51 protein-coding genes (2 of these 51 cut by a window edge) are annotated in these 57,671 nt (G+C 46.8%); 19 read left to right on the forward strand and 32 right to left on the reverse strand.

Annotated elements, in window-relative coordinates; all coding sequences use genetic code 11:
• The 3 genes in view from ACT6NV_RS14395 to ACT6NV_RS14405 are tightly spaced (at most 19 nt apart) and all read right to left on the reverse strand, a layout consistent with a single transcriptional unit that may run on beyond the window.
• A protein-coding gene (locus ACT6NV_RS14395) for a glycosyltransferase family 4 protein (protein WP_445385132.1) crosses the window boundary here: on the reverse strand, window positions 1-1,059 show its 5' portion. The gene continues 222 nt to the left of window position 1, outside the view; 1,059 of the gene's 1,281 nt are visible here — the first part of the coding sequence; its start codon is at window positions 1,057-1,059; its stop codon lies off the left edge, out of view.
• On the reverse strand, window positions 1,059-3,491 hold the full coding sequence (locus ACT6NV_RS14400) for a hypothetical protein (protein WP_445385133.1): 2,433 nt from the start codon (window positions 3,489-3,491) through the stop codon (window positions 1,059-1,061). The genes ACT6NV_RS14395 and ACT6NV_RS14400 overlap by 1 nt, the downstream gene beginning before the upstream one ends.
• A 19-nt stretch (window positions 3,492-3,510) precedes the next feature.
• On the reverse strand, window positions 3,511-3,771 hold the full coding sequence (locus ACT6NV_RS14405) for a DUF4834 family protein (protein WP_445385134.1): 261 nt from the start codon (window positions 3,769-3,771) through the stop codon (window positions 3,511-3,513).
• A 77-nt stretch (window positions 3,772-3,848) separates the two neighbouring features.
• Here ACT6NV_RS14405 and ACT6NV_RS14410 point away from each other — a divergent pair, with 77 nt between their 5' ends.
• Together ACT6NV_RS14410 and ACT6NV_RS14415 are read left to right on the forward strand one after the other, a co-directional pair.
• Complete coding sequence (locus tag ACT6NV_RS14410) at window positions 3,849-4,898, forward strand: transporter (protein ID WP_445385135.1); 1,050 nt, start codon at window positions 3,849-3,851, stop codon at window positions 4,896-4,898.
• Between the two features lie 81 nt (window positions 4,899-4,979).
• Entirely contained in the window at window positions 4,980-6,098 is a 1,119-nt protein-coding gene (locus tag ACT6NV_RS14415) for a GNAT family N-acetyltransferase (protein WP_445385136.1), read from the forward strand.
• 30 nt (window positions 6,099-6,128) lie between these two features.
• On the opposite strand, the gene ACT6NV_RS14420 is transcribed toward ACT6NV_RS14415, so the two are convergent.
• The 3 genes from ACT6NV_RS14420 to ACT6NV_RS14430 all read right to left on the reverse strand — a co-directional run bounded on the left by ACT6NV_RS14420 (window position 6,129) and on the right by ACT6NV_RS14430 (window position 10,738).
• Window positions 6,129-7,388, reverse strand: a complete 1,260-nt coding sequence (locus ACT6NV_RS14420; RefSeq protein ID WP_445385137.1) for an aminotransferase class I/II-fold pyridoxal phosphate-dependent enzyme — start codon at window positions 7,386-7,388, stop codon at window positions 6,129-6,131.
• Window positions 7,389-7,565: 177 nt separating this feature from the next.
• Window positions 7,566-8,606, reverse strand: coding sequence for a PLP-dependent cysteine synthase family protein (locus ACT6NV_RS14425; RefSeq protein ID WP_445385138.1), 1,041 nt, complete (start codon window positions 8,604-8,606; stop codon window positions 7,566-7,568).
• 74 nt (window positions 8,607-8,680) lie between these two features.
• Window positions 8,681-10,738 (reverse strand): S9 family peptidase, encoded by a 2,058-nt coding sequence (locus tag ACT6NV_RS14430; RefSeq protein WP_445385139.1) that lies wholly within the window; start codon window positions 10,736-10,738, stop codon window positions 8,681-8,683.
• A gap of 136 nt (window positions 10,739-10,874) precedes the next feature.
• Here ACT6NV_RS14430 and ACT6NV_RS14435 point away from each other — a divergent pair, with 136 nt between their 5' ends.
• Window positions 10,875-11,201, forward strand: coding sequence for a YbaB/EbfC family nucleoid-associated protein (locus ACT6NV_RS14435; RefSeq protein WP_445385140.1), 327 nt, complete (start codon window positions 10,875-10,877; stop codon window positions 11,199-11,201).
• Window positions 11,202-11,237: 36 nt separating this feature from the next.
• Window positions 11,238-11,543, forward strand: a complete 306-nt coding sequence (locus ACT6NV_RS14440; protein WP_445385141.1) for a YegP family protein — start codon at window positions 11,238-11,240, stop codon at window positions 11,541-11,543.
• Between the two features lie 4 nt (window positions 11,544-11,547).
• Here ACT6NV_RS14440 and ACT6NV_RS14445 read toward each other — a convergent pair whose 3' ends face one another.
• Together ACT6NV_RS14445 and ACT6NV_RS14450 are read right to left on the reverse strand one after the other, a co-directional pair.
• Entirely contained in the window at window positions 11,548-12,576 is a 1,029-nt protein-coding gene (locus ACT6NV_RS14445) for a threonine aldolase family protein (RefSeq protein ID WP_445385142.1), read from the reverse strand.
• 8 nt (window positions 12,577-12,584) lie between these two features.
• Entirely contained in the window at window positions 12,585-14,984 is a 2,400-nt protein-coding gene (locus tag ACT6NV_RS14450) for a zinc-dependent metalloprotease (protein WP_445385143.1), read from the reverse strand.
• A gap of 173 nt (window positions 14,985-15,157) precedes the next feature.
• Between ACT6NV_RS14450 and ACT6NV_RS14455 the strand changes: the two genes are divergently transcribed.
• The 7 genes from ACT6NV_RS14455 (at window position 15,158) to ACT6NV_RS14485 (ending at window position 23,003) form a co-directional block, all read left to right on the forward strand.
• On the forward strand, window positions 15,158-16,621 hold the full coding sequence (locus ACT6NV_RS14455) for a circularly permuted type 2 ATP-grasp protein (protein WP_445385144.1): 1,464 nt from the start codon (window positions 15,158-15,160) through the stop codon (window positions 16,619-16,621).
• Window positions 16,622-16,628: 7 nt separating this feature from the next.
• Window positions 16,629-17,573 (forward strand): alpha-E domain-containing protein, encoded by a 945-nt coding sequence (locus ACT6NV_RS14460; protein ID WP_445385145.1) that lies wholly within the window; start codon window positions 16,629-16,631, stop codon window positions 17,571-17,573.
• Between the two features lie 33 nt (window positions 17,574-17,606).
• Entirely contained in the window at window positions 17,607-18,455 is an 849-nt protein-coding gene (locus ACT6NV_RS14465) for a transglutaminase-like domain-containing protein (protein ID WP_445385146.1), read from the forward strand.
• 52 nt (window positions 18,456-18,507) lie between these two features.
• Window positions 18,508-19,597, forward strand: a protein-coding gene (prfB, locus tag ACT6NV_RS14470) for a peptide chain release factor 2 (protein ID WP_445385147.1) whose coding sequence is annotated in 2 segments (ribosomal slippage) — window positions 18,508-18,564 and window positions 18,566-19,597 — 1,089 coding nt in all. Because the reading frame shifts where the segments join, the coding sequence is not laid out codon by codon here.
• A 17-nt stretch (window positions 19,598-19,614) separates the two neighbouring features.
• A complete protein-coding gene (arsC, locus tag ACT6NV_RS14475) occupies window positions 19,615-19,959 on the forward strand; it encodes an arsenate reductase (glutaredoxin) (protein WP_445385148.1) in 345 nt (114 codons plus the stop codon).
• 95 nt (window positions 19,960-20,054) lie between these two features.
• Window positions 20,055-20,507, forward strand: a complete 453-nt coding sequence (locus ACT6NV_RS14480) for a hypothetical protein (RefSeq protein ID WP_445385149.1) — start codon at window positions 20,055-20,057, stop codon at window positions 20,505-20,507.
• 9 nt (window positions 20,508-20,516) lie between these two features.
• Window positions 20,517-23,003 carry a TonB-dependent receptor domain-containing protein gene (locus tag ACT6NV_RS14485; protein ID WP_445385150.1) on the forward strand — a complete coding sequence of 829 codons (2,487 nt, stop codon included), beginning with the start codon at window positions 20,517-20,519 and terminating at the stop codon, window positions 23,001-23,003.
• A gap of 63 nt (window positions 23,004-23,066) precedes the next feature.
• On the opposite strand, the gene ACT6NV_RS14490 is transcribed toward ACT6NV_RS14485, so the two are convergent.
• A complete protein-coding gene (locus ACT6NV_RS14490; protein ID WP_445382313.1) occupies window positions 23,067-23,240 on the reverse strand; it encodes a hypothetical protein in 174 nt (57 codons plus the stop codon).
• A 129-nt stretch (window positions 23,241-23,369) separates the two neighbouring features.
• Between ACT6NV_RS14490 and fumC the strand changes: the two genes are divergently transcribed.
• Entirely contained in the window at window positions 23,370-24,764 is a 1,395-nt protein-coding gene (gene fumC, locus ACT6NV_RS14495; protein ID WP_445385151.1) for a class II fumarate hydratase, read from the forward strand.
• 72 nt (window positions 24,765-24,836) lie between these two features.
• Here the strand turns inward: fumC and ACT6NV_RS14500 are convergent, their stop codons facing one another.
• Window positions 24,837-25,724, reverse strand: coding sequence for a hypothetical protein (locus tag ACT6NV_RS14500; protein WP_445385152.1), 888 nt, complete (start codon window positions 25,722-25,724; stop codon window positions 24,837-24,839).
• A 165-nt stretch (window positions 25,725-25,889) separates the two neighbouring features.
• Between ACT6NV_RS14500 and ACT6NV_RS14505 the strand changes: the two genes are divergently transcribed.
• A complete protein-coding gene (locus tag ACT6NV_RS14505; protein WP_445385153.1) occupies window positions 25,890-26,720 on the forward strand; it encodes an MBL fold metallo-hydrolase in 831 nt (276 codons plus the stop codon).
• Between the two features lie 53 nt (window positions 26,721-26,773).
• Here the strand turns inward: ACT6NV_RS14505 and ettA are convergent, their stop codons facing one another.
• From ettA to ACT6NV_RS14520, 3 genes are read right to left on the reverse strand one after another with little or no spacing between them, the layout of a single operon-like run.
• Window positions 26,774-28,468: an energy-dependent translational throttle protein EttA gene (ettA, locus tag ACT6NV_RS14510; protein ID WP_445385154.1), complete on the reverse strand. Its 1,695-nt coding sequence runs from the start codon at window positions 28,466-28,468 to the stop codon at window positions 26,774-26,776.
• A gap of 37 nt (window positions 28,469-28,505) precedes the next feature.
• Window positions 28,506-28,688, reverse strand: coding sequence for a CAL67264 family membrane protein (locus tag ACT6NV_RS14515; RefSeq protein WP_445382318.1), 183 nt, complete (start codon window positions 28,686-28,688; stop codon window positions 28,506-28,508).
• Window positions 28,689-28,745: 57 nt separating this feature from the next.
• Window positions 28,746-29,735: a Gfo/Idh/MocA family protein gene (locus tag ACT6NV_RS14520; protein WP_445385155.1), complete on the reverse strand. Its 990-nt coding sequence runs from the start codon at window positions 29,733-29,735 to the stop codon at window positions 28,746-28,748.
• Window positions 29,736-29,815: 80 nt separating this feature from the next.
• Between ACT6NV_RS14520 and ACT6NV_RS14525 the strand changes: the two genes are divergently transcribed.
• Window positions 29,816-31,444, forward strand: a complete 1,629-nt coding sequence (locus tag ACT6NV_RS14525; protein ID WP_445385156.1) for an acyl-CoA carboxylase subunit beta — start codon at window positions 29,816-29,818, stop codon at window positions 31,442-31,444.
• Window positions 31,445-31,502: 58 nt separating this feature from the next.
• Here the strand turns inward: ACT6NV_RS14525 and ACT6NV_RS14530 are convergent, their stop codons facing one another.
• The 6 genes from ACT6NV_RS14530 to ACT6NV_RS14555 all read right to left on the reverse strand — a co-directional run bounded on the left by ACT6NV_RS14530 (window position 31,503) and on the right by ACT6NV_RS14555 (window position 39,716).
• The gene (locus ACT6NV_RS14530) at window positions 31,503-33,248 is read right to left on the reverse strand and encodes a carboxypeptidase-like regulatory domain-containing protein (protein WP_445385157.1); all 1,746 of its coding nucleotides are present in this window, start codon (window positions 33,246-33,248) and stop codon (window positions 31,503-31,505) included.
• 156 nt (window positions 33,249-33,404) lie between these two features.
• Window positions 33,405-35,237, reverse strand: coding sequence for a carboxypeptidase-like regulatory domain-containing protein (locus tag ACT6NV_RS14535; RefSeq protein ID WP_445385158.1), 1,833 nt, complete (start codon window positions 35,235-35,237; stop codon window positions 33,405-33,407).
• A gap of 97 nt (window positions 35,238-35,334) precedes the next feature.
• A complete protein-coding gene (locus tag ACT6NV_RS14540) occupies window positions 35,335-36,663 on the reverse strand; it encodes a M24 family metallopeptidase (RefSeq protein ID WP_445385159.1) in 1,329 nt (442 codons plus the stop codon).
• 1 nt (window position 36,664) lies between these two features.
• A complete protein-coding gene (locus tag ACT6NV_RS14545; protein ID WP_445385160.1) occupies window positions 36,665-37,756 on the reverse strand; it encodes an AMP-binding protein in 1,092 nt (363 codons plus the stop codon).
• Window positions 37,756-38,685: a lysostaphin resistance A-like protein gene (locus ACT6NV_RS14550; protein ID WP_445385161.1), complete on the reverse strand. Its 930-nt coding sequence runs from the start codon at window positions 38,683-38,685 to the stop codon at window positions 37,756-37,758. The genes ACT6NV_RS14545 and ACT6NV_RS14550 overlap by 1 nt, the downstream gene beginning before the upstream one ends.
• Window positions 38,676-39,716 carry an o-succinylbenzoate synthase gene (locus ACT6NV_RS14555; protein ID WP_445385162.1) on the reverse strand — a complete coding sequence of 347 codons (1,041 nt, stop codon included), beginning with the start codon at window positions 39,714-39,716 and terminating at the stop codon, window positions 38,676-38,678. Before ACT6NV_RS14555 ends, ACT6NV_RS14550 begins: the two co-directional genes overlap by 10 nt.
• 49 nt (window positions 39,717-39,765) lie before the next feature.
• Between ACT6NV_RS14555 and ACT6NV_RS14560 the strand changes: the two genes are divergently transcribed.
• Together ACT6NV_RS14560 and ACT6NV_RS14565 are read left to right on the forward strand one after the other, a co-directional pair.
• Window positions 39,766-40,557 (forward strand): SDR family oxidoreductase, encoded by a 792-nt coding sequence (locus tag ACT6NV_RS14560; protein WP_445385163.1) that lies wholly within the window; start codon window positions 39,766-39,768, stop codon window positions 40,555-40,557.
• Window positions 40,558-40,683: 126 nt separating this feature from the next.
• Window positions 40,684-41,163, forward strand: a complete 480-nt coding sequence (locus ACT6NV_RS14565; protein WP_445385164.1) for a hypothetical protein — start codon at window positions 40,684-40,686, stop codon at window positions 41,161-41,163.
• A 77-nt stretch (window positions 41,164-41,240) separates the two neighbouring features.
• Here ACT6NV_RS14565 and ACT6NV_RS14570 read toward each other — a convergent pair whose 3' ends face one another.
• The 10 genes from ACT6NV_RS14570 to ACT6NV_RS14615 all read right to left on the reverse strand — a co-directional run bounded on the left by ACT6NV_RS14570 (window position 41,241) and on the right by ACT6NV_RS14615 (window position 51,440).
• Window positions 41,241-41,921, reverse strand: a complete 681-nt coding sequence (locus ACT6NV_RS14570) for a metal-dependent hydrolase (RefSeq protein ID WP_445385165.1) — start codon at window positions 41,919-41,921, stop codon at window positions 41,241-41,243.
• A gap of 20 nt (window positions 41,922-41,941) precedes the next feature.
• Window positions 41,942-43,903: a sensor histidine kinase gene (locus ACT6NV_RS14575; RefSeq protein ID WP_445385166.1), complete on the reverse strand. Its 1,962-nt coding sequence runs from the start codon at window positions 43,901-43,903 to the stop codon at window positions 41,942-41,944.
• A 574-nt stretch (window positions 43,904-44,477) separates the two neighbouring features.
• On the reverse strand, window positions 44,478-45,236 hold the full coding sequence (locus ACT6NV_RS14580; RefSeq protein ID WP_445385167.1) for a LytR/AlgR family response regulator transcription factor: 759 nt from the start codon (window positions 45,234-45,236) through the stop codon (window positions 44,478-44,480).
• Between the two features lie 38 nt (window positions 45,237-45,274).
• Window positions 45,275-46,183 carry a 1,4-dihydroxy-2-naphthoate octaprenyltransferase gene (gene menA / locus ACT6NV_RS14585; RefSeq protein WP_445385168.1) on the reverse strand — a complete coding sequence of 303 codons (909 nt, stop codon included), beginning with the start codon at window positions 46,181-46,183 and terminating at the stop codon, window positions 45,275-45,277.
• Window positions 46,184-46,185: 2 nt separating this feature from the next.
• Window positions 46,186-46,782 (reverse strand): SPOR domain-containing protein, encoded by a 597-nt coding sequence (locus tag ACT6NV_RS14590; RefSeq protein ID WP_445385169.1) that lies wholly within the window; start codon window positions 46,780-46,782, stop codon window positions 46,186-46,188.
• Window positions 46,783-46,912: 130 nt separating this feature from the next.
• On the reverse strand, window positions 46,913-47,743 hold the full coding sequence (locus tag ACT6NV_RS14595; protein ID WP_445385170.1) for a CvfB family protein: 831 nt from the start codon (window positions 47,741-47,743) through the stop codon (window positions 46,913-46,915).
• 48 nt (window positions 47,744-47,791) lie between these two features.
• A complete protein-coding gene (locus tag ACT6NV_RS14600) occupies window positions 47,792-48,133 on the reverse strand; it encodes a DUF2853 family protein (protein WP_445385171.1) in 342 nt (113 codons plus the stop codon).
• Between the two features lie 29 nt (window positions 48,134-48,162).
• Window positions 48,163-49,917 carry a 2-succinyl-5-enolpyruvyl-6-hydroxy-3-cyclohexene-1-carboxylate synthase gene (menD, locus tag ACT6NV_RS14605; RefSeq protein ID WP_445385172.1) on the reverse strand — a complete coding sequence of 585 codons (1,755 nt, stop codon included), beginning with the start codon at window positions 49,915-49,917 and terminating at the stop codon, window positions 48,163-48,165.
• A 49-nt stretch (window positions 49,918-49,966) separates the two neighbouring features.
• Window positions 49,967-51,037, reverse strand: a complete 1,071-nt coding sequence (locus tag ACT6NV_RS14610; RefSeq protein ID WP_445385173.1) for a chorismate-binding protein — start codon at window positions 51,035-51,037, stop codon at window positions 49,967-49,969.
• On the reverse strand, window positions 51,018-51,440 hold the full coding sequence (locus tag ACT6NV_RS14615) for a PaaI family thioesterase (RefSeq protein ID WP_445385174.1): 423 nt from the start codon (window positions 51,438-51,440) through the stop codon (window positions 51,018-51,020). Before ACT6NV_RS14615 ends, ACT6NV_RS14610 begins: the two co-directional genes overlap by 20 nt.
• 70 nt (window positions 51,441-51,510) lie before the next feature.
• On the opposite strand from ACT6NV_RS14615, the gene ACT6NV_RS14620 reads away from it, so the two are divergent.
• Complete coding sequence (locus tag ACT6NV_RS14620) at window positions 51,511-52,146, forward strand: alpha/beta hydrolase (protein ID WP_445385175.1); 636 nt, start codon at window positions 51,511-51,513, stop codon at window positions 52,144-52,146.
• A gap of 23 nt (window positions 52,147-52,169) precedes the next feature.
• On the opposite strand, the gene ACT6NV_RS14625 is transcribed toward ACT6NV_RS14620, so the two are convergent.
• Complete coding sequence (locus tag ACT6NV_RS14625; protein ID WP_445385176.1) at window positions 52,170-53,129, reverse strand: hypothetical protein; 960 nt, start codon at window positions 53,127-53,129, stop codon at window positions 52,170-52,172.
• Window positions 53,130-53,239: 110 nt separating this feature from the next.
• Window positions 53,240-55,147, reverse strand: coding sequence for a molecular chaperone DnaK (dnaK, locus tag ACT6NV_RS14630; RefSeq protein ID WP_445385177.1), 1,908 nt, complete (start codon window positions 55,145-55,147; stop codon window positions 53,240-53,242).
• Between the two features lie 219 nt (window positions 55,148-55,366).
• Between dnaK and ACT6NV_RS14635 the strand changes: the two genes are divergently transcribed.
• A complete protein-coding gene (locus ACT6NV_RS14635; RefSeq protein WP_445385178.1) occupies window positions 55,367-56,791 on the forward strand; it encodes an L-serine ammonia-lyase in 1,425 nt (474 codons plus the stop codon).
• 14 nt (window positions 56,792-56,805) lie between these two features.
• Here the strand turns inward: ACT6NV_RS14635 and ACT6NV_RS14640 are convergent, their stop codons facing one another.
• Window positions 56,806-57,282, reverse strand: a complete 477-nt coding sequence (locus ACT6NV_RS14640) for a nuclear transport factor 2 family protein (protein ID WP_445385179.1) — start codon at window positions 57,280-57,282, stop codon at window positions 56,806-56,808.
• A 144-nt stretch (window positions 57,283-57,426) separates the two neighbouring features.
• Here ACT6NV_RS14640 and panB point away from each other — a divergent pair, with 144 nt between their 5' ends.
• Window positions 57,427-57,671, forward strand: the start of a protein-coding gene (panB, locus tag ACT6NV_RS14645; protein ID WP_445385180.1) for a 3-methyl-2-oxobutanoate hydroxymethyltransferase. Its footprint extends 574 nt past the window's final position; 245 of the gene's 819 nt are visible here — the first part of the coding sequence; its start codon is at window positions 57,427-57,429; its stop codon lies off the right edge, out of view.

The raw sequence follows: 57,671 nt of genomic DNA on the forward strand, positions 1-57,671 counted from the left end.
AATGGGTCGCGAAGCGGCCATATATTCGAAGAGTTTGGCGGGGATAATCCCACGGGTTTCCGGGGCATCGATCTCAATAAGCAACAAGACCTGTGCGTTTCTCTGGGCTTCTTTTGCCTGCTTGTGAGGAATGTATTCGCGCAGCTTCATAAAGGGTTTCAGGCCACAGCTTTCAATATCTCTAAGGGTCTCATCACTTACCAGTCCGGTAAGTTCCAGCTGAAAATCCTTCCTGAACCCCTCATCTTCCCTGAGCAGCTGCCCAAGGACTTCCCAAAGCGCCAGCGGATTGCGTCCGCTTAAAAGAGAGCCGATATGTGATAATGTGAAGGGGCCCTTTGGTTGTTCGGTTCCTGCCGGGATTGAGTCATAACCATTTGTGATTACGCTGACAGGCTTTGAAGTAAGTTTTTCAAATTCTATTTTAGTGGTCTCACTGGTGGTGATAATACGATCGGCCCTGTTGAGAACTTCTTTCTCGAGTTGCAGATGTTTGCGCCTCGCCCATTTTGTCAAGCGCAGGGCCTTGTGATATCCAATAGTGGTCCAGGGGTCGCGAAAATCCGCCACCCATCGTAAATTTTCTTTCTCTCTCAGCTTTAATCCTATCAGATGTACACTGTGCGGAGGGCCGGTTGTTATCAGGGTTTCTATTCCCTCATTGCGAATAATTGCAGGTAATGCCTTCAAAGCCGATTGCACCCAGAACTTCCTGGCATCCGGGATAAAAAGATTTCCTCTGATCCATAACAAAACTTTGTCGGCCAAAGACGGATTATCCCGGTTCAGGATGCCAGAACGCATTTTGCGGGTTTTGGCCTTCCCGACAATACCGGCCAGTTTAAAGGGTTCCCAGATTTTGTGACGGTATATGCGGATGTCTTCCGGTACGGACTTCAGGAGTTCCTGGTCAGTTATCGGGTATTGCGGGTTTTCAGGGATAAAGACGACGGGGTCAATCCCGAATTCCCTTAAATACTTTACAAAATAAAGCCAGCGCTGTACTCCGGGGCCACCGGCCGGAGGCCAGTAATAGGTAAGGATCAGGACTTTTTGCATCAGGCCTCTGGTTTCCGCCTTCTTATGGTCCGATACAGAATACCCCCCAGAATAATCAGTAGCAGGGCAACATTTCCGGCCAGGCTGATTTTACTCCCGAAACGAACTACTTCGGGTTCAAATTTGAACAGGATCTCGTGTTCTCCAGCCGGGATCTCAAGGCCTCTCAGGGTATAATTCACCCTAAAATGAGTAGCCCTTTTTCCGTCTATATAGGTGTTCCATCCTTCGGGATAATACATTTCAGAGAAAACAGCGAAGCCATCAGATCCATTCTTGGACTTATAGCTGAGGGCATTAGGCTGATAGGAGGCTACGCGGATCTGCGCAGTAGAATCCCTCTCAAAGGTTTTCTGACTCACCTCAGGGAAATCGGAGGTGTTAATCAGGGCTGTTTCGGAAACCCGCAGCGTATCCAGGGCCATTATAGCCTGGTCCGCCGAAGATACGGGGATAAGCGACCTGATAAACCAGGCGCTTCCAAGGGCGTCCGGGTTGAGGGAAACCGAAGCTGCCCCTTCTTCATCGGGTTGGATGATATATTTGGCATTCAGCATATTTAGCACGCGCCGGTTGTTCTTGTATACGTGAAATTCAAAAAGGTCCTGCAAGCGAGCCGGTTTTGCAGCATGATAGCCCCCAAGTGATTTATGAAAGTAAGAAGTGGTTGCCCCGTTAAGTCCCTCATTTAAATTTAAAACCCTGTAATAACTGGTGTCCTGCAGGATAAGCTGATTTACTTTCGTTCTGGCTATGGGCTTCTCCATCCTTCGGGAGGATACAAAATTGTCCTTATCCCAGTACCGTAAATTAACCCCAACAAGATCCACTACTACCAGAACGGCTGCCACCGTAATAACCCATTCCCGCTTTATGTTTTTTCTGAGCGAGACCCAAAGAATACCTGCCGTAAGGGCAATCAGGGCCATGGAACGCAGGGTGTCATTGACGTAGACCGCTTCCCGGTCTCTCCGGATAAGCGATACGAGCTCTTCCCCGTAATAACGGGTCATGATCTCGTCACTCCCCCCGGTAAAATCAAAGGCAGACTTAAAAAGCAGCAGCCCCAGCCCAATTCCCATCATGCTCAGAAAACTGATGGATAGCGCCATTTTTTTTGCGCGCAGGTCCACCTTGGAATTTAAAAACGCTTTTAAGGCTAAAACGGCCAAAACAGGAGCGCATAATTCCAGGATGACCTGAATAGAAGAAACCGCCCTGAATTTATTGTAGAAAGGAAAATAATCAATCATAAAGTCTGTGAGTACCCCAAAATTCTTTCCCCAGGAAAGCAAAAGGGCCAACAGGCTCCCAAAGAGTAGCCACCATTTGGCCCTGCCCCGAACCAACAGGATTCCCAGCAGAAACAAAAACAAGATAACTGCCCCGATATAGGCGGGAGCCGCAACAATTGGCTGATCACCCCAATACAGCCGCATTTCATTGGTGAATTCCAGGGCCTGGGTCCTGGGAACCCCCTGATCCGTTAAAAAATCGTAGGTGCGTGAATCCTCGCCCAGCTTTTCTACCGAACCTCCCCCGAATAAGCGGGGAACCAGTAAATTCAGCGATTCTGTAATACCATAACTATATTGAGTGATGTATTCCCTGTCCAGCCCATCCTGTCGTGTTTTCGGACTGCCATCCGGATTAATGCTAAGAGCGGAGGTCCCGCGGGTACTCCAGTCTGCATACTCCTTTGTGGCGAGCAGGGAAGTGGCGTTGGTCAGTAAAGCCAGGGCTACAGCCGGAATCAGTACCCCCAGGCTAATGAAATAGTGCTTTAGCTGCTTTTCCCGAATCGCATATATCAGGTAAACCGTCCCCAGGACCAGTACCAGTAAGAAGAAATAGTAGGTCATCTGAAAATGGTTCGCCTGAATCTCAAGGGCCATAGCCAGGGATGTGAGGATAAAACCCCAGAAGTATTTTTTTCGAAAAGTAAGGACTATACCCCCCAGAACCATAGGCAAGTAGCCAATGGCATGGGCCTTGGCATTATGCCCTACATTTAAGATTATGATTAAATAGGTGGAAAAACCAAAGGCCAGGGCTCCCAGAACAGCCAGGCGGTACTCCACCTTCAGGCAGCACATCAGTATATAGAACCCCAGAAAATAAAGAAACAAATAATCGGAAGGTCTCGGAAGGAAACGTATCACCCTGTCCAGCTTTTTGATATAATCATGAGGGTAGCGGGCCCCAAGCTGGTAAGTGGGCATGCCGCCAAAAGCACTATTGGTCCAGTAAGGTTCTTCCCCGTATTTATCCCTGAATTGCTCCTGTTCCTCGGCCATCCCTTTATACTGCACAATATCAGACTGATAGATCACCTTACCCTGCAAAACGGGATAGAAATAGGCAAGAGCCGCCAGTCCCAGAAAAGTTATTACGAAGAAATGTCTGAGGAATGCGTTAAAGTTAAATTTCATTGGTCGGTTGAAAGGAATTTTACTCTATTTCTTCGAAATCGATATACTCGCCTACGTTTGAATCGGTTTTTTTACTTTTTACAGGGGGTTTGTCAATACTGACCTCTCCCACTTTCTCATCCTTAAGCGGTCCCTTATCCCGGGATTGAAAAGTTGTATTGAAATAAGATTCTGTCTTTCGGACGGCATATGCATGAATCCAGGGCTGAAAAATCCTGCCGAGTATTTTGAGCAGATAGTAACCCAGGATTATAAAGAAAATTGTTCTTAAAATGCCCATATTATGGAGTCTCTGTATATCAAAAGTACAATTCTGTCGTTTTATAAACAGTACAAAAGTCCTAAAATAAATCTAAAATGGCTGGAGCACCTTATAGAATGTACCTTAACAGTATATCCGGATATCTTTTATTAATCATTTTTTTTACTGGCCTCAGCACCCGTGCGCAGTATACAGATGTAATAAATTCCAACAGGCCCGGAAAGGCCGTCAGCGCTTATGCCGTTGGCAAGAATGTGATTCAGGCGGAAGCCGGGCTTTTTTATGAAATCCAGGATCATAACCTGATCAATACTGAATCCGACATTTTCGGCAGTGATATTGCCCTGCGATATGGCCTTTTCTTTGAAACACTTGAAATTCACTGGGAGGGCATTTTCCAGCAACAGCAAATCGATTTCCTCAATATTGACCTGCAGGAAACGTATACAGATTTTTACCGGAATCGCCTGGGGCTTAAATTCCTGCTTTTTGACCCCTTCAAAAACCCGGAGCGAAACAAACCCAACCTATATAGCTGGAGGGCGAACAATGTTTTTCAGTTTAAAAACCTGATTCCTGCCATATCTGTTTATGCAGGGGCCAATTTTAATCTGGGGGATAATCCCTTTTACCCAGACGATCCAATAGTGTCACCCCGGGCCATGATTGCCACTCAAAGTAAACTCACTCCGCGTATGGTGCTTATTTCCAATGTCGCCTACGACCGCATCGGTACCGATTTTCCTGAATGGAGTTATCTGGTTTCCCTCTCGAGGGCGCTTCGCAATCCCAAATGGAGTGTTTTTATAGAAAACCAGGGGATCAGTAGCGACCGCTATTCGGATATCCTCCTCAGGGGAGGGGTTGCTCATTTGTTCAGTGAAAATTTCCAGGCAGACCTGCTTCTGGGGGGAAGTTTTAAAAATACCCCCAGCCGCCTGTTTATTTCAAGCGGGGTATCCTACCGGCTCGATTTTCACAAAGATGACCCCATTCCCATTGAAGACCAGGACCGCATCGGCAGAAATAGTATGAAGAATCAGGGCAAAGCCGCCGGAATGTCCAAAAAAGAACGGAAAAAACTCCGTAAAAAGGAACGAAAGGCCCGTAAAAAAAAGAAAAATGACTGGGAAATAGGGTCCTGAGCCGCTGTCTTATTTTATTAACCGCTTCTGCTTTATTCTGTTCGGATTTATTCCTAATATTGGGTCGTTCAAAATGCTGTAATGGTTGAAATCAAAGAAGTCCGGTCAAAAAGCGAACTGAAAAGTTTCGTTTGTTTCCCATTCGATTTATACAAGGATTCTCCCTACTGGGTTCCTCCGATTATAAAGGATGAGATGGAGAGCTTTGATGCACAGCTCAATCCGGTATTCCAGCATGCGGAAGCCCGATTTTTTCTGGCTTATAAAAATGGAAAAATTCAGGGAAGAGTAGCCGCCATTATCAACTGGCAGGAAGTAAGGGAGCAGGGGCTTAAAAAAATGCGTTTTGGATGGTTAGATTTTGTAGATGACCCTGAGGTCTCCGGGGCCCTGCTGGAAAAGGTAGCGTCACTGGGCAGGGAGCATACACTTGAATATATGGAAGGCCCTATGGGTTTTTCCAATATGGATAAGGTAGGGGTGCTCACTGAGGGTTTTGACCAACTGGGTTCTATGGTTACCTGGTACAATTACGAATATTACAAGGAACATTTCCGGGCCATGGGTTTTGAAGTTGAAAAGCAGTACCTGGAAAGCAAATTCCCGGTTGCCAATGCCGACCCGAAGTATTTTAAAAAAATACAGGAGCTGATTAAGCAGCGTTACGGATTACGGGCAGTGAATTTCAGCAAAACCTCTGAACTGATGCCTTATGTTGACCAAATGTTCGATCTCTTTAATGATACCTATTCGCGTTTGTCCTCCTTTGTACGGATTTCAGATTCGCAGAAAGCTTATTTCAAAAAGAAGTACATTTCCTTTATCAACCCGGAATACATAAAGTTTATATTGGATAGCGAAGAACGCCTAATTGCCTTCGCAATTGTGATGCCCTCCTTTTCCAAAGCGCTGCAGAAGGCCAAAGGAAAACTTTTTCCGCTGGGATTCATTCATCTGCTCCGCGCCAAAAGATATAATAAGGATGCTATTTTTTACCTGATAGGCATACATCCCGAATACCAGAACAAAGGCGTTACGGCTATTATTTTTAATGAATATTACGAGATCTTTCGAAAAAAGGGGGTTCAGATGTGCTATCGAACTCCGGAGCTTGCCGATAATAAAGCTATTCAGGCGCTATGGAAAAATTTTGACCCAAAGGTTTACAAACGCAGATGCACTTTTAGAAAAAGCCTGTAAAAAAAAGCCGGAGTTAAGCTCCGGCTTTTTTTATTCTCCCATGGCAGCAGCTACAGCCGCCGAGAGGCGTTTGTAGGTGCCGTTCTCGAGGCGGTCGCGAATAGCGGAAAAAGCCTCCAGGGTTTCGTTAATATCTTCAGCCGTATGGGTTGCTGTAGGGATCATTCGCAGCAGGATCAAGCCCTTGGGAATAACCGGATAAACCACAATTGAGCAGAATATTCCATAATTCTCTCTAAGGTCCTTTACGAGCGCCATGGCTTCGGGGATACTCCCGTTCAGGTAAACCGGGGTAACACAACTACTGGTTGTTCCAATATCAAAACCTCTTTCTTTCAGGCCGTTCTGTAAGGCGTTTACATTCTCCCAGAGTTTTTCTTTCAGCTCCGGCATGGTTCGCAGCATGTCTAGCCGCTTTAAGGCACCTTTTACGTAGACCATTGGAAGCGACTTGGCGAACATCTGCGAACGCAGGTTGTATTTGAGATAATCGATAATTTCCTTATCGGCAGCCAGAAAAGCCCCGATCCCGGCCATGGATTTTGCAAAGGTGGCAAAGTAAACATCGATATCGTCCTGAACCCCCTGCTCTTCTCCGGCACCTGCCCCTGTCTTACCCAGGGTGCCGAACCCATGTGCGTCGTCTACCAGCAGGCGAAATGTATATTTCTTTTTAAGGGCGACTATTTCCTTTAATTTTCCCTGTTCCCCACGCATTCCGAATACGCCTTCGGAAATGACCAGGATACCGCCACCGGTCTGTTCAGCCATTTTGGTAGCCCGCTCCAGGTTTTTTTCGAGGGACTCAATGTCATTATGTTTGAAAGTAAAGCGTTTGCCTACGTGAAGACGAACCCCGTCTATGATACAGGCGTGGGAATCCACATCGTATACGATGATATCGTCTTTTGATACCAGGGCGTCTATAGCCGACATAATTCCCTGATATCCAAAATTCAGCAAATAAGCAGACTCCTTGCTGACAAAAGCTGCCAGTTCCTGTTCCAGCTGCTCGTGATAATCCGTATGACCACTCATCATACGGGCACCCATTGGATAGGCTGCCCCATGTTCACGGGCAGCATCCCCGTCAACCTTTTTTATTTCCGGCAGGTTGGCCAGTCCGAGATAATCATTTATGCTCCAGGTGATTACCTCTTTTCCCTGAAATTTCATCCGGTTCGATATTGGGCCTTCCAGTTTGGGGAAAACAAAGTAGCCTTCAGCCTGTGATGCCCATTTACCCAGTGGGCCTTTATTTTCAATTATCCGATCGAATATATCTCTCATGTAGCTTAGCTTGGTTTAAATTTTCGCAAAAAAAGCCAAATCCGGGATGGATGGCTTTCAGCGCTAATTGAAGGGCAAAAGTACAGAATTTTGCAGAGGAATCATAAAAATTTCACATGCTCCCGGATGCTCTTGCTATCCGGGGCCTGGAACTCATTAGGAAAGAGAAATCTTGTATTATTTGATAAATTCGATCTGCTTCGGCTCTTCAACATGTTTGCTGTCGAAAAAGCCCTGGGCTTCCATCCACTGATCGCTGTAGACTTTGCTCATATATCGCGACCCATGGTCCGGGAATATTACCACTACCCTGCTATTTTCGTCAAAGGTACCCGAGGCCTGCAATTGTTTGATCGCCTGCATAACGGCCCCACTGGTATAACCCGCAAAAATACCTTCTGTGCGACAAAGCTCCCTTGCAGTGTGCGCGCTTTCCTCGTCTGTAACCTTGATGAATTCATCAATAATTTCGAAGTCAGTAGCCTCGGGGATCAGGTTCTTCCCAAGCCCTTCAATGCGGTAGGGATAGATTTCAGCGGTATCCAATTCACCGGTCTCGTGATATTTCTTAAGTACTGACCCATAGGCATCCACCCCAATTACTTTGATATCAGGGTTTTGCTCTTTTAAAAAACGAGCCGTTCCGGAAATGGTCCCCCCGGTTCCGCTACAGGCCACAAGATGCGTAATTTGTCCGGCTGTCTGTTCCCAGATCTCAGGGCCGGTGCTCCTGTAGTGTGCCTGTAAATTGAAGGCATTAAAATATTGATTGATATAAACAGAACCCTTGGTTTCCTCATGCAGGCGTTTGGCTACCTGATAGTAGGATCTGGGGTCATCTGCACTCACGTGGGCCGGGCATACATATACCTTGGCCCCCATGGAGCGAAGCATGTCAATTTTATCTTTGGAAGATTTTGAACTAACAGCAAGGATACATTCGTACCCTTTGATTATACTCACCATTGCAAGACTGAACCCGGTATTCCCGGACGTAGTTTCTATAATAGTGCTACCGGGCTTTAGCAAGCCACTTTTTTCTGCCTCTTCTATGATATAATGAGCAATGCGATCCTTGGCGGAATGGCCCGGGTTAAAGGCTTCCAGTTTGGCGTAGTATTCCCCTGGAAAGGTTGCCGTTAGCTTGTTCAGGCTTACCAAAGGAGTGTTGCCGATAAGTTCAAGGATGTTGTTGTAGGCCTTAATCTTTTGTTCCATACAATAAGGTTAGGTAAAAGTATTCCTGCAGTAGGAATTACTTTACGGAGGCAAAATTACTATATTTTTTTTTATTAGCTGTTTTTCAGTTCCTGATCAATCAGAAAGGCGTATTCCATGGCGGTCTCCCGAAGGGCTTCAAACCTTCCGGATGCGCCCCCGTGGCCGGTATCCATATTGGTATAGAGCAGGAGTCGGTTTGTATCGGTTTTGAGCGCCCTGAGCCGTGCTACCCATTTGGCAGGTTCCCAATACTGCACCTGAGAGTCATGCAGCCCTGTAATAACCAACATATTCGGATAATCCTGAGGCCGGACATTATCGTAAGGCGAATAAGAGAGCATATAATGATAGTATTCCGGATCATTTGGGTTCCCCCACTCATCGTATTCCCCGGTGGTTAGCGGGATGCTTTCATCCAGCATGGTTGTTACCACATCTACAAAGGGAACAGCGGCCACCACCCCATTATAGAGGCCTGGAGCCATATTGATAACCGCTCCCATCAGCAGCCCCCCGGCCGAGCCCCCGTATGCGTAAAGGTGTTCGGGGTGTACATAACCGGCCTCAACCAGATGTCTGGAACAATCAATAAAATCAGTAAAGGTGTTTTTTTTATGAAGCAATTTGCCCGTTTCATACCAGGGTCTCCCCAGGTATTCCCCTCCCCTGACGTGGGCAATGGCATATATAAACCCGCGGTCCAAAAGGCTCAGACGGGTAGTTGAAAAATACGGGTCGGTTGTACTCCCATAGGATCCGTAAGCGTACTGTAACAGCGGGCTGCTCCCATCCAGGGGGGTATCTTTATGATACACTACGGAAATGGGTACCCGCTCCCCGTCCCGGGCAGGGGCCCAAAGGCGCATAGAACGGTAATTTTCTTCCTTAAAAGTTCCACCCAGCACTTCCTGCTGTTTTAAAATGGTTTTTTCCCTGGTCCGCATATTAAAATCAACAATGCTGTAAGGGGTAGTCATGGCATTGTAAACGTAGCGCAGGCTATCCGTCTCAAAATCAAGATTTACGTAGGGGTATGCCACGTAGGTCTCACTCTGGAAAGGAAGAAAATAGGATTCCTCACCATCCCAGCGATTGATCTGTATCCGGCTCAGGCCATTATCCCGCTGCGAAACAACATAGTATTCCTTAAATATCTCTATGTCTTCCAGCAGTACATCTTCCCGGTGCGGGATGAAATCTGACCAATATTCAGAAGCGGTATGCTGCGCAGAGGTCCGCATTAGCTTAAAATTAAAGGCTCCGTCCTTATTGGTAAGGATATAAAAGTGATCCCTAAAGTGATAAATGGAGTATTCTACTCCCCTTTGTCTTTCAGAAAAGATCCTGAATTCGGCCTCTGGCTGATCCGCCCTTATAATCCTGTATTCTGTAGTAAGGGTGCTAAAAGAACCAATTACAATATATTCCCTGGATTTGGTTTTGTAAACATAGGTGCTGAAGGTGGTATCTTTCTCTTCGTAAACCAGAAGGTCTTCTTCGGGAGCCGTACCCAAAATATGTTTATAAATTTTATCAGATCTGAGGGTTTGCGGATCTTTGCGGGTATAGAAAAGACTCTTGTTATCCGATGCCCAAACAGCACCGCCCGTGGTATTTTCCAACACATCCGGAAAAAGCTCGCCTGTATTCAGGTTTTTTATACGAATGGTATACTGCCTTCTGGAAACCGTATCTACCCCGAAGGCGGCGTATTGGTTATCCGGGCTAATGGAGATCCCCTTCAGGTTAAAATAGTCGTGCCCGGCTGATAGCTGGTTACAGTCAAAGAGCATTTCTTCCTCCGCTGTCAGATTCCCTCTTTTACGGGTGTAGAAAGGGTATTCCTTTCCGGTTTCATAGCGGGTGACGTACCAGTAACCGTTATATTGGTACGGGACGGAGCTGTCATCTTCCTTGATCCGTCCTTTCATTTCCTGAAACAAGGTTTCCTTCAGCTCTTTTGTTTGGGCCGTCATGGCCTGATAATAAGTATTCTCCGCCTTCAGATAATCCAGTACCTCCTCGCTTTCCCTTTCTCTTAGCCAGTAGTAATTGTCTATGCGAATATGGCCGTGTTTTTCGAGCTTTTTTGGCCTTATTGCAGCAACAGGTGGATTGGGTTGAGACATAAATGGATGCGGATTAGTAAAGGAAAACGCAAAAATAATACTTAGGGAAAGAATGATGCCCCCTTACTGATATGTTTTTTTATGAAAGCGGTATGGTTCAATTTAGTAATTTTGAAAGACCAAAAAGAGAAATAACATGTTTGGAGATTTGATGGGAATGATGGGGAAATTAAAAGAGACCCAACAGAAAGTACAGCAAACCAAAGAGCGCCTCAATGGAGTAAGCCTAAAAGAAACGGGGGCTGAGGGTCTTATCGAGGTTGTTATCACGGCCAACCGGGAAATAAAAGAGGTGCAAATAGACCAGTCACTCCTGCAGGACCCGGAACAGTTGTCGGATTATCTGGTTATAACCCTCAACAATGCTATTCGAAAAGCCGGCGAGATTCACGAAAAAGAACTGGCTGCGGTTGCCAAGGAAGGGATGCCAAATATCCCCGGCCTGGATAACTTTCTGAAATAAAGACATTTATTAACCCTCCTCTAAACCCGGATTCAATTGCTGGAAGTAGTTAAAGATACCGACCAAGGATATAAGTTTCTGGTGAAGAGCAGCCGGGGGCATACCCTCTTGGAAAGTGTGCCCTTTAAATCCGAAAAGGATGCCCTACAAAAGATGCAGGCCCTTAAACCCCTTGTTAAAAATTCGGTCTGTTTCGAGAGAAAAACGGATCATATGGGCCGATTTCAGTTTTCACTAAAGGATGAACAGGGTATAATAATTGGCAATAGCCAACTCTATCGATCTGAAGCTGGAATGGAAAACGGGATCAAAAATACCCGAAGCCGCATCATTTCATCATAAGCTGCTAAACTGAAAGTTCCCGGATGACGGAACAGGTATAGTCATGCATCTGGTCCGTATAGTCCAGGTGGGTAACCATGCGGAGCTTACCCTGCCCCATGCCAATCAGGCGGATGCCTTTCTTTCCCAGCCTTTCGGTCATTTGCGTGTCATCAATCACTTTTGATTCCAATTCAAATATCACAATATTGGTCTCCACCGGCGCCACGTAGCTCACGAAGTCTTTAGAGGCCCAGATCTCACCCAGTTCCCTGGCTTTCCGATGATCTTCCTCCAGACGGTCAATATTGTGTTCCAGAGCATACAAACCGGCAGCAGCCAGATAACCTGCCTGCCGCATCCCTCCCCCCAGAACCTTGCGAATTCTCAGGGCTTTTTCCATATGCTCCCTTGTACCCAACAGCAGCGAACCCACCGGGCATCCCAGCCCTTTGCTTAGGCATACACTGATAGTGTCAAAAAGTTGTCCGTATTGCAGAGGAGTTTCGGCTCTGGCCACCAGAGCATTCCACAATCGCGCCCCATCCAGGTGCAGAGCCAGCCCATGTGTATCGCAAAGGGTTCGGATTCGCTTTAGTTCTCCAAAGTCCCAGCAGGCGCCTCCCCCTTTATTGGTGGTATTCTCCACACAGACAAGGGAAGTCAGGGGGCTGTGGTAAAAGTCAGGCGGGTTGATGGCAGCCTTTACCTGTTCTGCGGTCATCATTCCCCTGTCCCCATCCACTAACTTACAGGAAACCCCGCTGTTGAAGCTTACGCCGCCGCCTTCATAATTGTAAACATGGGCAAATTTGTCGCATATCAGTTGTTCCCCGGGTTGGGTATGCAGTTTGATCCCTGTTTGGTTGGTCATTGTTCCGCTTGGAAAAAAAAGGGCGGCTTCCATTCCGAAGAAATCGGCAACCTTGTTTTCCAACTCATTCACGGTTGGGTCTTCCTTGAAGACATCATCCCCTACCCTGGCATTCATCATTGCCTCCAACATGCCTGCCCCGGGGCGGGTCACAGTATCGCTGATCAGATTAACTTCCATGCCTCTATTTATTGAAAACAGGCCATCCCAATTGGAGAACCATCCGGTATTTCAGGAACTTGCGGGACTTTGAATAGCTCAGGGTGTTCAAAGAAATTGTCAATGCGCCGTACCATCTCCCTGGCCGTTTCACTGCTCCCTGATTTAAGCAGGTCGGCTTTGAGCGATCTTAAGGCGGCTGCGGCCACCGCATTGACCTGGGGATGCACCACATCCGAATGCGCCAGCACCATTATATGGAATAAAACCCTGAAATTGACAACCTCCTGCACCTGTCGCAAAAAGTCAGATTTCGGACTCGAATCCACTGTTTGTTCCAGTAATCTTCCCAAAACCTCCTTTAGAGATAACTGTCCGGGATTAAGGCCTTGTTGCTGGATTAATCGACTTGCTCTTTCTGGGTGCAACAAAAGGCCAAGGGTCATATCTGCTGCTGTTTCAGCGCTTGCGAGCGCATCAAAACTCAGTCCGGCCCGGCCCTTAAAGGATTCCCTTCCAGCCGGATAGCCTTTGGCCCGGGGAGGGAAAAGCCCCAGGATTCGCTGAGGAATGGCCAGGTTAGCGGCCTGAAGCGTCTTTAAAACTGCCTCCAGTGCTTTTTCCTGCTCCTCGCGGGGCAGCGTCTTCCAGGGAATGCTGCCATCGCTCCTCACGGCATAAGAATAGTCCATCCCTCCAATCATCTTGGTAGCGGCCTCGGTCTGGTAACGGTGGAAGAAATAGAGCGGTACAAAAACGTCTTCAAGCACAGAATAGGGCTCTCCAGTCCGAATATTGGCTATAGAGAAATTTTCAATGGCCGTATTTCTGATTCCCAAAACACGTTCCAATTCTTCTGCAGCGTCAGGACCGTTGTCCCACAGGTGTCCAAAAGCATGTGCACCACCGGTAGGGCGTGCATCCTGGTCCGAAATATAGCGAAGCCCCTGCTCAGCAGCTTCTTTCAGAATTTCATCCAGGGCCTCTCCCTCATCCGTACCCTCCGGAAAATCCGAATAGGCATAAGCAACACTTACCTTATCCCACTCTCCAATACCGGTGTCATATGCCTCTGAAAAATCAATGTTTCCATTTTGCAGCCTGAAATAAGGATGGGGGTAATCCATAACGGAAGCCCGGTTATTGGTGCTGGCCGCAAAATTATGTGCAAAGCCAAGAGTATGGCCAATTTCATGGGCAGAGAGTTGCCGTATGCGCGCAAGGGCAAGCTCCAGCATTTGAGCATTATTCTCATCAGAAGTCTCAAAAGGTTTGTTGGCAAGGGCCTGTGCAATCATAAAGTCCTGACGTATCCTGAGACTGCCCAGACTCACGTGCCCCTTAATGATTTCACCTGTTCGCGGGTCCTGGACACTGTTCCCGTAACTCCAACCGCGGGTAGAACGGTGAACCCATTGAATAACATTGTAACGCACATCCATCGGGTCTGCATCATCCGGGAGGATTTTAACCTGAAAGGCATCTTTGAACCCGATTGCCTCAAAGGCCTGGTTCCACCATTGACCTCCCTGCAGGAGCGCGGAACGAACCGGTTCAGGAGTACCATTGTCCAGATAATAGATTATAGGCTCCACGGCTTCACTTACGGCTGCGGACGGATCCTTTTTTTCAAGCCGGTGCCGGGTTACAAATCGTTTAACAATAGGGTCTTCCACAGGGGTAGCGTAGTCGTAGTACGAAAACATATTCGCCCCACTCCTGGGGTCATAAGCCCTTTTTTTAAACCCATCATCCGGAAGCTCGATCAGGGAATGGTGCTGGGCAACAGTCACCAATTTCGGGTTTGGGCTAACCGAACGGATATAGCCTCCTTCCGGATTTCCTTTAAAAGTAAGCATTACGTCAAACTCACAATTTTTGGGGAACGCTTTGGTTCGTTCCAGGTTCATTGCACTTTTGGAACTGTCCAGGGAATAGGATCCCTGTTTGCTGCGCTTGAGCCGGTCAGAAACCCCGTGGGCGTCCTGCATCAAAAAATCCGTAAAATCAATAATATAGGTGGCGCCTATGGTTTCAACAATGGGAAAGCCAAATAGCACTGAGCTGGCAAATGCCTGCTCCACGGATTTTCGTTCCAGGGAATTATCTGTGAGGGCGCGAAACTTCATATTGGGCTGCATCATTAAAATTTTATTGCCCGCCTTTTTGAATCGAACTAATTGCTCATTCCCTAACTGACCACGGTCCAGGCCAATATCGTTGCTGCCAATACCACTGCTCAGGCCGTAAACATACAGAAAGTCCGTATCCAGCTTATCTACCACCAGATAGATTTTGTCTTTGGTGTCATCGTAATAGAAATCGAAATAACCCTCATATTTCTGGAAAGATTTTCGCTGCTCAGAAAACTGTGCCGAGGCCGTCGAAAAGATAAAAAGACAGGCGAATAACAGGTATATGTTTTTCATGGAAATGATTTTGGCTTAAATGTATAAGAAAATGCCCTTTTATAAAAGCTCATATCTATATATTGGCCACACTAAAATCGTTAGAAAGCCTGCAGATTCGGATTTCCAGATTATTAAAGTGGTATTTACTTTTATAATTCTTAAAAAACAGTATCTTATTTGAAAGATTGAATATGAGCAAAGCGAAAAACACCATTTTCGATTCTTACGAGAGAAACCCGGTCTTATTTGATGAGATTTTCGATCGTGAGGGAGAAGTTACTAAAGTCTACAAAAAGCTTTTTAATCTCTACGGAAAACAGTCTCTTGAAGAGTATATTCAGTTAAACAGCAAAGCAAAGTCTGCTTTTTTTAACCAGGGAATTACCTTCAGGGTATACGGAGACCAAAAAGCCAACGAGAAAATCTTTCCCTTTGACCTGTTCCCAAGGATCATCGGGGCGGTAGAATGGGCGCATATAGAAAGCGGCGCAAAGCAGCGTTGCAGGGCTTTAAATGCCTTTCTTTGGGACCTGTACCACGATAAAAAAATCCTGAAAGACGGGGTTATTCCTCTAGAGCTCATAAACTCCTCCGAAAATTATCTGGATCAGATGCAGGGAATAGATCCTCCTGGGGGCATTTACAACCATATTTCCGGGACCGACCTGATCCGGCACAGCGATGGGGAATTCTATGTGTTGGAAGACAATATCCGCTGCCCTTCGGGGGTGAGCTACGTACTGAGTAACCGCACAGCCCTGAAAAGGGCACTGTTCGGTGTTTTTAACCACTACCAGGCACACACTGTAACCAATTATGCAGAAAACCTTCTGGACCTGCTGGAATCTGTAAAACCGCAGGGGGTGGATAGCCCTAACACAGTTGTGTTAACCCCAGGGATGTACAATTCTGCCTTTTATGAACATTCCTATCTTGCCAAAACCATGGGAGTCGAATTGGTGGAGGGCCGGGATTTGTTCGTGGAGAATGACTTTGTCTATATGAAAACCATACGGGGGCCCGAAAAGGTAGATATTATTTACAGGCGTATAGACGATAAATTCCTCGACCCTCTGGAATTCCTGAAGGATTCCACTCTGGGGGTACCTGGTTTGTTTGCAGCCTACCAGAAGGGAAATGTTACCCTCGCCAATGCACCGGGTACCGGAGTGGCGGACGATAAAGCCGTTTATACCTATGTGCCGGACATCATCCGGTATTATCTCGGGGAGGAACCGATCCTGAAAAATGTACACACCTACCATTGCAACCGGCCCGAAGACCTTGAATTCGTTCTGGATAACATCCGGGAACTGGTGATCAAACCCGTCGATGAGGCAGGGGGTTATGGCATTTCAATCGGGAATCGACTAAGTGCTGAGGAGGTGGAGAAAGTACGGGCCGAAATTAAGGCAGCTCCTCGTAAATATGTAGCACAGCCCATTATGTCCCTTTCGGTGCACCCTACTTATATAGAAGAGACAAAATCCTTCGAACAACGGCATATAGACCTGCGTACTTTTACGGTGCTGGGGCAGGAAAAGGATTTTGTTTTAAAGGGAGGCCTTACCAGGGTTGCCCTGCGCCGGGGTAATTTAATTGTTAATTCTTCTCAGGGAGGCGGATCAAAAGATACCTGGGTACTTAAAAAATAATCAATTCATGTTAGCAAGAGTTGCGGATAATCTTTTCTGGATGGGGCGTTACCTGGAGCGAGCCGAGCATATGGCCCGCTTTATAAATGTCAACTATTTTTCATCTCTGGATGCCCCAAATGAACTTTCCCAGTCCCGGCAGTTCGTATTGAGTTCCATGCTGCAAATGATGGGAGACCCGGATGCCGGGAAAACCAACCTGCAGGAAAACAAAGTCTTGCACAAAATTGGCTTTAGTAAAGACAACCCAATCTCCATCTACAATACAATAACCTATGCAAGGGAAAATGCCAACAGTGCAAGGGACTTGATTTCCACGGAATTATACGAGTCAATCAATAAGTTCTACCACTTTGTTTCCAATTATCCCGAAAATAAATTCGTCAAAACCGGGCTTTTTGATTTTACGATGCAGGTTACCGAAATGACTGCTATTCTCAGGGGTAAGATCCGGGCGACCCTTTTACATGACTCCATTTATGCCATTATCATGATGGGGGTTAATATTGAAAGGGCCTTTCAAATTACCCGTATCATCAACGCGAAGTACAATGACGCCAAAAAATCACAAGGCAGCTATGGCGATCGCTTCAGCAACAGTTACGAATGGACAACGCTTTTAAAATGCGCGGAATCTTACGATATGTTTCGAAGGCTCTACAAAAAAGCTCCAACCAGCATAAGCACCCTGGAATTTCTGATATTGAATCCGGATTGTCCCAGATCCGTAATGAATAGCCTCAATCAGGTATACAAACATATTTGCGTGCTGGATACCATTCACAGGCATCCGAAGGATTCCACGGCTTTCCTGGTTGGCAAGGTACGGGCGGAATACCAATATAAAATTGTAGAGGATATCGAAAGGGATATACAGGCATTTATCGACCATATTTTATCTGAACTCTCCAATATTGGGAATCATATGGAAAAAGAATTTTTCAATTATTAAGTACCGTACGAATAGTCTTTTCTATAGCAACATATGACACATCTTTACAAGGTTCAGTATGAGTCCGAGAATGAATATGAACATCCGCTCATTGAGGCTTACTGGCAATTCCTTATTATCCCCGAGGCTTCAGAAGGGCAACAGCTGCTGCATGCAGAATTCAACAACAGCCTTGGCCTTCCCTGGGATTATTCGGTAAATTCTCTGGGATTCCAGACCATTCGTCTGCGCGCCAGACAGTCCTTTCAAAAAATAAGCTTCAAGGGCGTTTTTACCCTCGAAAAAGCACATACAAACCCCTTTGATTTCGATTCAGGAGCACTGGTTCCCTTCCTGGAGGATCAATTCAGCAAGCTGGATTTTAAAGTTGCACATCAGCGTTATTTAAGACTTACCAGGCTTACCACATTACCAGAGTCCAAAGAGATTTTCCGTTTCGAGGAGCATTCAACCGCTTTTGAGAATTTAAAGGCCCTCAACGAATGGGTATACAAGCTATTGGAATATAAGGGAGGGGTTACCCATGTGGAGAGCCGCCTGGATGAAGTTCTTGGCATTAACCAGGGGGTTTGCCAGGATTTTGCCCATTTATTCATCGCGGTTGCCCGCAAACATGGGATACCGGCCCGGTATGTTTCAGGATACCTGCATCAGGGGCTGGGCTATTTTGGAGATTCCCAGATGCATGCCTGGACAGAGGCGTTTATTCCGTCTATCGGATGGCTCGGGTTTGACCCCACAAACAACCTACTGGCAAGCACAGACCATATCAAAGTGGCCCATGGGAAAGACTACGCAGACTGCGCAGCTATCAAAGGAGTTGTTATTGGTCCCGGAGGGAATGAAAGCCGACATAGGGTAATTGTGGAATCCCAGCAATAATAACATTTGCTTTCATAAAAACATCTTATTTTTGCCCCATTAAAATTCTGATATGAACGACAAGCTGAAAACGCTTTTGGAACGCCTTGGTGCGTTAAGGAGGTATCTTTGACATAGATGCCAAACGCATCGAAATCCAGAACGAGGAGGAAAAAACCCTGGAGCCAGGCTTTTGGGATGACCCGATGGAAGCCCAGAAGGTGATGAAAACCCTTAAAGGGAAAAAGAACTGGGTAAGGGATTTTGAACAGGCCAAACGCCTTGTCGGAGACCTGGAAGTACTTACTGAATTTCACGAACAGGGGGAGCTTAGCGACGAAGAACTGGCAGAACAGCTGGAGAAAGCTGAACAGGCCATTGAACAGCTGGAGTTCCGCAATATGCTCTCCGAAGAGGGGGACGATCTGACCGCCGTTTTGCAAATAACAGCCGGCGCAGGGGGTACAGAAAGTTGCGACTGGGCCTCCATGCTCATGCGCATGTATATGATGTGGGCTGAAAAAAATGGATACAAAGTAAAAGAGCTCAATTATCAGGAAGGGGATGTAGCCGGGATCAAAACGGTAACCCTTGAAATTGAAGGAGACTATGCCTTTGGCTGGTTAAAAGGGGAAAATGGGGTGCACCGTCTTGTCAGAATTTCTCCTTTCGACAGCAACGCCAAAAGACACACTTCCTTTGCCTCTGTTTATGTCTACCCTCTGGTTGACGAGTCCATAGAAATCGATATAAATCCCTCAGATATTGAAATAACAACTGCCCGATCCAGCGGGGCGGGAGGACAAAATGTCAATAAAGTTGAAACCAAAGTACAATTGTATCACAAACCCAGCGGAATCCAGATTTCCTGCTCAGATTCCAGATCGCAGCACGATAACCGGGCTACAGCTCTTAAAATGCTGAAATCCCAATTGTATGAAATCGAATTGCGAAAAAAGCAGGAAGCAAGGGATGCAATAGAATCTTCCAAGATGAAAATTGAATGGGGCTCCCAGATCCGCAATTACGTTATGCACCCATACAAGCTGGTAAAAGACGTGCGCAGCGGAGAGGAAACGGGGAACGTAGATGCCGTTATGGACGGGGACATCGATCGTTTCCTGAAAGCCTATCTGATGATGATGGGGCAGCAAGAAAGTTAATTTTACAATCCTTAAATATGGTACAGATCTATCACAACCCCAGATGCCGTAAGTCCAGGGAAGGCCTGGAATACCTCAAGGAAATAGGCACGGATATAGAAATAATTGAATATTTAAAAAACCCGCTAAGCCAGGAGCAACTCAGGTCCCTTTTAAAAAAATTACGCATATCTCCATGGGACCTCCTGAGAAAAAACGAGGCTATCTGGAAAGAGAAATTTAAAGGAAAGGAGATCAGCGAGGAAGAATTGATCGGTATCATGACTGAAAACCCGAAACTGATCGAACGTCCAATTGTAGTGAAAGACCAAAAGGCTGTAGTTGCCAGACCAGTCGATAAAATCAGGGATTTATTCACCTGAATTTTTTGTTTAATACATTTTATTAATTGTTTAACATACTTTTAACCATTCGGGCTTAAACCTTAGGTGCCCAAATGAATCTAAACACCGAAGCCATGAAAAAAATAGTTTTCATTTTTTTGCTCCTTCTGCTCACCAGCCAACTGGCACACAGCCAATATGGACGCAACGGATATTTGGGTAGGCAACGTTCAGCCATTCCAAGGGGTCCGGAGCCGGAACCTAAAAAACCAGAACCAAAGACAGCGGAAGAAATGGTGGCAGAGGAAATGCCAAAACTCTCCGAAGCCCTTGAATTGAATGACTTCGAGCAGGCAGTGGTTTCATCTATACTGACCAAGTATTTAAAACAACGCATCGAACTTCAAATTTTAGAACTGCCCGCAGATAAAATGCGGGAATCCCTTGAAAAGATCAGTATCAATCAGAATAAAGAACTGGAAGAGGGATTACCTAAGGAGAAATACGAGGCTTTCGTAGATCTTCAGGAAAACGGTTACAATAGCAAAAAGAACAAGAAAAAGAAGAAAAAGAAAAAGAAAACCTAAAACACCTTTATGAGAAATTCCCTTGTGCTGCTCCTGGCAGTATTCTGTCTTAACCTTCAGGCGCAACGATCGCAACGACGGCAGAATGATAAAATAACCCTAACCGGAACGGTTTTGGATCAGGACACGGGAAGGCCTCTGGAATATGCCACCCTTGTGCTGCAGTCTGCTGAAGATCCTTCAAGGGTAACCGGAGGCATTACAGATCTCGATGGAAAATTCTCTGTTGAAGCGCCTGCCGGAAACTACAATATCCGGGTAGAGTACATTTCCTATAAATCTTACAGTCTCGACAATCAACAACTTAACCAATCCAAAGATTTGGGCACCATCCGTATGGCAGTTAATGTTGCGGAACTGGAGGCCGTGGAAGTCGTTGGAGAGCGCACCACCGTTGAAGTGCGTCTGGATAAGAAAATCTATAACCTGGGAAAAGACATCACCACCAGTGGGGGAACCGTTTCCGATGCTTTGAACAACGTTCCTTCAGTGGATGTGGATGTAGAAGGCAATATAAGTCTCAGAGGGAATGGGAATGTTCGTATCCTGATTAATGGAAGACCTTCTGCCCTGGCTGGTTTCGGATCTACGGACGCCCTGCAGCAGTTGCCGGCTGATGCCATTGAAAAGGTCGAAGTAATTACGAGTCCCTCTGCGCGGTATGACGCCGAAGGAACAGCCGGAATCCTGAATATCATTTTAAAACGGGAAAAGACCCTGGGCTTTAACGGTTCGGTCAATTCCTTTCTGGGGTATCCGGCAACCAGCGGGATTACCACCAACATCAACATGCGAACCAACAGAGTAAATATCTTCAATACTACCGGAGTTCGCTACCGAAACTCTCCGGGAAACGGATTTTTTGACAATACCTATACTTCTGGTTCCTTTGACCGGATTACGGAAGACCGCGACATCAACCGAAAAGATCAGAGCTTTAATACCAACCTGGGGATGGAGTATTTTTTCAGTGAAAATTCCAGCCTTACCGGAAGTTTCTTCTGGCGTTTTTCAGAGGATAACGATGTAACTGAAAATGCAACAATCCGCTTAAACGATGGTAGCCTGCAAAGCCGAACCTTCCGTCAGGAGGATGAAACCGAAGACGATAACAGCTATCAGGTCTCCCTTAATTACCGCAATAAGTTTAACGATGAAGGACATATATTAACTGTAGACGCGCAATATTCAATTGACCGGGAAGATGTTGAAGCTGTAATTGAAGAGCGGAATACCTTTCCGAATGAGCAACTTCTGGCCCTGGAGAATGTCCTGGAGGCAGAAGATCGGAACGAATGGCTGATACAGGCCGATTATGTGTTACCCATGGAAGACTCCCAGTTTGAGGCCGGTTTTCGTTCTAACCTGGAAGAAGAGATAACGGACTACCGGCTGGATTCATTGGATCAGGCCTCTGGAAACCTGGTTATTAATGAAACGCTCACCAACCTGTTCACCTATAACGAAAACGTACACGCAGCATACACCCAATACGGGAGTAAACTCGGGAAATTTTCATTCCTAACCGGATTGCGCCTGGAATACACACAGCTCAAAGGTGCGGTGGATTCCGAATTTGACCTGGCGGACCTGGAAGAAACCCTGGGACAGGATGTAGACCTCAATTTCGATAAGCGCTATCTGGGGCTCTTTCCAACCGTCAATTTAATTTATGAACTTTCTGATTCAGAAAATATTTCCCTGGGATACAACCGAAGGATCAACAGGCCCAGGGGTTGGTTTATCAATCCCTTTCCATCGCGAAGCAGCCGGACAAATATTTTTCAGGGAAATCCTGATCTGGACCCTGCCTTTGCAAATGCTTTTGACCTGGGCTATCTGAAGCGCTGGAAAAAACTGACCCTTACTTCCTCAGTATATTATCAACGGGAGACCGGTTCCTTTGAAAGGGTTCAGGAGCAGACCGGACAAACTACCACCGATGGTATCGAAATTGTGAGATCCATCCCGATAAACCTTTCCACCAACCAAAGGGTTGGTGCGGAAGCAGGGGTCCTTTTTAATCCCACCCGCTGGCTGCGGATCAACAGCAGCTTTAATTTTTTCCGCTTTGTATCGGAAGGAACCTTTAACAATGTAGACTACGGCGCTGAAAACAACAGCTGGTTCGCCCGGCTCAGTTCTAAGGTCACCTTGCCTGCCAAAATTGACTGGCAAACCAATATGTTTTACAGAGGCCCTACGCAGAATGCACAGACAAAATCAGAAGGCATATTTTCGCTGAACCTGGCCTTCAGCAAGGATATTATGAATGACAATGGTACTATTTTACTCAATGTACAGGATCTTTTTAATTCGCGGGTACGCCGCTCCTTTACAGAAACAGACTTTTTTACCTCAGACAGCGAGTTCCAGTGGAGGGTTCGCTCTATCAGGCTTTCCTTTATATACCGGTTCAACCAGTCAAAAAAGAGAAACGGGCGTAATGGCCGTGATGACGACTATGACGAAGAAGGCTTCGGAAGCGGAAGGTAACAGAAGTTATAATTTATACGACAATAAAAAAGGCGGGATATACTCCCGCCTTTTTTATTGGTATTATGATTCGCGCCGGGCACGTTTGGCCTCTCTGCGCTCTTTCCAGAGTTCCATCAGGTTACCCCCCAACCAGTAGGGAACCACAAATAACAAAAGGAACATCATCAGCCAGAAACCGATGGTCAGGATGGTAAGAAAGGCCAGAAAGCCAAGGTATTGATCGAACTCAAACATCTTTTTGCACTTTGAGCTACAAAGATAGGAGGAATTGGTTCAAAACTGCAAATCAATTTTAAAAATATCCTTGCTTTGGCCCAGGCTGAATTTTTGGTTGATTCCGTACCTTTGTAAAAAATTCCAATCATGCAATTTCGAGTAGAAAAAGATACCATGGGGGCGGTAAAAGTCCCTGCAGACAAATACTGGGGAGCCCAGACGGAGCGCTCCCGCAATAATTTTAAAATAGGCGAGCCTGCCTCCATGCCCCTGGAAATCATTTACGGATTTGCGTATCTGAAAAAAGCAGCCGCATACGCCAACTGTAAATTAGGGGTCCTTTCCGAAGCTAAAAGGGATCTCATTGCAAAAGTCTGTGATGAAATTCTGGAAGGCAAACACGATCAGCAGTTTCCACTGGTTATCTGGCAAACCGGGTCGGGTACGCAAAGCAATATGAATGTCAATGAGGTGATAGCCAACCGTGCTCATGAAATTGCCGGAAAAAAAATAGGGGAAGGTGAAAAAACCCTGCAACCCAACGATGATGTAAATAAATCTCAGTCTTCAAACGATACCTTCCCAACCGGAATGCACATTGCGATCTATAAAAAGGTAGTGGAGGAAACCATCCCGGGTATTCGCCAGTTGCGCAATACACTTGCGCAGAAGTCCAAAACCTATATGGAGGTTGTCAAAATAGGCAGGACGCATCTGATGGATGCCACTCCCCTGACCCTGGGCCAGGAGTTTTCGGGCTATGTTTCCCAATTGGACCACGGCTTAAAAGCCCTGGAAAATACGCTGCCGCACCTCAGCGAGCTGGCACTTGGAGGAACTGCTGTGGGTACTGGCCTGAACACGCCAAAGGGCTACGCCAAAACGGTCGCCGGATTTATAGCAGAATTTACAGGACTCCCTTTTGTTTCAGCAGCAAATAAATTTGAAGCCCTGGCTGCGCATGATGCCCTGGTTGAAACGCACGGAGCTTTAAAGCAACTGGCAGTTTCACTGAATAAGATTGCCAACGATATCAGAATGCTGGCATCCGGCCCCAGGTCGGGTATAGGGGAAATCATTATTCCGGCTAATGAACCGGGAAGTTCCATCATGCCAGGTAAGGTTAACCCAACCCAGTGTGAGGCCCTTACGATGGTTTGCGCTCAGGTTATAGGTAATGACGTGGCTATTTCGGTAGGAGGAACCCAGGGTCATTATGAGCTAAACGTATTCAAGCCTGTAATGGCCGCCAACGTCCTGCAATCTGCACGTCTGCTGGGGGATGCCTGCAGAAGCTTTGATGTGAACTGTGCCTCCGGAATTGAACCCAACCATAAAACTATCGAGAAATTATTGAACAATTCTCTGATGCTGGTAACTGCCCTCAACACAAAAATCGGGTATTACAAGGCTGCAGAAATAGCCAATACGGCCCACGAGAATGGTACTACTCTGAAGGAGGAAGCGGTTCGCCTGGGATATGTGACCGAAGAAGAATACGATGCATGGGTTAAGCCGGAAGATATGGTTGGCGAATTATAAATGAAATCACAGGCCTGTAAATAAAAAAAGGGATCCGAATCGGATCCCTTTTTGTTAATGGTTTGTGTTTACTTACTTCAATTCGAATTTAGAAGTACCTAACAGTTTAAGGCCATCGTCATATACATTGACCATGTAGTTTCCTTTCTGGAACTCTCCGGAGTAGTTGCTGATATAGTCACATACGTCCAGAGTTGCATTTTCATAGTAGAAATTAGTCCCTTTGGTATAGCTTACGGTAGCTCCTTCTTCCATAGATTTGGTAGCTCCTCCGCCCATCACGTTACCCTGAGGATCGAGAACTTCGATATAGAATTCACGATCTCCGGCTTCTGCGATTACATTGTCGGCAACGGTAAAACAAACTTTCAGCTTGTCAGTACGTCCGGCTCTTGATGTAGATACCAGTTTTCCGCTGCTTCTTTCCCGTACTGCATCCACAGTGAATTTAGTCAGGTTAAGGGCAGATCCGCGCTCAACGGCGTCAGCCAGTTGCGTATTCTGTACTACCAGGGAATCGTTAAATACGGTTTGCTTTTCCAGTTCAGCAAAGGTACTGTCGCGTTGCATGGCGATCAGGGAATTAGATTCTTTCAGAGAGTCTACTTGCTTCAGTAATGCTTCCCTTTCCTTCTTAAGGATGGAAACCTGACGACGATACCTTGAAAGCGTGGCAATATCTGCCTTCATTGATTTTACTGAATCGATGTACTTCGCGATATTATCGCGGGCGGCTACCAATTCCTCGTTGGTGGCATTGCTTTCCAGAATAGCTTTGTCGTATTCGGACTTCAGGCTGTTCAGGTCATCAACTACCAGTTCTTTTTCTTCGGTAAGAGCTGTTTCAGTCTTTTTCTTATCCTGATACAGGCTTACAGTGTAAATGATGGTACCTAGAAGGATCACTCCTAATAATCCTGCTATTACCTTTAATCCATTATTGTTTTTTTGTTCTGCCATAATTTTTGAATTGATTACTTTTTAAAAGTTAAAAGTATTTTTTGTTTCAGTCTATATACGCTTTAATAGCTCATCTGGATTTCGGAAGCTGTAATTTTTTTTCTCATGCTTTACTCCGGCCCGCAATAGTCTTATCTTTAAGGGTTTCTAAACCAAAAAAAAAAGATGACTCTAAAAGATTTATTCAAACCTACCAGGAGCCTTACCTATTTACTGATCCTGAATGCACTGATTATCGTCTCCTGTAAAGATTCTTCCAAAAAAGATGAGCTGCAGGCTGCGGATACAGAAACTACCGCAAGCGAAACAGAAATGGATGCAGCTGCCGGGCTGCAGATTCATCCCATATCTCATGCCACAGCTGTTTTGAGTTGGGATGACACTACCATATATGTAGACCCGGTTGGTGGAGCCGAAGCCTTTAGTGAGTATCCCGAACCCGACCTGATCCTGATAACAGATATACACGGAGACCACTTCGATCTGGAAACTTTGAAGGGGCTGCAGACCCAAAAAGCCAAGATTATAATGCCACAGGCGGTGGCAGATCAGATGCCGGATTCTTTTACTACACAGATTGACATCCTGAACAATGGGGGCCAGAAGGAGCGCTACGGTATATCAGTTACAGCCGTCCCTATGTACAACCTGCGGGAAGAAGCCAAAGATTTTCATGTAAAGGGCCGTGGGAATGGCTATGTGCTGGAGAAAAATGCTGAGCGTATATACTTCTCGGGAGACACGGAGGATATACCGGAAATGCGGGCTCTTGAGAATATTGACAAGGCCTTTGTTTGTATGAACCTGCCGTATACCATGACGGTAGAAAGTGCGGCAGACGCAGTCCTGGAATTTAAGCCCAGCCAGGTTTATCCCTACCACTACAGGGGAAGACCGGAGGTTAGTGATGTTTCAAAATTCAGGGAACTGGTTAGCCAGGGAAACCCGGATATTGAAGTTGTGCAGTTAGACTGGTATCCGTCTGAGGAGTATTAAGTCTTCGACCCAGATAAAAATCAAAAAACCCGGACGAATCCGGGTTTTTTCTGTCAATCGCGAATAAGCTTTTTGTACTTGATCCTTTTGGGCATGATATCCGCGCCAAGTCGTTTCTTTTTATTTTCCTCATAATCGGAAAAAGAACCTTCGAAATAATACACTTGTGAATCCCCTTCAAAGGCCAGGATGTGTGTACAGACCCGATCCAGGAACCAGCGGTCGTGCGAAATGATAACCGCGCATCCGGCAAAGTTGTCCAATCCTTCTTCCAAAGCCCTGAGCGTGTTTACGTCAAGGTCGTTGGTGGGTTCATCTAACAAGAGTACATTGCCCTCTTCTTTAAGGGTTATGGCCAGGTGCAGCCTGTTCCGTTCGCCTCCGGAAAGCATACTGACTTTTTTATTCTGCTCACTCCCTGAAAAATTAAATCGACTCAGGTAGGCCCGGGAATTGACCTGTCGCCCCCCCATCATTACCAGTTCCTGTCCGCCACTGAAATTCTCCCAAATTGTTTTTTCGGGATCTATATTGGAATGACTCTGGTCCACGTAAGCCAGTTTAACGGTATCTCCAACAGTGAAATTTCCTTTATCCGGGGTTTCTTCTCCCATGATCATGCGGAAAATTGTCGTTTTCCCAGCCCCGTTCGGGCCAATAATACCCACAATTCCTGCCTGGGGCAGCTTGAAATTCAGGTCTTCGTAAAGGAGTTTATCCCCATAAGCTTTGCTGACCCCGCTGGCTTCAATCACATTGGTTCCCAGGCGGGGCCCGTTGGGGATATAAATCTCGAGTTTCTCATCCAGCTGTTTCTGGTCCTGGCTCAACAGCTTGTCGTAATTGTTTAATCGGGCCTTTTGTTTGGCCTGCCTGCCCTTAGGGCTCTGGCGCACCCATTCCAGCTCACGTTCAAGGGTCTTTTGCCGCTTACTGGCCTGTTTTTGTTCCTGTGCCAGTCTCTTGGATTTTTGTTCCAGCCAACTGGAGTAATTCCCCTTCCAGGGTATCCCTTCCCCACGGTCCAGTTCCAGGATCCATCCTGCGACATTGTCAAGAAAATAACGGTCGTGCGTCACTGCAATGACCGTCCCCTTGTATTGTGCCAGGTGGTGCTCCAGCCAGTGTACAGATTCGGCATCGAGATGGTTGGTAGGTTCATCCAGCAATAGTATATCCGGCTCCTGCAAAAGTAAGCGGCACAAGGCCACCCTGCGGCGTTCCCCTCCGGAGAGCAACTGTATTTTTTTATCCGGTTCAGGCGTCCTCAGCGCATCCATGGCAATTTCAAGTTTGGAATCCAGCTCCCAGGCATTACTCGCGTCAATCTGGTCCTGCAGTGCCGCCTGTTTGTCCATAAGCTGCTGCATTTTATCAGCATCTTCATATACCTCAGGCAATCCGAACATGTCGTTTATCTTGTTGTACTCGTCCAGTACCGCCACAGTCTCAGCCACACCTTCCTTTACAACTTCAAGAACAGTTTTATTATCATCCAGCTCAGGTTCCTGCTCCAGGTAACCCACCTTGTAGCCCGGTGAAAAGACCACATCTCCCTGATAGTTGCTGTCCTTGCCGGCAATAATCCGTAAAAGTGTTGATTTTCCGCTGCCATTCAGCCCCAGTATGCCTATTTTGGCCCCGTAAAAAAAGCTCAAATAGATATTCTTAAGTACCGGGGTGTTGGCATTTTTGTAGGTTTTGGTAACCCCGGACATTGAGAAGATTACCTTCTTATCGTCTGACATACATTTTATTATTTAAGATGAAAAATGGAAGGTTGTTTCAAACCCTTCCTTTAAGGGCATTGAAGACCCAGGCAATTGCAAAAAATCCAACTCCAACGGCCGCGAATCCCCACCCGGCCACTTCATTATACCTGAAGGCACCTAAAGCGATCAATCCTATTCCCACAATAATCATGATAATAGTGGCATAGGCCAGAACCGTATTCTTATTCATTCCCATGTTTCGTTAGTTTGGTAGAGTTCAAATATCGTAAATTTTTGGCCAATTGCACAGCCACTAGCCAGCGGATTCTCCCGGAAAAGAAATTCCTGCCGCTTCCCTCACCCGGTCCAGAATGGTAAGCAGGTTATGGCTGTCTTCCAGAGACCAAAGATTACTTTCCCGTTGCTGGTTCTGAAGGCAGTGATGAACCTCCTCAATTTCGTAAAGAAAACCCTTTTCCTGTGCCGGGAGTGAAATCTGGCTGGGCTCCTCTCCTATCTGCAGTTGGTACCCATCCGTTTTATACCAGGGCGGATCCAGGTAAATGCTGCCAAGCGTTCCAGATATTTCGGCACTAAGGCCGGAGCGGGAACTCAGCCCGCTGTATAACAGGGCCACCGCCTCCGGATACTTGAATACCATCCCTATCTGTTGCTCAATTCCAGTAGCGCCGAAATGGGCAACGGTTTTAATTTCATAAGGCATCCCCATAAATAGATAAGCCAGGAAAACCGGGTAAATTCCAATATCCAGCAGGGACCCCCCTGCCAATTCCGGATTGAGGAGGCGACCCGAGGGGTCCCGATCCAGGGCGGGAAAAGCAAAATCGGCCCTGAGGTAGGACGGTTTTCCCAATTGCCCTGATTTTACCCGCTGTAACGTTTCCCGAATAGAAGGGTTAAACCGGCTCCACATGGCTTCCATCAAAAATATGCGCGTTTCGGAAGCAGCCTTTTGCAATTGGGCTACCTGCCCGGCATTGATAGCCAAAGGCTTCTCACAAAGAACGTGCTTTCCGCTGTGCAGCGCCATCAGGCTGTGTTCCAGGTGAAAAGAATGCGGAGTGGCAACATAGACCACTTCCACAGCCTTATCCTCCAGTAATTCCTTATAGGACCCATACGCCCTGGCGGCTCCGAATTCGCTGGCAAAACCTATGGCTTTATCCGTATCCCGGGAGGCGACCGCAGCAAGTCGGGCGGTGGGTACCTGATGTAGGTCTGCTGCAAATTTCCGTGCTATTCTCCCCAGACCTATAATTCCCCAGCTGATTTTATCTGCCATGATGCTTTTATGTGAAATCCAAAGTTAATCATAAATCCTCCGTATCTTTAGGGCTGTTCCAGTAGAAATTGAATTGAACCATGGATGTTATTTTTAACAAGAACGAAGACCATAACAAACTAAAATTATCCGATTTACGTCGGAAATACGCCAAAATAAAAAAGGGGGGTGGCGAACAGCGCCTGAAAAAACAACGGGAAGAAGGAAAAATGACGGCCCGGGAGCGTATCGATTACCTCCTGGATTCTCCCGAAAAAGCCCTGGAAATAGGGGCCTTTGCAGGAGATGGAATGTATGAAGAATACGGGGGTTGTCCCAGTGGCGGGGTAGTTGTTAAAATCGGGCAGGTGCAGAGTCGATTGTGCGTTATTGTAGCCAATGATGCAACGGTAAAAGCCGGAGCCTGGTTTCCGATAACCGGCAAAAAGAACTTAAGAGCCCAGGAGATAGCCATGGAAAACCACCTGCCGATTATCTACCTGGTTGATAGTGCCGGCGTTTTCCTTCCCATGCAGGATGAAATTTTTCCCGACAAAGAGCACTTCGGCCGGATTTTCAGGAATAACGCCGTAATGAGCAGCAGGGGGATTCCGCAGATAGCGGCCGTTATGGGAAGTTGTGTTGCCGGTGGGGCCTATCTGCCGATTATGAGTGATGAAGCCCTGATTGTGGATAAAACCGGAAGTATTTTTCTGGCCGGAAGTTATCTGGTAAAAGCAGCTATAGGTGAAAGTATTGACAACGAAACACTGGGCGGAGCTACCACCCATTGTGAAATAAGCGGGGTTACCGACTATAAGGCAAAAGATGATAAAGATGCACTGGATCGTATCAAAAGCCTGCTGGATAAAATGGGAGCCCCGGAATCTGCGGGCTTCAACCGTAAAAAAGCAGCCAAGCCTGCTGCCAATCCTGATGATATCTATGGTTTATTACCCGCTTCCCGTACAGAGCAATACGATATGCTGGAGATCATCAACAGGCTCGTGGATGAATCTTCTTTTGAACAATACAAAGAGGGATACGGGAAAACCCTGCTTACCGGTTATGCGCGCATAGACGGCTGGGCGGTTGGGATTGTTGCCAACCAGCGGAAAGTCGTTAAAACCAAAAAAGGCGAAATGCAGTTCGGGGGAGTGATTTATTCGGACTCAGCCGATAAGGCCACCCGGTTCATTGCGAACTGCAACCAGAAAAAAATACCGCTGGTATTCCTTCAGGATGTTACGGGGTTTATGGTAGGCAGCAAGAGCGAACATGGCGGCATCATCAAAGATGGGGCTAAAATGGTGAATGCTGTAAGCAATTCGGTGGTGCCCAAGTTTACCGTGGTAATTGGGAACAGTTATGGGGCCGGTAATTACGCCATGTGTGGAAAAGCCTACGACCCAAGGCTTATTGTGGCCTGGCCCAGTGCAGAACTGGCTGTAATGAGCGGAAATTCTGCGGCCAAAGTGTTGCTTCAGATCGAAAAAGCCAGCCTTAAGAAAAAAGGGGAAACAATAGACAAGGACAAAGAGGCAGCCTTGTATGAACAAATAAAAGCCCGGTACGACCGTCAGATATCACCCTATTATGCGGCCGCCCGCCTCTGGACGGACGCGGTAATTGACCCCCTTGAAACCCGAAACTGGATTTCCACAGGCATAGCTGCTGCCGACCACGCGCCAATTAGCCGTGATTTTAATATGGGTATTTTGCAGGTTTAAATCCTTAGCGAGCTTGCTTCAAGAAATTTAGAGCCCAAATTTTATTGGATATTCATTACTATTTATTCAGAACCATATTATTTCCGGTAGCAATTTTAAAAAGCTCCTGGTTTACATCCTTAAGGAAAAGTTTATAAACCTTTGTTTGCCCGGACTGGGCCCGGCTTCCAAAATTCTGGTAGACAGTGACTTTTAAATAGGTCGGGGTCAGGCTTTTATTTCCCTGATAGTTGACATTTATCTTCCAAAGCCCTGGAAGGGAGCGATCGATGATCTGTTCCTCCACCATATAGCCTTTGCGTTTCTCATCAACAAGGCGATCCTCATTGTCGATGTAAGTGTGCTTCCAGGTATGGTATTGCCCTTCAGGGTTTACAAATTGCAGTTCGAATTCGGCTTCCATATCAGTCCAGCTGAATACAACCCGGGTAGTGTTCTCAACATAAGGATCCCTTTGGATCTTCCGAACATCTGCTCCTATTTTATCCCCGTGAAGAAAAAGCAGGTTATCGCTTTCGTGTTGTATGATTTTGGAAAAATCTTCTGAGGCCTGCAGGAAATTCTCATCTACCAGGTATTTGTAACGGGCGTACATGGAGGCAGCGCGATCGTAGGCGCCGGCCTCCCGGTAGGCTGCTGCCAAATCCATATAAGACTGACTGTAATGCGGCCGCAGGATAAATAATTCCTTGTACAATTCAAGGGCCTTATCAAAGCGTTGTTCAGACTGATACGTAAAAGCAAGGGCTTTCATTAAATTGGGATCCTCCCGGAATACCTCCCGGTTCTCCTCTATTATCCCATCTGCGAATGCCTGCTGACTTCTCTCTTCACTGAAGTGTTTATAAGCATCCAGAAAGAAATAACCCGAACTGCTGTACATGGCTTTAAGTGAATTGTAATTTTCCTGGGCCGCTTCAAAAGAATCACTCTGCTGCAGTGAGGTAAGGTATTGTGGTTGGTTTTCTTTGATAGCCTCAGCAGTAAGTACTGGCCCTGTTTCAAAATTATTTCTCAATCTCGCCATATCGTATTTCTGATCCCATTGCGGGCTGAAGCCTTTGGTATTGATTACAATAACCCCCTGGCTTCCGAAAGTGCCATATTTCATTGTTACGGCCAGGCCGGCAATTATGGCAATACGCTTAATGTTGTTTACATCTATCCAGACGGGTGCCTGGGCAAGTATCATCCCGTCTACGTCATAAACTACCCCTGTACTTTGGGTCAGGCTGCCCACTCCTCCTCTTAGGAAAACCCGGCCGCCTTCCTGGCAATTTCCTATTACACGTACCCCGGCAAAACGCGCTCTTAGTAAATCTATGATGCAAAGGCCAATAGGGTTTATTTCATCCTCATTCAAAAACCGGACGTTTGTTGCCAGGGCGTCGGCATCGAGTATTCCGAAGGCGGTGCGGATCAATCGCTTGTTGATGGGATATTCCTTCATCAGCTCCGCCTGTGATTTGCGATTGCTGTTGGTAACGGTTACTTCATCCAGCTCGGTTACATCGGGGATCATAATTACGTTCAAAAAACGGGTTTTCTCTTCCACACGGATGATATAATCCTTCATCCCCATCAGGGAATACATGAGTAGGTCTCCCGCTTCGGCCTGAATCGAATATTTCCCTTCTGTATCTGAAAATACCCTGTTTTCAGAGCCTTCCACACTAATGGCCACATTTTCTATGGGGTTTTTCCCGTCAGTAATGGTACCCTGAATGGTTTGTAATTCCTGTGACTGCGCCCCCAGGGGAACAATTATTAAAAAGCTGATAAAGAGTAACTGCAGTGTTTTCATAGATACATAAATTTTGGTGCTGTAAATAATGCAGGCCAGGAATAGATTTGCCTTGTTTATACACCACAAAAATCATTCCTAACAGATATTTCATTTTTCTTTATCCCTGCTAAAAAGAAAACGCCCGGCTTTTTGCCGGGCGCCTATTTCAACCTTCTAGTTAAAGGCCAGGGTAGAACCTTTGGTAAGCCGGAACAATTCCTGATTCACGTCCTTCAGGAATAATTTATAGACCTTGGTTTGCTTGGTCTGACCGGGGCTTCCGTAATTATTATATACCGTAACCTTCAGGTAGGTGGGTGTCAGGCTTTTGTTGCCGGAATAATTAATGTTTACTTTCCAGGTTCCCGGAAGGGAATCGTCAATGAGATATTCCTTTGTGCTGTAACCCAACTCCTTTTCCAGCATAATGCTTTCGGCGTCACTTGCCAAAGAGTGGCTCCACTTAAAGTATTGTCCTCCGGGGTTCACAAACTGCAGGTCAAATTCAGCCTCCCCGTCATTCCATTCAAAGACCAGCCGGGTTCCCTCAAAATCTTCCTCATCTACAAAAAGGTCCGATCTTTTTTCACTGCTGACCAGGGCTGCCTGATGCAGAGAGAGCAGATTGTTAAAGTCGCGGTTTATGATTGGGAACAGGGATACACTGTCCCTGGGCATGATGCCCTCCCCAACCATATAATCATAGCGCTTATAGATAGCAGCTGCTTTTTCGTAATCCCCCAGTTCCCGATAACTGTTGGCCAGGTCCATATAGGACTGGGCGTAATTGGGTCGTAACCGCAGTACTTCCTTATAAATTTCATTTGCCTTTGCCTGGCGGTTCTGTGCCTGGTAGATGTACGCCAGGGCCTTTAGCAAGACCGGGTTTTTTTCAAAGAGGTAGGAGTGCTCCTGCAAAAGGGCATCTGCCTGTTCGGGCTGCTTCCTTTCTTCGTAAAAGTGCCTGTAGGCATCCAGGAAGAAATAAGGAGAGCCTCCGTAGCGGGAGGCGTATTCCTGATAGGTTGCCTGCAGGGAACCGGCATCGCTGTCCCTTAAGGCTTTTATATACGATGGCGCATTCGCTGCCACTTCATCCGGCTGTAAAACCGGTCCGCTTACATAGTTGTTGCGGAGGCGGGCCATGTCCACTATTTCGTTGTTTCGGGGGCTTCCCGTTAGCGTATTGATAACGATAACCCCTCCGGCTCCGATATTCCCATAAATGGTGGTAGTGGCAAAATTATTCAAAATCGCCAGTCTCTTGATCTGCTTTACATCCAGCCATAGCGGCGGATCGTTAAATAACTGCCCGTCCACATCAAAAATGGCCGAACGAGGGTTAAATACCGAGCTGGCACCTCTAATAAAGACCTTCCCACTGGTCGTATTGTCAAATTCCTGGAAGGAATCGGCGTCAGCCTGCGGGACTGCGGCAATATTAGTGAGCTGTCCGGTTATGGCGCCCGGGCCGGTTGCCCCTGTACAACTACCCCTTACTTCCACCCCGGCAAATTGATTCCGAAGTAAGTCCAGGATACACAGGTATACCGGATTGATCTGCCGTTCATTCATAAACCGTATGTTCCCAGGAGCGGTATCTGCATTCAGGATTCCAAAAGCCGTCCGGATCAGCCGCTCGTTTTGGGAATATTCCATTGCCAGCTCTTTCTGGGTCTTGCGATTGCTTCCAACCACTATAACCTCATCCAGCTGGGCCACATCCATGACCATTTCAGGGTTCAGGATACGGGTCACGTCCTCTACCCGGATTTTCAGAGTTTTCATTCCCTGGTAGGAATACACCAGGATATCCCCGGCATTGGCATTTATCTCATACCGGCCCGTTTCATCCGAATAGCTCTGGGTACCGGACTGTTCCACAGCAATGGAAACATTGGACAGGGGAGCCCTGCCATCTGTTACCATCCCGCGTATTGTTTTCTGGTTTTGCTGGGACCATAGCAGCGGCCCGGCAAACAATAATAATATCCATATCTTTTTCATAACAACTGCATTTTTAGCAACTTAAAGATAAGGAATAAAAAAATATCTGGCTCGTATTTAAGGCCCTCTTAAGAATTTTTAACGATTCGCATGGTGCCTATTGCCCGGAGAGCAAATGGAGTTTGGTTTGGCGCCCGTTAACGTAGCGAAACCCTTCTGGTCCGAAATATCCGGCTTCTTCCAGCATCACCCGGATATCCCTGTCCCACTCTGGGATGTTCACAGTGGTATTCAATTCAATAGCATAGACAGTACGCCTGTGCAAACCGTATGCTGTCCCGTCTGCAGTATTTACACCCCCCTGGGCATCCCACATCCCGATGGTGGTACCCGCAGAATGGCCATAGCTTCCCAAAGGATGGGTGTAGATGGCCGGTTTCAGGCCTGCCGCCCTGGCATCGGTCAGGGAGCGCTTCAGGATTTCGTTCCCGCTCAGACCCTGCTGCATATTCTCCGTAAGAAAATCCTGTACCCTGTTGCCATCTTTAAGGGCCTGTTTTAAAAAGTCAGGGGCATCCGTTTCCCCGGGTTTCAATACATAGGCCAGTTGCTGGCAATCTGTGTTCAATCTCAGATAGGTAATCCCGAAGTCACAATGCAGCAGGTCTCCGGGCAGAATGGTCTGATTTTCCGGCCGATCTGAAAAAGCGTACAGATGCCCCTGCAGTTCTTTGGAGGTACGCTGTATGTCCACGGTTGGGTGAAACCAGGTGTTAAGGCCCATATCCGTGACCTTTTGCCGCATCCACCATTCCACCTCGGTAGTTGTGGTTAGCCCGGGCATGATAACCGCATCGGAAAAAGCTTCCGCAATAATTTCATGGGTGATTCGCACCAGATGGGTGTAGAGGGTCATCTCCCTATCGGTACGGGTCTCAATCCAGCCCAGGGCCAGGTTTTCTGCCGAGACTACCCTGCTTTTATACTCCTGAGGTAAGCTGGACATAAATAAATCGTAATCCGTTTTGTCCAAACCATCTGCAATGTTGTGGTCTGTGGAAAAATTCAGGCCAATTTTCTGAGGATTTCGTTCGCGAATAAGTTCCATAAGCCGCTCCCATTGATCCGGTTGCTTTTCCTTATCCCAGGCCGAAATGATATCTTTTCCGATATTATAACGCGCAACGGCTAATTTATCCAGGCGGTCAGCAGCTTTGTCGCGATAGAAGAGCAGAATAGTCCTTCTACGGGCATTCAGCCAGGTCGCCGGCAGAAAGGTCTTCAGCACCGGGTCCTCGTTATACTCCCTGGAAATCAGTATCCACATATCGATTCCTTCTCGGTCCATAAGGCCGGGCAGGAGGGAATCCATTCGCTGCTGCAGCATATCATCCACAACCTTCGCCCGCTCCACCTCGGGAAGGATTTTCTGGGCATTGAGGGAACATAGGCCCGAAAGCAAAAACAGTAGTATAATCCTATTCATCCTAATGGCTTTTCATTATTTCGCTTACAATATCCCTGCGGTTAATTTTCCCGAAGGAAGTCTCTTCAAAATGCGGAATCTGAAAGGCCTCTTTTGGGATTTCGTATTTGCTGAATTGTCCGGAGTCCTTTAAATCCTGGAGATACCGCGTTGGGTCTTTATCCGTCTCCACTATCAAAACCATTTTTTCGCCCAATTCCGGGTCGGGAAGCGAACTGAGAAAGAAACGGTCCCTGATAATTCCGGACATCCGGTCTTCCAGCTTTTCAGGTACCAGCTTTACACCCCCTGAATTGATCACATGGTCCAGACGGCCCAGCCAGCGGAAGCGGGTTTCCCCTTCCAGTTTTGCCAGGTCATTGGTTACAAAGGGTTTATCCGAGAGGTGACTGGCGTGGATGATCAGACAGGATCGCTGGTCCGTCTCAAAATGTACCCCTTCAATAGCTTCGAAGGGCTCCAGGACCTCTTCCCGATCCTGATCTTCCGGTACGGGTTTTAACTTCCTGAGGGCAACATGGCTGGCGGTTTCGGTCATTCCGTAAGATTCATAGATCTCGGTGCCGGATTTTGGCAGGGCGGCGAGCAGCTCTGAGGGCATGGGTGCGCCCCCTACAATTATCCTGGATACCCTCCTCAGTTTTTTGAGCGAGTTTTGCAGCTGCAGGGGGACCATGGCCGTCAGGTCCAGGGGTTGCTTGAAATTCTCAAGTGGGTTTGCAGTTGGCTGGACACAGTCAATTTTCCAGCCCGAAACCATGGCGCGAACCAGCATCATTTTACCGGCAATCGTCTCCATTCCCAGGCAGTTCAAAACCCTGGACCCCGGTTCCAGGTGAAACCTCCTGGAGGTGGCCTTGGAACTGTTTACCATACTTATTTTGGGGATTTGGATCCATTTGGGTTCCCCGGTGGAACCGGATGTTTTCTGATCTATATAGGAGCTGTCCGATAACCAGTCCAGCAAAAAGTCTCCGATAAGCTTCTCATAGGGTTCGCCCTCTTTGACCAGGCTGTAAGCCACTTCACTAAGGTCTTCATAGGTATAGTTCCGGCCATTCAGGTAAAATCCGGGGTGGAAATGTTCTTTCATCAGTTTGTTTCTTTAAATCGTTCTCGGGCTGCTTCCTTAGCCAAAACCCTTCCGCTCAGCTTCTGCTTCCAGTCTGTCCAGCCGTATTTACGGGCAAATAACCATAAAAGCAATGGGAACACTACAAAAATAGGAATATACGCATCCCAGCCCAGGCCGGGCTCCGAAATGTCCTTATAGAGGGAATCGGTTTGAAAGGCCGTCCAGTCTGCTGTTACTAATAGCGCTGTAATCAGGTTATTGGCGGCATGGAAGCCCAGGGCCAGCTCCAGGCCTTCGTCCATCAGGGTGATGATCCCGAGGAAAAACCCCGTCCCTATATAATAGATCATTACTCCGTATCCCAGTTTGGTAACTTCCGGGTTACCCAGGTGCATCAGGCCAAACAACACCGAGGTAACCACCAGCGGCACCCAACGGTTCCGGGCCAGGATGCCCAGGCCCTGCATCATGTACCCCCTGAAGAGGTATTCCTCAAAACTGGTCTGTAACGGGATCAGTAAAATAGCGATCACCGCCAGTTTCCAGAAGGCCTCCCAGCGGAAATTCAGGATATAGTCATCCGGGCTCAGAAATACGTCAAGCAAGGTAAGGCCCACAGTAATAAGCGTCCATACCCCAAAGGCAAAAAAAACACGTTTCCAGTCAATCTTCGCTCGCGAGGTGGTGAGCGAACGAATGGACTGTGGATGTACCAGTTTGGTCCAGCCCAAAACCACCACCAAACCAAAAGCCAGGGGTGCCAGCAACAGGATTAAAACCGTGTTGGATCCCAATTCGGCTATCATATTGGCCATCAGCTCATCTACGCTTATCTCCGAGTTGACGGTGATGATATAATTAAAAACCATCAGGGCTATAAACCCGCCGGGAATAAATAAGTATTTCCAGAGGCCGATATCGCCCCTGTATCCTTGTTCTATGTACATAATCGATTAATTTGGGAATAATCCCAGCCTTTTTCCGGCCGGTACCACAAGTTAGCATTTTTTACCTCCAATGGCGCAGCTATATTATTTGTGAAGAGGCCTCCGGTTCCCAGGCCCTGGGGCAATTTCGTTTTAAGGGTTGCGGTCCACTGGGCAATGGCATTGAGTCCAATATTGCTTTCAAGGGCAGAGGTTACCCACCAGCCGATCCGGTGTTCTTCTGCCAGACTGATCCACTCCTCTGAGGCTGCGAAACCTCCTGTAAGACTGGGTTTTAAAATGATATAGGCCGGTTGAATCTCTTCCAGTAAAGCCTTTTTTTCGAATACCCCTATCAATTCTTCGTCCAGGGCGATCGGCAGCGGGCTTTTCCGGCACAAAGCTGCCATTTCGGGAATTTGTCCTGCCCGGATGGGCTGCTCAATGGAATGCAATTGCAGGCTGGCCAGTTCCCTTAGCCTTTCAAGGGCTGTGGCCGGATGGAAGGCACCATTGGCATCCACACGAATTTCCAACTGTTCTGCGCTGAAGCGTTCCCTGAGGCTTTGTAGCAGTTTAAACTCTTCCCGGAAATCCAGGGCTCCTATTTTTAACTTGAGACAGCGAAATCCCTCGGCCAGTTTGGTTGCTACCTGCTCCTGCATAAAAGAAATATCCCCCATCCAGATCAACCCGTTAATCGGGATCGGCTGCCCTGTCAAAAAAGGAGATGTAAATAATTCCATGGGGTTATCGGAGCGCAGGGAGCGAAAGGCCTGCTCAATCCCGAAGACGATACTGGGGTATTTTTGCAAGGCTTTTCTGAGCCGGTCTTCCCCCTGCTGAATATGATCACAGGCCCATTGCAGTTTCTGTTCGTAATCCGGCAAATCGTCTGCACTCAGCCCCCTGAAAAGACCACACTCCCCTATTCCCCAGTTCGGGCCCTCCTGCAGGTAGATGAAAAAGGTTTCCTTGGTGCGCAGCACCCCCCTGGAGGTTCCCCCGGGACGCTTAAATTCCAGAATATATTTTGTGAAAGTAGCCCTCATAGAAGCAGCCCAAATTTACGTATATTTTTGGTCTTTAAAAGTACGTAATATGGCATTTTCCGATAAGGTAATATGGATAACCGGGGCTTCTTCAGGGATTGGGGAAGCACTGAGTTATGAACTGAGTTCAAAGGGCTGCTCCCTAATCCTTTCCGCCCGTTCGGTGGACAAACTGAAACAAGTTAAATCTTCCTGCGCGTTCCCGGATCGGGTGCGCACTCTGCCTCTGGATCTCTCGGATTTGGATTCTTTATCCGGAAAAGTGGTGGAGGCCCATACCCTTTTTGAACGTATTGACATCCTGGTAAATAATGCCGGGGTCAGCCAGCGTTCTTTATTAATGGATACTGAAATGGAAGTATACCAAAAATTGATTCAGGTCAATTACCTGGGTACCGTTGCCCTCACAAAAGCTTTACTACCCTATTTTGTGAGGCAGCAAAGCGGACACTTTGTAACAGTTACAAGCCTTATGGGCAAGTTTGGTTCCCCGCTCCGTTCCGGCTATTGCGGTGCCAAACATGCCCTGCACGGCTTTTTTGATGTGCTGCGGATGGAACATCAAAAAGATGGCGTTGCCGTGACTTTGATCTGCCCGGGCTTTGTGCAGACCGATATCGCCAAAAATGCCCTAACAGCTGATGGCAGCCCGCAGAACAGGCAGGATACAGCCACTGCCAACGGCCTGAGCCCGGAAGAATTTGCCCGCCAAATGGCCCTTGCCATTGAAAAAAAGGCCTGGGAAAAGTACATTGGCGGAAGGGAAACCGCAGGGGTATACCTGAAGCGGTTTTTTCCACGGCTGCTTCATAAAGTGGTGCTGCGCAGCCAGGTGGTTTGAATAGAGCTACTGGCACTTTTTCTTCGTGTTTATGGATTTTACCAAAAAAAAAAAAAGAAGGCAATACGGTAGGGTGTTAGTCGTTAAAAGTGTTGTATAGAACCGAATCTTAAAAAAAGAATAACTATGAATTCTAATTTTAAAACCATGCGAAACTTTAAACTATTATTGCTGTTACCTGTCTTAACACTTTTTATTGCCTGTAGCAATGACGACGATGCTTTTGCGCGTGTAACCGTAAACGGGACACAGTTAACCAGCCGGCCAGCCGATTTTGTGGTTGGTGACCGTTCCGATTTTAACGGGGATATAGACGCCAGTTTTACCGGAAACGGCGGAACTGCAGTCAGAATGTTCAGCTGGAACAACAACCTTAGCACAGCCGACTATAATGCCGATATAACAGCTACCACAGAAGGCACTTTCCAAATAATTGTGGAAGATTCCCAGGGTGTTGTTGTGTTAGACCAAAGCATTGACGGAGCCACTGAGCCAGATACAATTGGCGGAGTGACCGCTGCCGGCAGCTCCGGGATTTGGACCGTTACCATCCGTGTTACCAATTTTACAGGTGACGGTAGTTTCTCCCTGAGTGAAGGGAATTAATCAAAATACCTTTTAATGTTAAAAAGCTGCAGGAATAAACCTGCAGCTTTTTTTATTTCATTTATAATTATTTCAACCTACACTTCTATGCTTCCCCCGATATCGGGCAGGCGTAATTTTTTTCCAGCCGCTTCAAAGGTAGCTTTCGACTTTTCCTTATCGATTTTAATGTAGCCAAAGGTATCGTAGTGTACTCCCAGGATTGTATCGCATTCCACAAATTCCGAGGCCCTAAGCGCATCCGCCACCCCCATTGTAAAGTTATCCCCGATAGGCAGAACGGCCAGATCCAGATCTCCGTACTCCGGGATGAGCTTCATATCCATATGCAGGGCCGTATCTCCGGCAATATAGATCTGTTTACCTTCTATACTCAGTAAAAATCCTCCGGGTTGCCCCCCGTAGGTCCCGTCTGCAAAAGAAGAGGTGTGAACGGCATTGACATATTTAACATTGCCAAAGGGAAATTCCCAATTCCCGCCATGGTTCATTGGGTGGCCATTAAAACCCTTTTGCCCGTAATAGGTAACTATCTCGTAATTGCTGATAATGGTGGCCCCGCTTTCCTCTGCAAGAGCCGGCACGTCCAGGACATGGTCCTGGTGGGCATGGGTGACTAAAATAAAATCGGGCTTTAAAGATTTCAGGTCAATTTTATCTTTGGCCAGTTCATTGCCTGTAATGAAGGGGTCTACCACTAAACGGTGTTCTTTGGTCTCAATCAATAAGGCTGCATGGCCGAGGAATGTGATTTTCATGGGAAGTGTTTTTCCCAAAGTTATTTAAAATTAAACCAAAAACGAACTCCGTCAGCATTCCGGTCTATATTCAGGGTAGATTGCAGTTGGTTTACAAGCCGCCTCATCAGGCGGATACCCATGGATTCGTTCTCCCGGTCGGAGACGTCATCGGGCATCCCGATCCCATTGTCTGTGTATTCAAAGAACCCGCCATCGCCATTTTTGCGAATATGGATATAGATCTTTCCATTGGCATCGTCTTCTGGGAAGGCGTATTTAAACGAGTTGGAAACCAGTTCATTGAGGATCAGTCCAAAAGGAATGGCCCGGTCGATATCCAGTTCCACCCCTTCGGCATCTATAGTGATGTTGATGTTGTGCCCGCCCTTTTTAAAAACGGATTGTACGCTGTTGATCAGGCTTTCGATGTACCCCTGCATTTCAATCACTGAAAGGTCATCGTTCTGATAGAGTTTCTGGTGGATAAGGGCCATCGCCTTAACCCGGGTCTTCCCCTCTTCCAGGGCCTCAATGGCGGCTTTGCTTCGGGTATTCTTGGTTTGAAGGCTGAGCAGGCTGGATACCATCTGCAGGTTGTTTTTCACCCGGTGGTGAATTTCTTTTAGCAGCGAGTCTTTCTCCGTAAGGGAATTTTCAATAATATGCTTTTGTTCCGCAATCAGGCGCTGGTTTTTGATACTCTTGAGATAGGCGTATACCAGACCGGCAAATCCAAGCAGCGTAAATACCAACGAGATGAAAACCAGGTTGGTCCGCATGTCCTTAGCCTTTAATTCTGCCTTGCGCTCCTCCAGCTGCTTGCGCTGGTCGTCAATCATCTGCCTGGAGTTATCCAGCTCTTCGTTGGCTACTATGGCGAGCATTTGCTGCCTGCGGATTGTAGACTCCTTGTCATTGATGGAATCCTGCAGGCGGACATTTCGTTTCAGGTAAAGGGACTGGTTACGGTAATCCCCCATGGCGTCGTAATACGCAGCCAACAAACCGTTGCGCTCCAGTACCAGCTTGGGTTTGGAAATGTCCCAGGGACGATCCAGGTATTCCTTGGCTTTTCGCAGATTTCCCAGTTCCATATGTGCGAGGGCCAGATAGAGTGTGTTTTCAAAGATCTCGGCACGGTAAATTACCTTATGCTGCTCGTTTAATATTCCAATACCGTTTTCCAGGAAGGGTAATGCCTCTTCGTATTGGGTAAGCAATACATGGGCCTTTCCGATATTCCCTTCAATAAAGCCATTCAGCAGTTTGGCCTGGCTTATTTCGGATTCGGTCTTTACGGTGGTCATGTCGTTATTGTACACCACGATATAACCCTGTGCCTGCTTAAAATAAGAGAGTGCCGAAGCCGCAGATTTGTCCATCAACAGGAATTTTCCAACTTCATTATGGTAGGCAGCCTGCTCGTAAAGGTTGGTGTTGTCTATGGTCTTTTTCTTGTCATAGATATAGTCCTCCATGGCCTTGCGATACAGACCCAGGTTGGCATATATATCGTAAAAGTAAACCTGGTCAGTTAGTCCGAGTTCCTTCTTTTTCTTTCGAATCTCGACCTGTTTATCGTAGAGTTGCAACTGTCCGTAATTCTGATCCATTAAGTCCAGAAGCAGCAACAGCATATCGGATTCTTCATCCGTAGTTTTGGTGTAAAGCTCGTTGGCGATGGAAACACTTTGCTGAAAACTTCCCAAATCGTAATAAAGCTGTGCCCGCATCATTTCAAATGCCTTGATGGCTGCGGTGTCTTTGTTGCGGGTAGCTTCACTCAGATCGGCATTAACCCGGTCCATCCAGTCGTAAGCCGAATTTTCTTCATATCGATTTGAGGTTTCAAAAAAGAATTTGAATTTCTCCAAAGCAGAGGGCTGTTCTTCGAAAGCCCGAAGCGGGTCTTCCACCTGGAATGAGTCATCCTGTGCCCATACAATAGTAGTGCCGCAGCAAAGCATGGCCAGTAAGAAGTAAATGATCCTGATTTTCATGGATTGTTGCCCTAAGTTCAATCTTCCGGATAGTTGATGCCCGTTTCTTTTAATTTTCAAACTTACCTATTTCTAACGCGTTTCACTATTATTTGTTGTAAATCCGGGCCATAGTGTTGTAAGGTTTGCAAGTAGTGTATCCACGGGTGTTTTTGGAAATCCCGTACCAACAAAAAAGGCCATGTGAAAACCACATAGCCTTTCTATTAACAAAGTAAGATTTGGGATCTGACTTCTTGTTGAGCCAAAAATAATCGGAAACGCCAAGGTCCGGCGCAAATTGTTGTGTAGTGCCCCAAAGTTGTTGTGAACATCCCTGATTCTGTTATTTCGCCCTGAATGAAGGACTGGAAAGGACAGTTGACATTTTTAAAATTAAAAAGAGCCCTACCCTGAAGGATAAGACTCTTTTACGAGAACACTATATGAAAATGAAAAAATTAATTCTTTTAAGAACACTTCAAATATAGGGCGAGCATAGCCAGGGCACCAACTAAATGTTGTGAACCCTGCCAATAGTGTTGTGAAATGCAAGGATTGGATAATTTGACCGTAAAACAGGGAGTGAAGAACCCTATGAATTCATTGCGGAAATGATGAATTCCTTAAAGTCCTTCGAAATCGGGATCAGGTTTTTGTTAATGAGGATATCCTTTGAATTGATGGCCTCAATATGGTCTACGTTTACAATATAGGATTTATGGGCCCTATAGAATTTGTTTCTCGGAAGTTTCTCAAGGTAGTCCTTTAGAGGCGAGCGTACCAGAAATTTCTTGTCTGCTGTGTTCACTTCCAAATACACATTGTCTGCCTTGATAAACTGGATGTCTTCGAACTGTATCCGGTAATAAAGGTGTTGCTTTTTAACAAAGATGGAATCCTTAAGGACGGAGTTGGAACTCATTCCGTCTGCTACTTCAGCATTATCTTCAGTACTGCTCTGGTTTTTTGTCCCATAAATGAAATTGGATAAGGCAATTTCTATGGAGGTGTACAGGTCCTGTTGTTCAAATGGCTTTACGAGATAGCCGTTAGGTTGTACGGTTTTGGCGTTTTCAACGGTAGCCCGGTCTGAGTTGGAGGTGACAAAAATAAAGGGGATATCGTAATTATCCCGGATATGTTTCCCAAGGTCAATTCCGGTTTTATCAGAGGCCAGGATGATATCTATCAGCACAAGGTCCACCTCTTTGGTTTTCAGGACTTCTTCGGCCTGTTCGTAAACGATTACATTGTCTACAATCTCATAGCCTATCTCCTCCAGCATGGATTGCATGTCATCAGCAATAATCACATTGTCTTCAACAATGAGAATCTTTATCGGTCGTTCCAAGGTAAATAGGGTTTAGTTAAGGTTATTCCTGATCAAATTTACAAAAAATAATTATTCACAAGATATATGATTAAGGCCATCGCGAAGGTACTCAGCGCAACTTTTTTTAATTCCGGGTCCAGTTTATTCGGATTTTGTATTCTGTATATCTGAATCAGGTGCCTTCCTATGATCAGGAATGGAAGCAGGCATAAACTATAGATTAAAGGCTTATCCTGCAGGAAAATAAATATCACCATTGCGCTGAACGCCAGGAGGCAAAGCGCAAAATGGTAAACCAGGCCTTTTTGAAATCCCCACTGCACCACCAAAGTCCGTTTTCCGGAATTCCGGTCATTTTCTATGTCCCTCAGATTATTCAGATTGAGTACGGCCGTACTCAGAGTTCCCACGGCAATTGCCGGTAAAACAGCTTCCCAGTTAAAGGTCTTGGTATAGAGGAAAAGGGTTCCCAGAACACTGAGTAATCCAAAAAAAAGGAATACAAAAAGATCTCCAAGTCCCCGGTACCCGTAGGCGTTATCACCAACTGTATAGTTAACGGCAGCCCATATGGCCAGAGCGCCCAGGCCGGCAAAAAGAAGGAAATACGAAAACAGCTCTCCCTCAAAGGCCCTTAGGAGTGTGAGCAGGGTGAGTACCCCGCTGATGCCCGCCATGATCACAATTCCTCTTTTAAGTTGTGAGCGGCTCAGGGCCCCGCTTTGAAGGACACGCTTCGGGCCGATCCGCAAGTCATTATCGGTGCCTTTTACTCCGTCCCCGTAGTCATTGGCAAAATTTGAAATAACCTGGTAAGCAAGGGTGGTAAGAAGGGTTAGTACAAATAATAGGATGTCAGAATACCCATAACCATTGGCAATTCCGGTACCTGCCAGCACGCCGGCCACCGAAAGCGGTAAGGTCCTTAATCGGGCTGCCCTGAGCCACGTCCTAAGTGTATGCAAGCTTACTGTGGTTGTTCGATTTGAATGCGTTTACCATCCTGATAGGAAGCGACAAAGGCATCCTTAAAGCCCATGGATACTAATTCTTTGCGGAAATTCTGGGCTGCTTCCAACGTTTCAAAATTCCCCAGCGAATAGGCGTAAAAGGGATTTGTCTTTACGAACATGGTATTGGTAAGTGTTTCCGGTGCCAGATTGATATTGTTCTCGACAAATGCCTTGATCTGAACCGAATAAATTTTCTCTTTTTCAAGAAAGCTTTTAGCCAGGTAGAATTCCTTTACCAGGCTGAGTTCCTGATTTTGCTGCTGCAGATTGCGCAAGCGATCCTTGAAGGCATCCAGACTGTCTATGGAAACCAGTGCCATATCCTCATTCTTCTGTTTACTTGAAGCCAGCCCTGCTGAGAAAGAGGTTATTGCCAGGGTGCCAATCAGAAACAATACGGTTACCCCTGCAAAGATATTCCGCTGAATCTTGGACCTGCGCAGTTCCTTGTTCTTGAATTTGATCTGATCCAACAAGCGCTCATTGATGATCTGAGCCTTGTCGATATCCTTGTGCAGTTCCAGTAAATCGCTTTCTTCTATAAAAGGCATGTGCAGCTTATTTTAGTTCCATATGGGGTAAATGTAATTAAATTGCTCATATCCAACAAACTAATTCTAAGTGGATATAGCTCCAATTTAAAGGTACGCAAGTGAAGTCTAAAAAGCCCTTGTTAAGTGATTAGAGCAGTCTTATAAAATTATCTCCCAATTCAATCTTGCGCTCCCGGTATAGTGCTCCTACTCCTTTTTTAAACATCTTCTTACTCATGCCCAGATGTGACTTTATTGCCTCAGGGCTGGCCTTGTCATGCAAGGGGAGTGTCCCTCCTGCCTCCTGCAGGGCCTCGTAAATCGTATTGGCTGCAGGTTCCAGACTTCTGTATCCCTGTGGCCGCAATACCACATCAATTTTCCCGTCCGGACGGATATGTTTTATGTATCCCGGAAGGCTGTCCCCTACCTTCAGGGGTTGGAAAACCTGGTTCTTAAATACCAGCCCCAATTGTTTGTTATTGATGACTACCTCGAAACCCAGTTCCGTTTCCCGATATACCAGCAATGCAACTTTTTCCCCCATTTCCAATCCTTCTCCCGAAGCCTTAAGAAAGCGATCCAGGCGGGAAGAGGCGGTCAGCCGAAAAGATTTCGGGTCCATGTAACAATACACCACATAGCGTTTTCCCTTTACCATGGGTTCCACCTGTTCGCGAAAGGGGACAAAAAGATGCTTTTCCAGGCCCCAGTCCAGAAAGGCTCCGAATTCATTTACATCCGCTACCTCAAGAAAAGCAGCAGTATTCCGGGTAATAAAGGGCCGCAGGGTTGTGGCCACTGGTCTCTCCTCGTGATCCAGGTAGCAAAAAACCTCTATGCTGTCACCTATATTGAAGGTATCGGGAATGTACTTGTTTGGCAGCAAAAGATCATCTACTTCCTCATCCCCCAGGAATAAGCCCACACTGGTGCTTCTTAAAATGGTCAGGGTATTGTAGTTCCCAAGTTCAATCATATCTCAGAAAGTATCTCGCCTTCAGGCTACCGGGGTGATTCCCGGTTTTTATTGATATACTGCTTCTTTATTAAATCTGCGGGCCAGCATGTAATAAATGACTGCCCTGTGCTTATTACGTACCGAAGCCCCGTACTGCTCCATTACTTCATTTATAGCCTGCATCAATTCCGGACTGTCTTCCAAACCGAGTTTTGCAATCAGAAAATTCTGCTTAACCCGTTCCAACTCCGTCTGATCAGAACCAGAAACCTTGGATGCGTCATTCTTGTAAATGGATGGCCCCAGGCCAATGGTAACTTTTTTCAGAAAGGGCAGGTCCGGCTCCTGTCCGAATTTGGAGCGGATATGCTCAGCGTATTGTTCAATCAGTAGTTCTCGCTTATTCATTATGGCTTGTTATCGATAGCTCCCCAAAGTTAAGACAAGTAATCAAAGTAGCCGAGCAATACTTTATCATTGAGCTTGCGGGGGGTCCTGATTTCGAGTAAGGCGGGCCTGCCTTTCGGTTTAAAAAATGATTTCAGGGCTTTTTCAAGGCTCTCGGCAGAATCTGCCATTTCATAGTGCAGGCCGTGCATTTCGCAAAGGGGCTGCAACGGGCTTTCCTGAACTGTTTCAAAAAAAGTTTCAAAATCCTCAGAATCTTCTTTCCCGGGCAGAATCCGGAAAATCCCACCCCCTTCATTGTTCAAAACCAGGATTCTGAAATCTTCCCTGAGATACTGGTTCCATAATCCATTGGCGTCATAGCGGAAACTGAGATCACCACTGATCAATACGGTTGGGAATTCGTTTTTCAGGGCAGCACCCACCGCTGTGGAAGTACTGCCCTCTATCCCACTGGTGCCGCGATTGCAATAGACCGGATTCGAGGGGTCGGAATCAAACAGCTGGGCATAGCGTACGGTAGAACTGTTTGCCAGCTGTATCTGCCAGTTTGCAGGTATCTGCCGGCTAATTAGTTCAAAGGCTTTCATGTCCGTAAACGGGATTTTGTCCAGGTATTGCTTGCGCTTTTCCCTGTAAGCAGAACGAAACCCCTCCCAATAGGGGCGGTAATCGCTGACCACTGCCTTGGTTTCGGGCAGGAAAGCTTTCATAAAAAGGCCTGGGCTGTACGCCAGTTTCCTTTTGAGGCAGTAAAAGGTATCAGGAGCGGTAAGCGGGCTCAAATGCCAGTGCTCAGAAGGGGCGTAACGGCGCAGGAATTGTTTGATTTTCTTTGAGACAATCATCCCCCCCATGGTCAACAATAGCTCGGGTTGCAATTTTTTGAATTGCTCCTCCTTATCCTTGCGAAGTTCCAATGGGCCCATAATGCTGTCAATACTTGGAAAGAAGTCCGGATGTTGCAGATTGGAGGTGGTTTCGGTAAAAACCAGGACAGAGGGGTCTGCCGCAAGGGCCTGCAACTGGGACTCGCTAAGCAAGCCCGGGCTGCTATCCCCTATCAGTATCATTTTCCGGGATGCCTTATTCCAGGCCCGGGCCAGCTCATCCAGCTGCGGAATTTGAGAATCTTCTTTTCGAAAGGGCTGATATTCGGGGTTTACTGAAGGCGTATCGGCACAATCGTAAAGCGGTTCTTCAAAGGGCAGATTCAAATGTACCGGCAGGCGATCAGCAAAAGCCGTATGCAAGGCCTTTTGAATGCTTTTTTCATTTTTCCCTTGCAGCTGTTGTTGCTGTTTTTCCAGCTCGGCCTGGCCTGAGGGAGGGTTGCTGTTTCCCCATTGTATTTTGGCTGTGGCGTGAGTGAGATCCTGAAGCAAACTGTCCTGAAAGCCTATATGGTTCGCAAAAACGCCGGCCTGCCGTATGGTTTGCCCGTCACCGATGTCAATTTTATAGGGAGGGCGATCTGCGGATAGCACCACCAATGGAATCCGGCTGTAATACGCCTCAGCAATGGCGGGGTAATAATTGAGCAGTGCACTGCCTGAGGTACATACCAGCGCAGCCGGAACGCCAGACTGCTGGCTCATTCCGAGTGCGAAAAAGGCAGCACTTCGCTCGTCTACAATGCTCAGGCATTCAAAAAAAGGATCAGATGTAAAACCCTTTATAAGCGGGGCATTACGTGAACCAGGGGAGATTATAATTTTGTTTATCCCAGCGGATTTGCACATCAAAACCACTGTCTGGGCTAGCGGTATACTGGAGTATTTCATAAGCGCTGCAAAGGTACAAAGCAGCTGTGGCTTACCCCAATTTTCATCCTTAATTCTTTAGGATTGTAAGCATGGTCCGGCTCTTTGCCCGGGTCTCTTCATACTCATCTTCAGGACGGGATTCTGAGGTTATTCCGCCCCCCACATATATTTGTGCCTTCCCATCGCGGATCTGCATACACCTCAGGTTCACATAACATTGAAAAGCATCGCTTTTTTCCAGGCCTATATCGCCTAAATACCCGGTGTAATATTGCCTGTCAAACCCTTCGTGTTTGGTAATAAATCTCAGGGCCTCCCCTTTTGGGATTCCGCAAACGGCAGGGGTCGGGTGAAGTGCAGATAGCAATTCAAAAGCATATGCCTCAGATAATTCCGCCTTAATGGGTGTATAAAGGTGCCATAAGTTTCCAGCCCGGAAATCAGTGGTTTTCCCGACAACAGGGGTTCCCCCTATGTGGCGGATACGGTTTGTGATATAATCCGTAACGATTTGTTGTTCTCGCTTCTCTTTGGCAGTCCAAACCGGCTCAGCACCACCTTCTGCAGCGCATGTACCCGCAAGAGCAGAGGTTTTGATCTCTCCATCCGCATATGCGAGCAGCAACTCCGGGCTTGCCCCCATCCAGGTACCTGCCAGGGGGTGATACCACAGGTAACAAAAGGCCTGTGAATATTTTGCCAGCAGCGTTTCATAGCTGTCTGTCAGATCTGCCTGCATGGGTACCGAAAGCGCTCTGCCGAGTACTACTTTCTCCAGGCTCCCTGTGCGAAGGCTTAGCAGAGCTGTTTGGAGCATCTGCAGATGCCTTTGCCGTCCGCCGTTCTGAGGTTCTGCTTCCGATAAGTCAACGGGGATAGAATTGTCGGGGGCATTCGATACGTAATAACGGTCTGCACGGGTAAATACGGCCGGGCTGTCAGAAGCAGGGAAGGGTACAAATACAAACCCTCCCGAGCGGTTCTCCGGGAAATCCAGTAATTCCGGGCTGTCCTGCATCAGGGCATGCACTGTATTTTCTCCGGGTTTCCGATAGAGTACTAAAGGCAATTCCGCTGTTAACTGAGCAGCAACCAACTTTCGCAGCTCAGGGTATTTTTTAGGCTTTGGGGAGGGCAATGGTAGTTAGTTTACATAGTGAAATGAGTTGATCCTCTGCATTGGTCACGCGTATTTCCCAGAGTTGTGTAGTACGGCCCTTATGAATGATTACAGCCTTTGCAATAACATATCCTTCACTAATACTTTTTATGTGATTAGCAGCTATTTCAATTCCGCGTACAAAGAATTTCTGGCCATCGAGAAAAATATAAGAGGCTGCGCTGGCCACGCTTTCTGCCAGGGCGACCGTAGCCCCGCCATGAAGCACGCCATCGGGCTGGTGTACTTTAGGAGTGACCGGCATACGCGCAGTGAGGAAATTTTCACCTACATCCGTGAACTCTATGTCCAGGGTTTGCATCAGGGTATTTTCGCAGGCCTTGTTGCAAACCTCCAGTATTTTTTCTTTGTATTGCTCCATGCATTTAAGATTTTTGCAAAGGTAATCAAACAATAGTGTTTCTGCTGCTGAGACCTAACCGCCCTATCCTATGGAAAAACAACTGACTTATAAAACAACAAATAGTTATTCAGTCCTCAATGAGCGTACGGACCAGACGCTGCGCACCTGGGTGGTTTTTCATGGAATCGGATATCTCTCGAGATACTTTTTAAAATATTTCAGGGACCTCCCCCCGGCCGAAAACTTTATTCTGGCCCCTCAGGCCCCTTCCCTGTATTACCTGAATGATTCCTATAAACACGTTGGGGCGTGCTGGCTTACGCGGGAACAGACGCATGAGCAAATGCAAAACCTGCTCCATTACCTGGACCAGCTCTGGGAGCAGGAGGGGCTTGCGCAAACCCCTGAACTCATTTTAATGGGGTATTCACAGGGGGTCTCGGTTTTAAGCCGGTGGATGGTATCACGGAAAATAAGCTGCAGCCAGTTGATACTGTGGGCCGGCAGGGTTCCTGAGGAATTAAACCCGGATGCTTTCATTTACCTGCCTGAAGGGGTAAAAATACAATATGTTTATGGTGAAAATGATCCGTATATAGCAGGCCTGGACACAGAAAAACTAAGAAAGCGATTGCGTCTTTTATTTGGAGAGCGCCTCCAGATTAAAACCTTTGGCGGGGGCCATGAAATCAGGAAGGAAGTATTGGCCGAACTGATCTCCTGATAATGCCGTAAAGCTGCCTTTTCTCAATTCTTTGGCGGTTCAGGTTCGGGGACCTCTTTCTTGAAATATTCAATTTTACGCCTTTCCACGCTATTTTCGGGCTGGATAATCTTCCGGATCCAGTTGGCAGGTTCCTGCCCGTCCATCTGGTAAATAAATTTCCGAACTTCTGCTTCCCGCTTCTCGCTTTTGGACACTTCCTCTGAAGCGTAGGTAGTTGTTTCGGTTTCGGTAAAGCCTTCGGCATTGTAGCTAATAGAAAGGGTTTTAAGGGGTCTGAAGGTGTTTTTAAGGGAATCGAATTCAAAATATACCCGACTGAGCAGGCGTCCTCTGGAGTCCAGGCGGCTTTCCTGGGCCTTTACCGGGTGTCCGGCATCGTATTCCTTTTGCAATTCTATTTTCTCACTTTTGCCGTTTTTGGGTTTGACCGATACCCTTATTGATTTTTGCAACTGCCCGTTCTGTATATAACTGGTGGTCTCCTCGTCTTTATAAATTTCATAGGTAAGAGTGGTCTCATCAGTACCTTCCTCCCGGCTGCGAACGATTCGTTGCAGTCTGTCGGCCGTGCTGAAAAAATAATCGACACGTTCCTGAAATGCCTGATCATACGAAATGATTTTTTCCGTCAGCCTTTTATTTTCAGAGGTATCCCGCTCGTAAATATGGGCTATGGAAGTCTGGTCTTCAAATTCGCCATTGCGATATACCTCATCGCGGCGCTCTTTTAACAATCCGTCCTGAAAGCGATAGTAGGTTATATCGTAATCCCCCTCATTGTAGCGGGTCAGCGATTTTTGTAAACGACCTTTCTTATCGAATTCAAAAGTTTCCTCCCCATAAGCGGTTTGCACCACACATTTTTTTACAGGCCCCCTGAGTTCAAAATCCGAAAGTGTAAAAGATTCTGGCAATTGCGCCTCTAAAGGGCAATAAGAAAGCAAGCAAACCAAAAAAAGGAACCCGAACTTATGTTTCATATTGTAAAATTAAACGATCTGCCCTTAGGTCGGAAACAAAAGCTGTACCAAAATAAAAAGGGGTGGATTAAATCCACCCCTTTTTGCTCAACCGAATCGTAACGGTTTTCTTATTTCACTTCCTCGAAGTCTACATCTTCAACATTGTCGCCTTCTTTGGGCTCTCCTGAAGAGGCAGTGTCCTGGCCATTCTGGGGTCCGGCCTGCTGCGCATCTGCCTGTGCCTTGTACATCTCTTCTGAAGCCACTTTCCAGGCTTCATTGATCTTATCAAGGGCCGGCTGTATTACAGCAAGGTCTTTTCCTTCATAGGCCTTTTTTAGTTCTTCAAGGGCATCTTCAATAGGCTTCTTCTTGTCTTCGGACAATTTATCTCCGAATTCACTGAGTTGCTTCTCAGTCTGAAAGATCATACTGTCTGCTTCATTGAGCTTGTCAGCCTGTTCTTTGGCCATCTTGTCTGCCTCTGCATTTGCTTCCGCCTCTGCTTTCATCCGTTTGATTTCTTCTTCAGTAAGCCCTGAAGAAGCTTCTATACGAATATCCTGGGATTTTCCAGTGGCTTTATCCGTTGCAGATACTTTAATGATACCGTTTGCATCTATATCAAAGGTTACCTCTATCTGAGGCGTTCCCCTTGGGGCAGGTGGAATTCCATCCAGGTGGAACCTTCCAATGGTCTTGTTGTCTGCCGCCATTGGCCTTTCTCCCTGAAGCACATGGATTTCAACAGATGGCTGGTTGTCCGCAGCCGTTGAAAATATCTGTGATTTCTTGGTAGGGATAGTAGTGTTGGCATCTATCAACTTGGTCATCACTCCTCCCATGGTTTCTATACCGAGGGACAAGGGGGTTACGTCCAGTAAGAGAACATCTTTAACATCTCCGGTAAGTACCCCGCCCTGAATGGCTGCACCAATAGCTACCACTTCATCCGGGTTTACTCCTTTTGAAGGCTTTTTACCAAAGAATTTCTCCACGGCTTCCTGTACAGCAGGAATCCGGGTAGAACCACCTACCAGTATGATTTCGTCTATATCACTTTTTGAAAGCCCGGCCGCCTTGAGCGCTGCAGAACAAGGCTCAATGGTACGCTTAACCAAATCCTCAATCAGTTGTTCGAATTTGGATCGAGACAGGCTTCGCACCAGGTGCTTGGGTCCTGAAGCTGTGGCGGTAACATAGGGCAAGTTGATCTCCGTGGTGGAAGATGATGAAAGCTCAATTTTGGCTTTTTCAGCAGCTTCCCGCAGGCGTTGCAGCGCCATGGCATCTTTCCTCAGATCTATACCCTCATCCTTGTTAAATTCTGCTGCCAGCCAGTCAATGATTTTCTGGTCTACATCATCTCCTCCAAGGTGTGTATCTCCATCAGTTGCAAGTACTTCAAATACCCCGTCTCCTAATTCGAGAATAGAGACGTCATGGGTACCACCACCAAAGTCAAAAACCACGATTTTCTGATCGGTGCTTTTCTTATCCAAACCGTATGCCAGAGAGGCAGCAGTTGGTTCATTGATGATACGCTCTACCTTCAGGCCGGCAATCTCACCTGCTTCCTTGGTAGCCTGACGCTGGGAGTCATTGAAGTATGCAGGAACTGTAATTACAGCACTGCTCACAGATTGTCCCAGGTAATCCTCAGCCGTTTTCTTCATTTTCTGAAGGATCATAGCCGATAATTCCTGAGGTGTGTACAAACGCCCGTCTATATCTACCCTCGGGGTATCGTTATCTCCCTTTACAACCTTATAAGGAACGCGTTCCGCCTCAGCTTTGGATTCGGAATACTTGTTCCCCATAAATCGCTTAATGGAGTAAATGGTCTTATTCGGGTTGGTAACCGCCTGTCGCTTGGCAGGGTCCCCCACCTTGATTTCGCCCCCTTCAACAAAGGCGATAACGGAAGGAGTAGTTCGTTTCCCTTCGGCATTAGGAATAACCACTGGCTCGTTCCCTTCCATAACGGAAACGCAGGAGTTCGTGGTCCCTAAGTCTATTCCAATTATTTTGCTCATTATGTTTGAATTATTATTAGTGTACGTTTTCAATCGCTTAGCTAATGTCAAACAATATGCCATTGCAGGAAACCTGACATAGTGTCATTAATTTTTAATTGAAAATGTTTGGCGGCGAAGGAAAAGGAATGGATTTCTGCCTGTATATATTAAATTTGATAGTGGGAATCCTTCGCTGGAATTGTACCTTAGCCTTAATTAAATTCACGTTTGCGAACTATGGAATGTATCAGTGTCTTCGACATGCTTAAAATTGGAGTGGGTCCTTCCAGCTCCCACACCCTGGGCCCCTGGCGGGCAGCCGAAAAGTTTGTGGCACTCCTGGAGCGCAGCGGGAGGCTGGAATCCGTAAAGCAACTAAAAGTGAAGGTATACGGTTCCCTCTCCCTCACGGGAAAAGGACACGCCACCGATCTGGCCATATTGATGGGGCTGAGCGGGGCAGACCCCGAAACCATCCCCGTAGAAAACGTTCCGCGTACGATCCGTAAGATTCAGGAACAGAAAAAATTACTGTTGGGGTCCCGTGTAAACATCCCCTTTGATCCCGCGGAAGACTTACTTTTCCGAAGGAAGTTCCTTTCCTTCCATGCCAACGGGCTTACTTTTGAAGTGCAATTTACAGATGGCAAAGACCTCAGTGAAACCTATTATTCCATCGGAGGAGGTTTTGTAGTACAGAAGGAAAGGGTCAATTCCAAAAAGAAAACCATGGCGTTTAACGCTTTTCCCTACCCGGCCCACAGCGGGAAAGAATTGCTGTACTACTGCCAGCAGGAAGGCAAACCCATCTCCAGGATCGTTCTGGAAAACGAGTTGTCCCTCAGAAGCTCTGAAGAGATCGATGCCGGGATACAACGAATTTGGGATACCATGCTGGAAAGTATCTATATAGGTTGCCATACGCGCGGAACCCTGCCCGGAGGCCTGCAGGTGAAAAGGAGGGCTCCGGATATGTACGAAAACCTCAAAGGAGAACTCCCCTACACCGGACAGGAAGACTGGCTGAAATCCATTCGTCAAACAGAGGTGAAATTCCGGCAAATCCTGAAATGGGTGAGTTGTTTTGCCCTGAGTGTAAACGAGGTTAACGCTTCCCTGGGTCGTATCGTTACAGCACCCACCAATGGCAGCGCAGGAGTTATCCCGGCAGTGCTCATGTATTACCTGGTCATTGAGAACCACGAGGCCCGTTTTGATGAAATCCGCAGGTTTTTGTTGGTGGCCTCTGAAATCGGAAGCCTTTTTAAGAAAGGAGCTACGATATCTGCCGCTATGGGAGGATGCCAGGCAGAAATAGGCGTGTCTTCTGCCATGGCCGCAGGTGCCCTGACTGAATTGATGGGGGGTAGTCCGGAACAGGTGCTCATGGCAGCCGAAATAGCGATGGAGCATCATTTGGGGCTTACCTGTGATCCTATTGGTGGGCTGGTACAGGTGCCTTGTATTGAAAGAAATTCTATGGGTGCCATTAAAGCCATTAACGCCGCCGAGCTTGCTATGGATTCGGATGCGGGAAGTGCCAAGGTGCCTTTTGACAAGGTAGTACAAACCATGTGGGAAACGGCCAAAGACATGAACTCCAAGTATAAGGAAACCTCAGAGGGGGGCCTGGCAGTTGGCGTAAACCTCAGTGATTGTTAATGCCGACTGGCTATTTAGTTTGAGTCACATCCTTTTCTTTTTCGGGTATCTACTAGGTAGATGATTTTCCAGGAATTCCCGTCGTGATATAATTGAAATGAATTTACCCCGCAATGGCTGAAGGCGCCCCTAAGATAGAATTCATAAGGGGTCCAGGCATTGGCCATCATACCATCTGAATGAATGGTATAATCGAGTAATTTTTCCTCGATCTGCACGGAATCCGGGATTGAACCTATGGACTGAAGAAATGCGTCCATATTTTCAGTCCTGAGCTGAGTAGCTCCATCCGGGGTTTTCCCGATGGTCTGCAAAAACACCTTCTCAGCGAGTACTGATCGCATTATGGCGGTGTCCCTTTTGTGAAAACCTTCAAAAAAATGGTCTATAACTGCCTTTACTGCTTCGTAATCCGCTCCGGACTGGGCCTGCATCTCCCCGGGGAGCAGGCAGAAAACCATAAGGCTACAGGCTGCAAAGTATTTTTTCATAATGTGCTTTTTGGTCTTTCTAAATGTAATTCAATTTTATCCAATTGAAAAAGCAGCAGCTGCTCAGGCTAAAGGATCTGCATCCCCTCAAAAAAAAGGGCTGTGAAAAATGCTTACATTTGGGAGCATAAAAACATCGGCTCAATGTCTACCGCAAAGAAAGAATACAAACGCGTCACGGTTAAATCCCTGATCGAAATGAAGCAACAGGGCGAGAAAATATCCATGCTCACTGCCTACGATTATTCCATGGCCAAAATTGTGGATGCCGCCATGATAGACGTTATCCTGGTTGGGGATTCTGCCAGCAATACCATGGCCGGGCACGAAACCACCCTGCCCATCACCCTGGATCAGATGATCTACCATGCTTCCTCTGTAATTCGCGC

The sequence above is a fragment of the Robiginitalea insularis genome, from assembly GCF_052497835.1.

Excerpts from the sequence above, each read along its gene's own strand:
- ACT6NV_RS14400 (WP_445385133.1), bottom strand. The coding sequence starts at position 3,491 with ATGAAATTTAACTTTAACGCATTCCTCAGACATTTCTTCGTAATAACT.
- ACT6NV_RS14405 (WP_445385134.1), bottom strand. The coding sequence starts at position 3,771 with ATGGGCATTTTAAGAACAATTTTCTTTATAATCCTGGGTTACTATCTG.
- ACT6NV_RS14410 (WP_445385135.1), top strand. The coding sequence starts at position 3,849 with ATGGCTGGAGCACCTTATAGAATGTACCTTAACAGTATATCCGGATAT.
- ACT6NV_RS14415 (WP_445385136.1), top strand. The coding sequence starts at position 4,980 with ATGGTTGAAATCAAAGAAGTCCGGTCAAAAAGCGAACTGAAAAGTTTC.
- ACT6NV_RS14420 (WP_445385137.1), bottom strand. The coding sequence starts at position 7,388 with ATGAGAGATATATTCGATCGGATAATTGAAAATAAAGGCCCACTGGGT.
- ACT6NV_RS14425 (WP_445385138.1), bottom strand. The coding sequence starts at position 8,606 with ATGGAACAAAAGATTAAGGCCTACAACAACATCCTTGAACTTATCGGC.
- ACT6NV_RS14430 (WP_445385139.1), bottom strand. The coding sequence starts at position 10,738 with ATGTCTCAACCCAATCCACCTGTTGCTGCAATAAGGCCAAAAAAGCTC.
- ACT6NV_RS14435 (WP_445385140.1), top strand. The coding sequence starts at position 10,875 with ATGTTTGGAGATTTGATGGGAATGATGGGGAAATTAAAAGAGACCCAA.
- ACT6NV_RS14445 (WP_445385142.1), bottom strand. The coding sequence starts at position 12,576 with ATGGAAGTTAATCTGATCAGCGATACTGTGACCCGCCCCGGGGCAGGC.
- ACT6NV_RS14450 (WP_445385143.1), bottom strand. The coding sequence starts at position 14,984 with ATGAAAAACATATACCTGTTATTCGCCTGTCTTTTTATCTTTTCGACG.
- ACT6NV_RS14455 (WP_445385144.1), top strand. The coding sequence starts at position 15,158 with ATGAGCAAAGCGAAAAACACCATTTTCGATTCTTACGAGAGAAACCCG.
- ACT6NV_RS14460 (WP_445385145.1), top strand. The coding sequence starts at position 16,629 with ATGTTAGCAAGAGTTGCGGATAATCTTTTCTGGATGGGGCGTTACCTG.
- ACT6NV_RS14465 (WP_445385146.1), top strand. The coding sequence starts at position 17,607 with ATGACACATCTTTACAAGGTTCAGTATGAGTCCGAGAATGAATATGAA.
- arsC (WP_445385148.1), top strand. The coding sequence starts at position 19,615 with ATGGTACAGATCTATCACAACCCCAGATGCCGTAAGTCCAGGGAAGGC.
- ACT6NV_RS14480 (WP_445385149.1), top strand. The coding sequence starts at position 20,055 with ATGAAAAAAATAGTTTTCATTTTTTTGCTCCTTCTGCTCACCAGCCAA.
- ACT6NV_RS14485 (WP_445385150.1), top strand. The coding sequence starts at position 20,517 with ATGAGAAATTCCCTTGTGCTGCTCCTGGCAGTATTCTGTCTTAACCTT.
- ACT6NV_RS14490 (WP_445382313.1), bottom strand. The coding sequence starts at position 23,240 with ATGTTTGAGTTCGATCAATACCTTGGCTTTCTGGCCTTTCTTACCATC.
- fumC (WP_445385151.1), top strand. The coding sequence starts at position 23,370 with ATGCAATTTCGAGTAGAAAAAGATACCATGGGGGCGGTAAAAGTCCCT.
- ACT6NV_RS14500 (WP_445385152.1), bottom strand. The coding sequence starts at position 25,724 with ATGGCAGAACAAAAAAACAATAATGGATTAAAGGTAATAGCAGGATTA.
- ACT6NV_RS14505 (WP_445385153.1), top strand. The coding sequence starts at position 25,890 with ATGACTCTAAAAGATTTATTCAAACCTACCAGGAGCCTTACCTATTTA.
- ettA (WP_445385154.1), bottom strand. The coding sequence starts at position 28,468 with ATGTCAGACGATAAGAAGGTAATCTTCTCAATGTCCGGGGTTACCAAA.
- ACT6NV_RS14515 (WP_445382318.1), bottom strand. The coding sequence starts at position 28,688 with ATGGGAATGAATAAGAATACGGTTCTGGCCTATGCCACTATTATCATG.
- ACT6NV_RS14520 (WP_445385155.1), bottom strand. The coding sequence starts at position 29,735 with ATGGCAGATAAAATCAGCTGGGGAATTATAGGTCTGGGGAGAATAGCA.
- ACT6NV_RS14525 (WP_445385156.1), top strand. The coding sequence starts at position 29,816 with ATGGATGTTATTTTTAACAAGAACGAAGACCATAACAAACTAAAATTA.
- ACT6NV_RS14530 (WP_445385157.1), bottom strand. The coding sequence starts at position 33,248 with ATGAAAACACTGCAGTTACTCTTTATCAGCTTTTTAATAATTGTTCCC.
- ACT6NV_RS14535 (WP_445385158.1), bottom strand. The coding sequence starts at position 35,237 with ATGAAAAAGATATGGATATTATTATTGTTTGCCGGGCCGCTGCTATGG.
- ACT6NV_RS14540 (WP_445385159.1), bottom strand. The coding sequence starts at position 36,663 with ATGAATAGGATTATACTACTGTTTTTGCTTTCGGGCCTATGTTCCCTC.
- ACT6NV_RS14545 (WP_445385160.1), bottom strand. The coding sequence starts at position 37,756 with ATGAAAGAACATTTCCACCCCGGATTTTACCTGAATGGCCGGAACTAT.
- ACT6NV_RS14550 (WP_445385161.1), bottom strand. The coding sequence starts at position 38,685 with ATGTACATAGAACAAGGATACAGGGGCGATATCGGCCTCTGGAAATAC.
- ACT6NV_RS14555 (WP_445385162.1), bottom strand. The coding sequence starts at position 39,716 with ATGAGGGCTACTTTCACAAAATATATTCTGGAATTTAAGCGTCCCGGG.
- ACT6NV_RS14560 (WP_445385163.1), top strand. The coding sequence starts at position 39,766 with ATGGCATTTTCCGATAAGGTAATATGGATAACCGGGGCTTCTTCAGGG.
- ACT6NV_RS14565 (WP_445385164.1), top strand. The coding sequence starts at position 40,684 with ATGAATTCTAATTTTAAAACCATGCGAAACTTTAAACTATTATTGCTG.
- ACT6NV_RS14570 (WP_445385165.1), bottom strand. The coding sequence starts at position 41,921 with ATGAAAATCACATTCCTCGGCCATGCAGCCTTATTGATTGAGACCAAA.
- ACT6NV_RS14575 (WP_445385166.1), bottom strand. The coding sequence starts at position 43,903 with ATGAAAATCAGGATCATTTACTTCTTACTGGCCATGCTTTGCTGCGGC.
- ACT6NV_RS14590 (WP_445385169.1), bottom strand. The coding sequence starts at position 46,782 with ATGCCTTTTATAGAAGAAAGCGATTTACTGGAACTGCACAAGGATATC.
- ACT6NV_RS14595 (WP_445385170.1), bottom strand. The coding sequence starts at position 47,743 with ATGATTGAACTTGGGAACTACAATACCCTGACCATTTTAAGAAGCACC.
- ACT6NV_RS14600 (WP_445385171.1), bottom strand. The coding sequence starts at position 48,133 with ATGAATAAGCGAGAACTACTGATTGAACAATACGCTGAGCATATCCGC.
- menD (WP_445385172.1), bottom strand. The coding sequence starts at position 49,917 with ATGAAATACTCCAGTATACCGCTAGCCCAGACAGTGGTTTTGATGTGC.
- ACT6NV_RS14615 (WP_445385174.1), bottom strand. The coding sequence starts at position 51,440 with ATGGAGCAATACAAAGAAAAAATACTGGAGGTTTGCAACAAGGCCTGC.
- ACT6NV_RS14620 (WP_445385175.1), top strand. The coding sequence starts at position 51,511 with ATGGAAAAACAACTGACTTATAAAACAACAAATAGTTATTCAGTCCTC.
- ACT6NV_RS14625 (WP_445385176.1), bottom strand. The coding sequence starts at position 53,129 with ATGAAACATAAGTTCGGGTTCCTTTTTTTGGTTTGCTTGCTTTCTTAT.
- dnaK (WP_445385177.1), bottom strand. The coding sequence starts at position 55,147 with ATGAGCAAAATAATTGGAATAGACTTAGGGACCACGAACTCCTGCGTT.
- ACT6NV_RS14635 (WP_445385178.1), top strand. The coding sequence starts at position 55,367 with ATGGAATGTATCAGTGTCTTCGACATGCTTAAAATTGGAGTGGGTCCT.
- ACT6NV_RS14640 (WP_445385179.1), bottom strand. The coding sequence starts at position 57,282 with ATGAAAAAATACTTTGCAGCCTGTAGCCTTATGGTTTTCTGCCTGCTC.